This is a genomic window from Desulfovibrio desulfopostgatei, from assembly GCF_053570645.1.
The window spans coordinates 3090967-3148261 of record NZ_JBRBQS010000002.1 but is presented as its reverse complement, the minus strand read 5'-3'; the positions used below and the strand labels follow the sequence as shown (position 1 = coordinate 3148261).

At 59.7% G+C, this 57295-nt stretch carries 48 protein-coding genes (2 of these 48 running past the window's edge); 22 read left to right on the top strand and 26 right to left on the bottom strand.

Annotated features, from left to right (window positions below; genetic code table 11):
- Positions 1–111 carry the 5' portion of a putative bifunctional diguanylate cyclase/phosphodiesterase gene (locus ACUZ9Q_RS13695; RefSeq protein ID WP_449248050.1) on the bottom strand. Its footprint begins 2133 nt before the window's first position, so the window shows 111 of its 2244 coding nt (coding positions 1–111); its start codon is at positions 109–111; its stop codon lies beyond the left edge, outside the window.
- A gap of 173 nt (positions 112–284) precedes the next feature.
- On the opposite strand from ACUZ9Q_RS13695, the gene rimO reads away from it, so the two are divergent.
- Complete coding sequence (gene rimO, locus ACUZ9Q_RS13690) at positions 285–1613, top strand: 30S ribosomal protein S12 methylthiotransferase RimO (protein WP_449248049.1); 1329 nt, start codon at positions 285–287, stop codon at positions 1611–1613.
- Between the two features lie 124 nt (positions 1614–1737).
- On the opposite strand, the gene ACUZ9Q_RS13685 is transcribed toward rimO, so the two are convergent.
- The 5 genes from ACUZ9Q_RS13685 to surE form a co-directional block, all read right to left on the bottom strand.
- A complete protein-coding gene (locus tag ACUZ9Q_RS13685; protein WP_192112571.1) occupies positions 1738–2625 on the bottom strand; it encodes a flagellin N-terminal helical domain-containing protein in 888 nt (295 codons plus the stop codon).
- A gap of 720 nt (positions 2626–3345) precedes the next feature.
- Positions 3346–4233, bottom strand: coding sequence for a flagellin N-terminal helical domain-containing protein (locus tag ACUZ9Q_RS13680; protein ID WP_192112572.1), 888 nt, complete (start codon positions 4231–4233; stop codon positions 3346–3348).
- A gap of 421 nt (positions 4234–4654) precedes the next feature.
- Positions 4655–5656, bottom strand: a complete 1002-nt coding sequence (gene gap / locus ACUZ9Q_RS13675) for a type I glyceraldehyde-3-phosphate dehydrogenase (protein ID WP_192112573.1) — start codon at positions 5654–5656, stop codon at positions 4655–4657.
- Between the two features lie 26 nt (positions 5657–5682).
- Positions 5683–6609: a class II fructose-1,6-bisphosphate aldolase gene (fba, locus tag ACUZ9Q_RS13670; RefSeq protein WP_192112574.1), complete on the bottom strand. Its 927-nt coding sequence runs from the start codon at positions 6607–6609 to the stop codon at positions 5683–5685.
- A gap of 287 nt (positions 6610–6896) precedes the next feature.
- The gene (gene surE, locus ACUZ9Q_RS13665; protein ID WP_449248048.1) at positions 6897–7658 is read right to left on the bottom strand and encodes a 5'/3'-nucleotidase SurE; all 762 of its coding nucleotides are present in this window, start codon (positions 7656–7658) and stop codon (positions 6897–6899) included.
- 156 nt (positions 7659–7814) lie between these two features.
- On the opposite strand from surE, the gene ACUZ9Q_RS13660 reads away from it, so the two are divergent.
- From ACUZ9Q_RS13660 to ACUZ9Q_RS13635, 6 genes are all read left to right on the top strand, one after another.
- Complete coding sequence (locus ACUZ9Q_RS13660; protein WP_323390190.1) at positions 7815–8846, top strand: 3'-5' exoribonuclease YhaM family protein; 1032 nt, start codon at positions 7815–7817, stop codon at positions 8844–8846.
- A complete protein-coding gene (gene tmk, locus ACUZ9Q_RS13655; RefSeq protein WP_192112577.1) occupies positions 8822–9475 on the top strand; it encodes a dTMP kinase in 654 nt (217 codons plus the stop codon). The genes ACUZ9Q_RS13660 and tmk overlap by 25 nt, the downstream gene beginning before the upstream one ends.
- A 102-nt stretch (positions 9476–9577) precedes the next feature.
- Positions 9578–9913, top strand: a complete 336-nt coding sequence (locus ACUZ9Q_RS13650) for a hypothetical protein (RefSeq protein ID WP_215648174.1) — start codon at positions 9578–9580, stop codon at positions 9911–9913.
- Complete coding sequence (locus tag ACUZ9Q_RS13645; RefSeq protein ID WP_449248047.1) at positions 9906–11270, top strand: histone deacetylase family protein; 1365 nt, start codon at positions 9906–9908, stop codon at positions 11268–11270. The genes ACUZ9Q_RS13650 and ACUZ9Q_RS13645 overlap by 8 nt, the downstream gene beginning before the upstream one ends.
- A 227-nt stretch (positions 11271–11497) precedes the next feature.
- Positions 11498–12706 (top strand): saccharopine dehydrogenase family protein, encoded by a 1209-nt coding sequence (locus ACUZ9Q_RS13640; protein ID WP_022658910.1) that lies wholly within the window; start codon positions 11498–11500, stop codon positions 12704–12706.
- Positions 12707–12944: 238 nt separating this feature from the next.
- Positions 12945–14534 carry a histidine kinase N-terminal 7TM domain-containing diguanylate cyclase gene (locus ACUZ9Q_RS13635; RefSeq protein ID WP_346654799.1) on the top strand — a complete coding sequence of 530 codons (1590 nt, stop codon included), beginning with the start codon at positions 12945–12947 and terminating at the stop codon, positions 14532–14534.
- A 188-nt stretch (positions 14535–14722) separates the two neighbouring features.
- On the opposite strand, the gene purE is transcribed toward ACUZ9Q_RS13635, so the two are convergent.
- From purE to ACUZ9Q_RS13620, 3 genes are all read right to left on the bottom strand, one after another.
- Positions 14723–15220 (bottom strand): 5-(carboxyamino)imidazole ribonucleotide mutase, encoded by a 498-nt coding sequence (purE, locus tag ACUZ9Q_RS13630; protein ID WP_215648178.1) that lies wholly within the window; start codon positions 15218–15220, stop codon positions 14723–14725.
- Between the two features lie 62 nt (positions 15221–15282).
- Positions 15283–16569 (bottom strand): phosphoribosylamine--glycine ligase, encoded by a 1287-nt coding sequence (gene purD, locus ACUZ9Q_RS13625; RefSeq protein ID WP_449248046.1) that lies wholly within the window; start codon positions 16567–16569, stop codon positions 15283–15285.
- A gap of 187 nt (positions 16570–16756) precedes the next feature.
- A complete protein-coding gene (locus ACUZ9Q_RS13620; protein ID WP_192112583.1) occupies positions 16757–18436 on the bottom strand; it encodes an FG-GAP repeat domain-containing protein in 1680 nt (559 codons plus the stop codon).
- A gap of 218 nt (positions 18437–18654) precedes the next feature.
- Between ACUZ9Q_RS13620 and ACUZ9Q_RS13615 the strand changes: the two genes are divergently transcribed.
- A complete protein-coding gene (locus tag ACUZ9Q_RS13615; protein WP_449248045.1) occupies positions 18655–20046 on the top strand; it encodes an RsmB/NOP family class I SAM-dependent RNA methyltransferase in 1392 nt (463 codons plus the stop codon).
- A gap of 53 nt (positions 20047–20099) precedes the next feature.
- Here ACUZ9Q_RS13615 and hypF read toward each other — a convergent pair whose 3' ends face one another.
- A complete protein-coding gene (gene hypF, locus ACUZ9Q_RS13610) occupies positions 20100–22601 on the bottom strand; it encodes a carbamoyltransferase HypF (protein WP_449248044.1) in 2502 nt (833 codons plus the stop codon).
- Positions 22602–22777: 176 nt separating this feature from the next.
- On the opposite strand from hypF, the gene ACUZ9Q_RS13605 reads away from it, so the two are divergent.
- From ACUZ9Q_RS13605 to ACUZ9Q_RS13590, 4 genes are all read left to right on the top strand, one after another.
- Entirely contained in the window at positions 22778–23347 is a 570-nt protein-coding gene (locus tag ACUZ9Q_RS13605; protein ID WP_449248043.1) for a helix-turn-helix domain-containing protein, read from the top strand.
- Between the two features lie 108 nt (positions 23348–23455).
- The gene (locus ACUZ9Q_RS13600) at positions 23456–25135 is read left to right on the top strand and encodes an AMP-binding protein (RefSeq protein ID WP_215648182.1); all 1680 of its coding nucleotides are present in this window, start codon (positions 23456–23458) and stop codon (positions 25133–25135) included.
- Positions 25136–25486: 351 nt separating this feature from the next.
- On the top strand, positions 25487–26527 hold the full coding sequence (sppA, locus tag ACUZ9Q_RS13595) for a signal peptide peptidase SppA (protein WP_227118677.1): 1041 nt from the start codon (positions 25487–25489) through the stop codon (positions 26525–26527).
- Positions 26528–26699: 172 nt separating this feature from the next.
- The gene (locus ACUZ9Q_RS13590; protein ID WP_192112589.1) at positions 26700–27191 is read left to right on the top strand and encodes a hypothetical protein; all 492 of its coding nucleotides are present in this window, start codon (positions 26700–26702) and stop codon (positions 27189–27191) included.
- A gap of 84 nt (positions 27192–27275) precedes the next feature.
- On the opposite strand, the gene ACUZ9Q_RS13585 is transcribed toward ACUZ9Q_RS13590, so the two are convergent.
- From ACUZ9Q_RS13585 to ACUZ9Q_RS13570, 4 genes are all read right to left on the bottom strand, one after another.
- Positions 27276–28538, bottom strand: coding sequence for a diguanylate cyclase (locus ACUZ9Q_RS13585; protein ID WP_449248147.1), 1263 nt, complete (start codon positions 28536–28538; stop codon positions 27276–27278).
- 373 nt (positions 28539–28911) lie between these two features.
- Positions 28912–29256 (bottom strand): hypothetical protein, encoded by a 345-nt coding sequence (locus ACUZ9Q_RS13580; protein WP_192112591.1) that lies wholly within the window; start codon positions 29254–29256, stop codon positions 28912–28914.
- Entirely contained in the window at positions 29253–30698 is a 1446-nt protein-coding gene (locus tag ACUZ9Q_RS13575; protein ID WP_449248042.1) for a tetratricopeptide repeat protein, read from the bottom strand. Before ACUZ9Q_RS13575 ends, ACUZ9Q_RS13580 begins: the two co-directional genes overlap by 4 nt.
- Before the next feature lie 13 nt (positions 30699–30711).
- Positions 30712–31296 carry a hypothetical protein gene (locus ACUZ9Q_RS13570; protein ID WP_022658895.1) on the bottom strand — a complete coding sequence of 195 codons (585 nt, stop codon included), beginning with the start codon at positions 31294–31296 and terminating at the stop codon, positions 30712–30714.
- A gap of 239 nt (positions 31297–31535) precedes the next feature.
- Here ACUZ9Q_RS13570 and serS point away from each other — a divergent pair, with 239 nt between their 5' ends.
- Positions 31536–32810 (top strand): serine--tRNA ligase, encoded by a 1275-nt coding sequence (serS, locus tag ACUZ9Q_RS13565; protein WP_323390196.1) that lies wholly within the window; start codon positions 31536–31538, stop codon positions 32808–32810.
- 83 nt (positions 32811–32893) lie between these two features.
- On the opposite strand, the gene ACUZ9Q_RS13560 is transcribed toward serS, so the two are convergent.
- The 5 genes from ACUZ9Q_RS13560 to ACUZ9Q_RS13540 all read right to left on the bottom strand — a co-directional run bounded on the left by ACUZ9Q_RS13560 (position 32894) and on the right by ACUZ9Q_RS13540 (position 38453).
- Positions 32894–33382, bottom strand: a complete 489-nt coding sequence (locus ACUZ9Q_RS13560) for a hypothetical protein (protein ID WP_449248041.1) — start codon at positions 33380–33382, stop codon at positions 32894–32896.
- A gap of 90 nt (positions 33383–33472) precedes the next feature.
- Positions 33473–34264 carry a DUF4198 domain-containing protein gene (locus tag ACUZ9Q_RS13555; RefSeq protein ID WP_225529932.1) on the bottom strand — a complete coding sequence of 264 codons (792 nt, stop codon included), beginning with the start codon at positions 34262–34264 and terminating at the stop codon, positions 33473–33475.
- A gap of 141 nt (positions 34265–34405) precedes the next feature.
- Positions 34406–35047, bottom strand: coding sequence for a class II aldolase/adducin family protein (locus ACUZ9Q_RS13550; RefSeq protein WP_308584503.1), 642 nt, complete (start codon positions 35045–35047; stop codon positions 34406–34408).
- 33 nt (positions 35048–35080) lie between these two features.
- A complete protein-coding gene (gene thiL, locus ACUZ9Q_RS13545) occupies positions 35081–36148 on the bottom strand; it encodes a thiamine-phosphate kinase (RefSeq protein WP_215648187.1) in 1068 nt (355 codons plus the stop codon).
- A gap of 1 nt (position 36149) precedes the next feature.
- Complete coding sequence (locus ACUZ9Q_RS13540) at positions 36150–38453, bottom strand: ATP-dependent helicase (protein WP_227118680.1); 2304 nt, start codon at positions 38451–38453, stop codon at positions 36150–36152.
- Between the two features lie 117 nt (positions 38454–38570).
- Here ACUZ9Q_RS13540 and ACUZ9Q_RS13535 point away from each other — a divergent pair, with 117 nt between their 5' ends.
- The 5 genes from ACUZ9Q_RS13535 (at position 38571) to panB (ending at position 43265) form a co-directional block, all read left to right on the top strand.
- Entirely contained in the window at positions 38571–39827 is a 1257-nt protein-coding gene (locus tag ACUZ9Q_RS13535; RefSeq protein WP_215648189.1) for a multidrug effflux MFS transporter, read from the top strand.
- Between the two features lie 133 nt (positions 39828–39960).
- Positions 39961–40728, top strand: coding sequence for a class I SAM-dependent methyltransferase (locus tag ACUZ9Q_RS13530; RefSeq protein WP_449248040.1), 768 nt, complete (start codon positions 39961–39963; stop codon positions 40726–40728).
- A gap of 10 nt (positions 40729–40738) precedes the next feature.
- Positions 40739–41275, top strand: a complete 537-nt coding sequence (locus ACUZ9Q_RS13525; protein ID WP_227118683.1) for a hypothetical protein — start codon at positions 40739–40741, stop codon at positions 41273–41275.
- A gap of 272 nt (positions 41276–41547) precedes the next feature.
- On the top strand, positions 41548–42435 hold the full coding sequence (gene speB, locus ACUZ9Q_RS13520; RefSeq protein ID WP_192112600.1) for an agmatinase: 888 nt from the start codon (positions 41548–41550) through the stop codon (positions 42433–42435).
- Positions 42432–43265, top strand: a complete 834-nt coding sequence (panB, locus tag ACUZ9Q_RS13515; RefSeq protein WP_215648191.1) for a 3-methyl-2-oxobutanoate hydroxymethyltransferase — start codon at positions 42432–42434, stop codon at positions 43263–43265. The genes speB and panB overlap by 4 nt, the downstream gene beginning before the upstream one ends.
- Before the next feature lie 76 nt (positions 43266–43341).
- Here the strand turns inward: panB and ACUZ9Q_RS13510 are convergent, their stop codons facing one another.
- Together ACUZ9Q_RS13510 and ACUZ9Q_RS13505 are read right to left on the bottom strand one after the other, a co-directional pair.
- A complete protein-coding gene (locus tag ACUZ9Q_RS13510; RefSeq protein ID WP_449248039.1) occupies positions 43342–46578 on the bottom strand; it encodes a DEAD/DEAH box helicase in 3237 nt (1078 codons plus the stop codon).
- Positions 46579–46589: 11 nt separating this feature from the next.
- Complete coding sequence (locus ACUZ9Q_RS13505; RefSeq protein ID WP_323390201.1) at positions 46590–47282, bottom strand: acyltransferase; 693 nt, start codon at positions 47280–47282, stop codon at positions 46590–46592.
- 254 nt (positions 47283–47536) lie between these two features.
- Here ACUZ9Q_RS13505 and ACUZ9Q_RS13500 point away from each other — a divergent pair, with 254 nt between their 5' ends.
- A complete protein-coding gene (locus ACUZ9Q_RS13500; RefSeq protein WP_449248038.1) occupies positions 47537–47782 on the top strand; it encodes a FeoA family protein in 246 nt (81 codons plus the stop codon).
- Positions 47783–47988: 206 nt separating this feature from the next.
- On the top strand, positions 47989–48486 hold the full coding sequence (locus ACUZ9Q_RS13495; protein WP_449248037.1) for a hypothetical protein: 498 nt from the start codon (positions 47989–47991) through the stop codon (positions 48484–48486).
- Between the two features lie 788 nt (positions 48487–49274).
- Here ACUZ9Q_RS13495 and ACUZ9Q_RS13490 read toward each other — a convergent pair.
- Positions 49275–50456: a diguanylate cyclase gene (locus ACUZ9Q_RS13490; RefSeq protein WP_449248036.1), complete on the bottom strand. Its 1182-nt coding sequence runs from the start codon at positions 50454–50456 to the stop codon at positions 49275–49277.
- Complete coding sequence (gene feoB / locus ACUZ9Q_RS13485) at positions 50453–52765, bottom strand: ferrous iron transport protein B (RefSeq protein WP_449248035.1); 2313 nt, start codon at positions 52763–52765, stop codon at positions 50453–50455. The genes ACUZ9Q_RS13490 and feoB overlap by 4 nt, the downstream gene beginning before the upstream one ends.
- 164 nt (positions 52766–52929) lie before the next feature.
- On the opposite strand from feoB, the gene ACUZ9Q_RS13480 reads away from it, so the two are divergent.
- Positions 52930–53358 carry a MarR family winged helix-turn-helix transcriptional regulator gene (locus ACUZ9Q_RS13480; RefSeq protein ID WP_227118690.1) on the top strand — a complete coding sequence of 143 codons (429 nt, stop codon included), beginning with the start codon at positions 52930–52932 and terminating at the stop codon, positions 53356–53358.
- An 84-nt stretch (positions 53359–53442) separates the two neighbouring features.
- Entirely contained in the window at positions 53443–54675 is a 1233-nt protein-coding gene (fabF, locus tag ACUZ9Q_RS13475; protein WP_300551930.1) for a beta-ketoacyl-ACP synthase II, read from the top strand.
- Between the two features lie 65 nt (positions 54676–54740).
- Here the strand turns inward: fabF and ACUZ9Q_RS13470 are convergent, their stop codons facing one another.
- From ACUZ9Q_RS13470 to ACUZ9Q_RS13460, 3 genes are all read right to left on the bottom strand, one after another.
- Complete coding sequence (locus tag ACUZ9Q_RS13470) at positions 54741–55649, bottom strand: ATP-binding protein (RefSeq protein WP_192112612.1); 909 nt, start codon at positions 55647–55649, stop codon at positions 54741–54743.
- Positions 55650–55742: 93 nt separating this feature from the next.
- On the bottom strand, positions 55743–56981 hold the full coding sequence (locus tag ACUZ9Q_RS13465) for a glycosyltransferase (RefSeq protein ID WP_449248034.1): 1239 nt from the start codon (positions 56979–56981) through the stop codon (positions 55743–55745).
- Positions 56981–57295: the final stretch of an aminotransferase class IV gene (locus tag ACUZ9Q_RS13460; protein WP_215648210.1), read on the bottom strand. The gene runs 636 nt beyond the window's last position; the window shows 315 of its 951 coding nt (coding positions 637–951); its start codon lies off the right edge, out of view; its stop codon occupies positions 56981–56983. Before ACUZ9Q_RS13460 ends, ACUZ9Q_RS13465 begins: the two co-directional genes overlap by 1 nt.

The window sequence follows — 57295 nt, the reverse complement described above, 5'->3', positions numbered from 1 at the left end:
GACGCTCTGCAAGGCATGGGAAAGGCAAATTTCCTGGGGAGATTCCGCAGGAGGCTTTTCCCCGGATTGGGTAGCCGATATGCTGAGGTTTGCAGGGTCCGCGTTTTTCATATTTATGTTCCGCCGTGCGGCATTACATTTGTGTATTAGCCTGTTAGACAACAGATTAAATCTAGCATCTGTGTTATCGTTTTGCAAATTTGCCGGCCTGCCCCCGCCCGGTTTGAAGAATGGGGACTGGCCTCAATGATGACAAGCGCCCCGCCCCTCTGTATTGTGCCCCCATGACACGAGCTATTTTTCCTAATTCCCTGAAAGTATGGTCGCTGAGCCTTGGCTGCCCAAAAAACCGCGTGGACAGTGAACGCCTGCTTGGTTCGCTTGGGGTCGCCGTGCAGCATGTGGAACACATGGGCAAGGCGCGTCTGGTTTTCATCAATACCTGCGGATTCATCGACCCTGCCGTGCGAGAATCCGTTCGCGCGGTTGTGGACGCCATCCAGAGGCTTGAAAAGTGCAAGGTCAAACCGCTGCTGGCTGTTGGCGGCTGTATGGTGGGGCGTTATGGCGCTGCCGATCTGGCAGCGGAACTGCCGGAAGTGGACGTGTGGCTGCCCACCGGCGAGCTGCCGCGCTGGCCAGCCATGCTGGCCGCGGCCCTGGACCTGCCTGAGCCGCCTGCCCGTATCCCCGGCGGGGGCAGATTGCTTTCTACCGGCCCTTCACACGCATGGCTCAAGGTGGGCGAGGGGTGCAGGCACAAGTGCGCATTCTGCACCATTCCTTCCATTCGGGGCGGACTTAAATCGCTGACCGCCGATGATATTGCCGATGAAGCCAAGGCCTTGCTGGCGCAGGGCGTACGCGAGCTTGATCTTGTGGCGCAGGATCTGACCTCCTGGGGTGTTGATCTTGGGCTCAAGCACGGCCTGCCCAGCCTGCTTGAAAAGCTGGTGGGGCTTGAGGGCCTCGCCTGGCTGCGCCTGCTCTACCTGTACCCCACCGGTGTAACGCCGGAGCTTTTGCGCTTTATCAGGGATTGCGGCGCACCATTGCTGCCTTATCTGGATATTCCCCTGCAACACGCTCACTCTGATGTGCTGTCGCGTATGGGCCGGCCTTTTGCGGGCGATCCCCGGCGTGTGCTGGATACCGTGCGCTCCGTGCTGCCCCATGCGGCTTTGCGCACCACGTTTATTGTTGGCTACCCTGGCGAAACGGAAGATCATTTTGAAAGCCTGTGCCGTTTTGTGGAAGAAAGCCGCTTTCAGCACGTGGGCGTGTTTGCCTATCAGGCAGAAGACGGCACCGTGGCGGCAACATTGCCAGATCAGGTGCCGGATGAAGTCAAGCAGTGGCGCCGGGATTCTCTTATGGAAATTCAGGCCGACATCAGCAACGAGCTGCTCTCCGCGCAGGTGGGCAGCCGTATGCAGGTGCTGGTGGACGCTCCGCACCCCGACTGGCCGGGGCTGCACAGCGGGCGCGTATGGTTTCAGGCGCCGGAGGTGGACGGCATCACCTACGTGAGCGGGCCGGGCGTTGCGCCCGGAGCGCTCGTGGAATGTGATATCGTGGAAAATACGGACTATGATCTGACCGCTCTGGCCTGAGCCAGTGTCTACGGGGCCATGCCGGGCCCAGCCGCAAGAAACGTCTCCGCAGCAAAATATCCCCGAAGGGCGAACCCTTCGGGGATATTTTGGGATACGTGCTAAAGCACGCCCTCAACCAGCGTTAACCCTGGATAAGCTGCATGGCCATCTTGGGCATGCTGTTGGCCTGCGAGAGCATGGCCACAGACGACTGGGTGAGGATCTGATTGCGGACGAACTGCGTCATTTCCGTGGCCACGTCCACGTCGGAAATGCGGGATTCAGCCGCCTGCAAGTTTTCAGCCTGGGTGGTGAGGTTGGAGACGGTGTTCTCCAGCCTGTTCTGCAGTGCGCCCAGGTGCGCCCGGATCTTGTCCTTGGAAACCACCGCGTTGGTGATGGCCACAAGGGCCTTCTGCGCCGCTTGCTGGGTGGAGATGGTGGATCCATCGCGACCGGCGGCAGTCTCATTGCCTACACCAAGGGCAGAGGCTGTGCTCGTGCCGATCTGGATGTAGTAATAGTCTTCCGCGGAGTCGTTGGCGGTGCCAAAGTGGACCTTCATCTTGCCAGTGGCGGTCATCGTGCTGCCGTCGTGCGTGTCGCCGGACAGATTGCCGTTCAGCAGGTGAATGCCGTTGAAGTCCGTGGCGTTGGCGATTCGGGTAATTTCCGAAGCCATTGCCTGGTACTCCGATTCGATCATCAAGCGCTGAGTGGAGTCATAAGTACCGGTGGAAGCCTGTTCAGCCAGTTCCTTCATACGGGTCAGCTTTTCGTCGATGATGCCCAGGGCGCCGTCGGCGGTCTGAATGAGGGAAATGGCGTCGTTGGCATTACGCACGCCCTGTTGCAACGCCTTGATATCCGTACGCATCAATTCGCGAATAGCGAGGCCGGCGGCATCGTCGGCAGCGGAGTTCACGCGCAGGCCTGTGGACAGACGCTGGGTCGAAGTCGCCAGGTTGCTGTAATGCGAGGTCAAGTTGTTGGCAACATTGGAAGCCATTGAGTTGTTATTGATATACATGACATTCCTCCATGAATGTTCTGTCTGCCCGGCGGCGCACTATGCGCGCCCGCGTCCATGCGGACTGCCGCCGTTCATCCCGCAAGGAGCGGGGAAAGAGTTACCAAAAGCCAGACTGGTATCGGCCTGAGCCGACCTGGGCTGGCAGCCCTAAACAACAGGCGCTGTTGCCCTTCTGATTCGTGGCTTCAGAGAGGCAATATTTGCCTGAAAACCTGCACTCCGTTTACAGCAGGATTCATGCCAGAGAGCGCAGAGTTATGCGTCAATAAGCTGGCGGCTGGTGCGCCAATGGCAAAATGTTGAGGCACGCGCAGAAAAAATATACAAATTTCTATATGATGCGAATTTTTGGGGTATGCTGCAGTGAACAATATTCATTGCCTGCCACGGCTATTCTGTGCAGGGCAAGCTCTGGCAGAACGGGCGGGGACATCACATTGTTTTTTTGAGCGGATGCAAAAATGTTGACGGGGCAGGCGTGCAAGAGGCCGTAGCACAAGAGTGGAAATGGGGAAAAGGAAGGACTGCGCATTCTGAAAAACTTTGCGGCTGCTGTGCCAGTGCAGAATTTGCCGAAGCTCAGAAGATAGCGGGCGTAAAAAAGCCGGGTCGCGAACGACCCGGCTTTCATCAGAAACGTGTTGGTTGTGGCCTTAAAGCTCTCCCCAGCCTCTTGGCCGGTCCTGGGCTATTGCCCTCCACCACCTGGTTTTGCCGCTAACCGGAAATCAGGTTCAAGGCCAGCTTGGGCATGCTGTTGGCCTGCGAAAGCATGGCCACAGAAGACTGGGTGAGAATCTGGTTGCGGACAAACTGCGTCATTTCCGTGGCAACGTCCACGTCAGAAATGCGGGATTCAGCCGCCTGCAGGTTCTCGGCCTGAGTGCTCAGGTTGGAGATTGTGTTTTCCAGCCGGTTTTGCAGCGCGCCCAGATGCGCCCGGATCTTGTCCTTGGAGACAACGGCGTTGGTGATGGCCACAAGAGCCTTCTGCGCCGCCTCCTGAGTCGATACCGATCTGCCGGCGGAAGTGGTGGCAGCCTGATTGCCTACACCAAGGGCAGAGGCGGTACTCGTGCCGATCTGGATGTAGTAGTAGTCTTCCGCCGAATCGTTGGCTGTGCCGAAGTGTACCTTGAGCTTGCCCGTACTGGACATGGTACTGCCTGTGTGCGTGTCGCTCGACAGGTTGCCGTTCAGCAGGTGGATGCCGTTGAAGTCCGTGGCGGTGGCGATTCGGGTAATTTCCGAAGCCATTGCCTGGTACTCCGATTCGATCATCAGACGCTGGGTGGAGTCATAGGTACCGGTGGCGGCCTGTTCGGCCAGTTCCTTCATACGGGTCAGCTTTTCGTCGATGATGCCCAAGGCGCCGTCGGCGGTCTGAATGAGGGAAATGGCGTCGTTGGCGTTACGCACGCCCTGTTGCAGGGCGGCGATATCGGTACGCATGAGTTCGCGAATGGCCAGACCGGCGGCATCGTCCGCAGCGGAATTGATGCGCAGGCCGGATGACAGCCGCGAGGTAGAGGTTTTCAGGTCGTTGTAGTGCGAGGTCAGATTGTTGGCCACTTGCGAGGCCATCGTATTGTGATTGATATACATACATTCCTCCATGAATGCTGTATGTCACAGGCGGCGCGAAATGCCGACGCGTCCTTGCGTGCTACCACCTTTTGTCCACTTAATCGGCGCAACGGCAAAAAGTATTAGGGTCGGGCGTAAATGACGCGTTCAGGCGATATGACTGTAACTCGTTGAGTAGAGCCAGTTTTCTTGGATGCTGCTTAAAATGCCGCAAAGAAAAGAGGAAATTTTTTCCCGTGGTGGCGAGGGGTGAGCAGAATTTGCCTGGGGCCTGCAAGTCAAACCTGGTGCTGCGAAAGGTCCAAAAGGGGCAGATTGTAGCCGCGCCGCGCAGTGATGATCAAAAAGGCGAACAAAAACAGAACGCGGCGGGTAATGCAACCCGCCGCGCTCGTAATTCATGCTCGTCCCTGCCCGGCAGGGCAAGGCGCGCTCTTTATCAGCAGTCCTTGCCCACCATGCGCAGCAGGCGCAGTAGCTGGTTGGTGAAGCCGGATTCGTTATCGTACCAGATAAGCAGTTTGACCATGGTGCCGTCAAGCACCTGGGTGGAAAGCGCATCCACCACGCCGCCGAAGGTGCTGCCCTTGTAGTCGATGGACACCAGCGGCTCTTCGGAATAGCCCATATTCTCGGCCAGAGCGCCATTGCTGGCAGCCTGGAGGGCCGCGTTGACGGCGGCGGCATCACAGGCTTTTTCCACTTCGCAGGTCAGGTCGACCAGAGAGCAGTCAAAGGTGGGAATACGCACCGACATGCCGTTGAGCTTGCCTTCCAGTTCCGGCATGACCTGCCCCACAGCCTTGGCAGCGCCAGTGCTTGAAGGCACCATGGACACGGCAGCGGCGCGGCCGCGACGCCAGTCCTTGTGGGTGCCGTCCAGAATGCGCTGGCTCATGGTGTAGGAGTGAATGGTGGTCATGAGGCCATGGCGGAAGCCAAAGGTTTCGTGCAGCACCTTGACCGCAGGGGCCAGACAGTTGGTGGTGCAGGACGCGGCAGAAATGACGCTGTGTTTTGCGCCGTCATAGACATCGTGGTTTACGCCCATAACAATCATGGCGTCCACGTCCTTGCCGGGGGCGGAGATCACAACCTTTTTTGCGCCGCAGGCCAGATGCTGGGCCAGCCCTTCGCGATCCTTGATGGTGCCCGTGGTTTCCACGGCCAGGGTCACGCCAAGGCGTTCCCATTCCCATTCGCCCGCCTTGCAGCGGGTAACGGTGATATGGCGGCCATTGACGATGATGCCGTTTTCATCGTGATCAACAGTGCCCTGAAAGGTTCCGTAAGTGGAATCATACTTGAAAAGATAGGCCAGCGCGGCGTTGTCCGCACGGGCGTTGATGGCGGCGATCTGAATTTCTTTGTCGTCGGCCATAAGACGCAGCAGATACCGACCAATGCGGCCAAAGCCGTTCATTCCAACTTTCACGGGCATGATTCGCGCTCCTTGGGGCGTAGGGATTAGGCTTTATTTGAAGATCCCATGACATTGCGGATCTTGTGGGCCACCATGTTCTTGACGGCATCGCGAGCGGGGGTGAGGTAGGCGCGCGGGTCAAACTGGTCAGGGTGTTCGGCAAGATACTGACGGATGGATGCGGTGACGGCCAGGCGGATGTCCGTATCTACATTGATTTTGCACACATTCATGCCCGCAGCCTTGCGCAGCATGTCTTCGGGCACGCCCTTGGCTCCGCCAACCTGGCCGCCATACTGGTTGCACAGGCTTACAAATTCCTGCGGTACGCTGGATGCGCCGTGCAGAACCAGAGGGTAATTCGGCAGCTTGTCGCCAATGCGGGCCAGACGGTCAAAATCAAGCTTGGCTTCGCCCTTGAACTTGTACGCGCCGTGGCTTGTGCCGATGGCAACGGCCAGCGAATCGCAGCCCGTGCGGTTTACAAATTCCACGGCTTCATCGGGGTCGGTGTAGACGTGTTCGGCAGACTGCACATGTTCCTCTATGCCAGCCAGCTTGCCCAGTTCGGCCTCAACCCATACGCCGCGAGGGTGGGCATAGTCCACCACCTGCTTGGTCAGGGCGATGTTGTCTTCAAACGACAGGTGCGAACCATCGATCATCACGGAGGTGAAGCCGCCGTCAATGCAGTCGCGGCACATTTCAAAGCTGGGGCCGTGATCAAGGTGCACCACCACGGGAATGGAAGGATCAAGCGCAAGCGCCGCTTCCACAAGCTTCATGATGTATATCTGCCCGGCATACTTGCGCGCGCCCGAAGACACCTGAAGGATGACCGGAGATTTTTCCTCGGAGGCCGCGCTCATGATGCCCTGGATGATTTCCATGTTGTTGACGTTGAACGCGCCAATGGCATACCCGCCGGCATAGGCGGCGGCGAACATTTCTTTGGGATTGATAAGAGGCATGATTTCCTCCAGAGGGGTCTGGCATTAAGGACGGTCAAAAAAGCATAAGTCGCCCGGAAATGACAAGTCTGCACATACACCAATTCCCCGTAAAGGGGAATGCCTGCCGCGCAGGAAACGGGCTTACTTTGCAGTTCTTCCGGCGGGCGCAGTGCCCGGGCAAACGCAAAACATATTTTGTATGCCCGAGCGCGCCTGTAGCCCACATGGGGCGGCGGAGTCAAGAGGAATCGCCTGATCCCTTATGTTTCCGGCAGGTTGCCGCAGGCCTTTGGGCGGTGTACGCGCTAGCCGAGCTTCATGCCCGCCAGCGCGTTCAGGCCAGCCGGATCGGTAAAATCAAAGCGCAGGGGGGTAAGGGTAATGTATCCCCGGTTGAGCATGTCTTTGTCCGAGTCCGGTTCAATGGTTTCCGCAGGGATTTCGCCCTCAAGCCACCAGTAGGGCGCGCCGCGCGGGTCCAGGCGCTCCGAGTAGGTGTTTACCCACACGGCGCTGGTCTGCGGGCAGACGCGCAGGCCTTTGACCTCGTCCAGCGGGCAGGCAGGATAGTTGACGTTGACGACCCTGCGGCGGCCCAACTGCGACCAGTCGATGCGCTCGGCCAGCGCCACCAGATGCCGGGCCTGCGGCAGCAGATCGCCGTTTTTGACCTTGTAGCAGTCGTGCGAAACAGCAATGCTCGGCAGATTTTCGTGGGCCGCCTCCGTGGCAGCGCCCACCGTGCCGGAATACAGAATGTCCGGGCCGACGTTGGGCCCTGCGTTGATGCCCGAGATGACCATGTCGGGCTTTTTGGGCAGGATCTGCCCAAGAGCCAGTTTGACGCAGTCCGTGGGTGTGCCGTAAATACCCAGACCCTTGAAGTCGGGTTCTTCAAAATCCATGGCGCGTACAGGTTCGAATACGGTCAGCGAGTGCCCCACGCCAGATTGCTGGGTCATGGGGGCCACCACATGCACTGTATGCCCTGCTTCAAGCAGGGCGGCGTAAAGCGCGCGCAGGCCGCGCGCCCGGATGCCGTCATCGTTGGTCAGAAGAACGTCCATTTGACAATACCTCGGAAAGAAGGGAAATTCGGCCTAAGGCCCGCGTGGTTCCAGTGTTTTGCGCGGCCTGCCAATTTTGGAAGTTCCGCGTCAGGGGCCATGCCCGCGTGGAAAACAGCATATGCCCGGCGCAGATACGCGCCGCTGGAACGATATATGGAAAAAGGTTGTTACGTCAAAGAGATTGGCCCCGCCTCGGAGGCGCGCGGCATATTCGTGGTTACGCAGGCGGCGCAGGGGCAGTCGCGCAACGGCCCGTACTGGCGGCTTACCCTGGCTGATGCCAGCGGCAGCCTTGAAGCCAAGATATGGCATCCGCTGAGCGCGGAGTTCAGCGAAATCGCGGCGGGAACCCTTGTGTGGGCCGAAGGGCGCGCGGGGCTGTACCGCGATCAGGTGCAGCTCACGGTGGAGCAGATGCGCCTTCTTTCCGATGAGGAATGCGCGGCTGTGGACCATGCGGCCCTCATGCCCGCCAGCCCCTTTCCGCTGGATGAAATGCTGGATGAACTGCTTGATCTCATCAAGAAGGAATTTGTCCATACGCCCTGGCGCAAGCTGGTGCAGGGATTTTTTAACAACGACGAGATGCGCGCCGCCTTTCGGGTCTGCCCGGCGGCCAAAGGGGTGCACCACGCCTATGTGGGCGGGCTGCTTGAGCACACTTTGAGCGTATTCAAACTTTGCCGCCGCATTGCCGATCATTATCCGGAACTCGACCGGCAGACCTTTCTTGCGGGAGCGCTGTTCCACGATATTGGCAAACTGCGCGAATTTTCTGGCGGTATCGCCAATGATTACACTGATGAGGGCCGCCTGCTGGGGCACCTCATGCTGGGCATTGAAATGCTGGAGCCGTACCTGGCTAAATCCGGTCTGGAAGAGCCGTTGCAGCGGCATCTCAAACACCTGATTTTAAGCCACCATGGCGAGCTGGAGTTCGGCGCGGTGCGCGTGCCGCATACGCCGGAAGCCATGGCCCTGCACTATGCCGACAACCTGGACGCCAAGATGGCCCAGTGCCGTGGCCTTTTTGCCCAGATAGAGGGCGAAGGCGAGGCCTGGACACCCTGGCAGGCTACGCTGGGGCGACCCGTGCACCGGGCCGCGCGTACGCCGGACAAAGCCGCCCCCGCAACCCGCAAAAAAGCGGTGAAAGAAGAATGTTTATCTCTTTTGAAGGTATAGAAGGCGCGGGCAAGTCCACGGCCATCAACTATCTTGCGGGTTTTTTGCAGGAAAACGGCCACGACCCCCTGTGCACGCGTGAGCCGGGGGGCTGTGCGCTTGGGCGCAGTCTGCGTTCCATACTGCTTGATGCCCGCACGCGCGAACTCTCCAGCAGGGCGGAGCTTTTTCTGTTTCTTGCCGACAGGGCGCAGCATGTGGCGGAGATCATCCGGCCTGCGCTGGAAGCGGGGCAGACCGTGCTGTGCGACCGTTACACCGACTCCACTCTGGCCTATCAGGGGCACGGACGCGGGCTTGATACGGAATATCTGCAAAGGCTCAACCAGGCCGCCACGGGCGGCCTGCAACCGGAGCTGACCCTGCTGCTGGATCTGCCTGTGCGTTGCGGCCTCATGCGCGCAGGCGAGCGCAACCGTCTGGAAGGTCTTGTGGTTTCAGAGGGCCGTTTTGACGCGGAGAGCCTTGATTTTCACGAACGGGTGCGGCAGGGCTACAGGGTTCTGGCCGAAGAAGAACCCGAGCGCTTTGCCATCATTGATGCCTCGCAGCCGCCGGAAGACGTGGTTTTGCAGTGCCGTTCCGCCATTGAGTCCCACTTGCGTCAGCGCGGTTGGGGATTGGAATAGTTTTTTTTGCGGCGGGAGCCGCTTTCCGGGCCTTTGCAATTTTGCCGGTTCAGCCTGCCATGCAGGCTTTTGGCGCGCTCCATGCGCCACCAAGGAGAATATATGTACGAATGTTATACACTTGAAGTTGAAGGAGCGGGCGTGCGCTTTGCCCCCCGTGAAGGCAAGGAACTGGCCTATCTGCCGGGTCAGCCGCCCAAGGGCTACACCCTGATCAACGTTATTGGCGATCCCGGTTTGCTGCACTGCGCCGTTTTTCGCAAGGATGGCGGTGCTGGCGGCTTTTTTGCCCTGCACGATACTGAAGGCGTGCTTTTTATGGCCGTGGCAGAAAGCAATCTGGCCTACGGCATGGGCCTTGCGCACATGGGCCGTATGGTGACGTATGCCCGTTATGGGGCCGATATTTTTGAAGAACTTGGCGAAGGTGATGACTGAAAAACCACTGCCGCCTCTGGTGGCGGCCCGCAGTCTTGGTGTGGTGTTTTTCCCTGCCTTTGACTGGGCCATTTCTGCAACACACCCGGAGCGGGAAGAGCGCCTGCTCTATACGCGCGACCAGCTGCTTGAAGAGGGGCTGTTCGACATCCCCGGTATTACGGAATACCGCCCCGCCTTTGCCACGCATGCCCAGCTTGAGCGCGCGCACTTCTGCCTGCCTTCGGCTGCGGCGGTGAGTACGGATTCGCATCTGGCTTCGGCGGGCGGGGCTATCCGCGCGGCCCGGCTGGTGCTTGAGGGGCGCGAGCAGCGGGCCTTTGCCCTGGTGCGGCCTCCAGGCCACCACGCCATGCGCGTGGTGCACGGCAACCGCGGCTTCTGCAATATCAATAATGAAGCCGTCATGGTGGAGTATATCCGCGATCACTACCCGCGCCCCGACGGCCGCCCCCTGCGCATCGCCATTGTGGATACGGACGTGCATCACGGCGACGGCAGCCAGGATATTTTCTGGAACGACCCGCATACCCTGTTCATCTCGCTGCATCAGGACGGGCGCACCCTGTACCCCGGATCGGGTTTCCCGCAGGAATGCGGCGGCCCCGGTGCGCTTGGGCGCACCATCAATATCCCCCTGCCGCCCGAAACCTCGGACGAGGGCTATCTGTACGCCATAGAGCATGCGGTGCTGCCCATTCTGGAAGATTTCAAGCCTGACCTGATCATCAATTCCGCCGGGCAGGACAATCACTTCACCGATCCCCTTGCCAACATGAAGCTTTCGGCCCAGGGCTATGCGGCGCTCAATGCGGCCCTGCAGCCGCATATCGCCGTGCTTGAAGGCGGCTACTCCATACGCGGGGCATTGCCCTACGTGAATCTGGGCATCTGCCTTGCTCTGGCCGGGCTGGACGCCTCAGATATCCGCGAGCCGGGCTGGACGCCGGAAGCCACGCGTCAGCGGCCGCAGGTGGGGGAATACATCGCCAGATTGTGCGGGCAGATCCGCGATGTGTATTTTCATCCCCCGGCGCAGCCTACTGAGGGCGAGGAAGAAAACGGCTGGTGGGTACGCCGCAAGCATATCTTTTACGATACGGACAACCTGCGCGAAGGGCAGACGGAAGCCTGGCGGCTGTGCAGCGATTGCTCGGGCCTGGGGCGCATTGAGACCGCCTCGGAACGGGTGCCCCGCTCCCTGTGCATACTGGTGCCGCGCCACGCCTGCCCGCAGTGCAGGAGCCAGGGGCTGGAGCTTGCCGAGCGGGCGCGCAAAAGCGGGCGTTACGCCCATGTGCGCCTGATGGATGGCGATGCGGCAGATCCGGGCCCTGCGGCCAAAAGTGAGAAATAAAGCAGAGTTGACGGTTTTTGCACCGCGATCTGTTGACGCCGGAACTTTCCTGGGCCATAAGGCCCATTCCGCGCGTGGCGTAACGGCTTTGTCACGCCGTGCGGGCATCATGTTTTCCGGCCAGGGTCATGCGGCCCGGCAACCCTGCGCCCACGGGCGCAATATATGAAAATGGCGGCGCGGTCATGCCGCGCAGTGGTATACCTCTTCCACCACGGAGAAGGAACATGTCTCATATTCTGATTATTGGCGCGGGCGGCGTAGGCAGCGTTGTGGTGCACAAGTGTGCGCAGGTACTCAAGGAAGGCGGATTTTCAAAGGTAACGCTGGCAAGCCGCACCCTTTCCCGCTGCGATGCCATTGCGCAGAGCGTCAAGACACGCCTTGGCGTCGAGGTTGCCACCGCTCAGGTGGACGCGGACAATGTACCCGAGCTGTGCTCCCTCATCCGGCAGGTCAAGCCCGATGTGGTCTGCAACGTGGCCCTGCCGTATCAGGATCTGCACATCATGGACGCCTGCCTTGAATGCGGCGTGCATTACGTGGACACCGCCAACTACGAGCCGTTGGACACAGCCAAGTTTGAATACAAGTGGCAGTGGGCCTATCAGGATCGCTTCCGCGAGGCGGGGCTGACGGCCCTGCTCGGTTCCGGTTTTGACCCCGGCGTCACCAACGTGTATGCGGCCTGGGCGCTCAAGCATCAGCTGGACGAAGTGCACGTGCTCGACATCATCGACTGCAACGCGGGCGATCATGGCCAGCCCTTTGCCACCAACTTCAATCCTGAAATCAACATCCGCGAGGTCACGGCGCGCGGGCGGTACTGGGAACGCGGCGAGTGGGTGGAAACCGACCCCCTGTCCTGGTCCATGAATTTTGATTTCCCTGACGGCATCGGCTCCAAAAAGTGCTTTCTCATGTATCATGAAGAGCTGGAATCGCTCGTGCAGAACCTCAAGGGCATCCGCCGCGCCCGCTTCTGGATGACGTTTTCAGAGAACTATCTCAACCACCTCAAGGTGCTTGGCAACGTGGGCATGACCCGCATCGACCCTGTGAAATTTCAGGGGCAGGACATTGTGCCCATCCAGTTCCTTGCCAAACTGCTGCCCGACCCAGCCTCCCTTGGCCCCCTGACCAAGGGCAAGACCTGCATTGGCGACCTCATGCGCGGCGTCAAGGACGGCAAGGAAAAGACCGTCTACGTGTACAACATCTGCGATCACGAAGAATGCTACGCAGAAGTTGGCTCCCAGGCCATTTCGTACACCACGGGCGTGCCCGCCATGATCGGTACAAAGATGGTGGCTCAGGGCTTGTGGCGCAAGCCCGGCGTGTGGAACATGGAACAGTTTGATCCCGATCCTTTCATGAAGGATCTCAATGTGTACGGCCTGCCCTGGCAGTGCCTGGACGTGACCGGCAAATTTTAGTCAGCAAGCTGGTTTGATTGTTGCAAAGACTCCGGTGTCTGCTCAGGCAGGCCCGGAGTTTTTGTTTTGCTGCCGGGGCCGCGCTGCTTGTCAGCTTGTGGGGATGCAGGTAAAAAAATCGGACACGCGAAGCTGCGCAGGGCGAGGAACGGTATTTTCCCGCTCACGCAGTGCGTTATGAATGCACTGCTGCGTCACGTAATGCCAGTTGCAGAGTGAATAGTATAGGGCATATCCAGTGATCATAAGAGCTGCCTGTATTCTTTTTCTGAGTATATCGTGCGCGGGCATGCTCTATGCTGTTTGCTATTCGTCCAGGATAGCACGGTCAAACGGTTACGCGGCCTTTTTGTTTTTGTTTATGACTATTTTCATGTACACGGTCGGGTACATTTTCGAGCTTGCATCAAGCACGCCTGAAACAATCTATCTTTCCTTAAAAATTGAATATCTTGGAGCACCCCTTATAGCGGTGTTCTGGTTTCTTTTTGCAGTTTATTACAATAACTATTCAATAAAGAGCAAGGCTGTGATGGCTCTGCTGTTTGTAGTGCCGTTGACGACTATTGCAATGCTCTACACCAATGAGTATCACAACTTTCATTATAAAACATTTGCTGTAGATGCCAGCGGCCTCTTCCCTGTGGCGGTAACGCAGAAGGGCTGGTGGTATTATGTGGATTTTGTTTACAAGATGCTTGTTGCCTTTGCCGGTCTGGCTTTGTTTGCCTTTTCCTACGGCAAGGCAACGGGCTATCGCAGGCGTCAGGCAAAAACCATCTTTATTGGCGCGCTGAGCCTCTGGATAGGCAATTTTTTGCAGATGTTGGGCTTTGCGCCCTACGGTATTGATATTGAGCCCTTCATCCTCTCGGCGGCCCTGCCGTTGAGTGGTTTTGCCATGTCCCGCCTGCGCATGTTCGACCTCGTGCCCATAGCGCGCGACAAGGTGTTTAAAACCATGAGCGCCAGTGTTCTGGTGCTGGACGGCAAGCTGCGCGTGGTGGATTTCAACGACAGCGCCGTGTCCATTCTTCCAGCCCTGTCAGAGGATGCCGTGGGGCTGACGGTCATGGATGTGTTTCCTGAACAAAGTTCCCTTGATGTGACGGCGCTTGTGCAGAATGAGGAAATGGAGATTGCTCTGCCAGTGGCAGGAGGGCTGCGTTTTTACAAGGTTTCCTGCGCCAGGGTTGGCGAGTCAGAAAAAGATTCCGGCCTCATTGTATCCTTGTACGATATGACCGAAAGCAAGGAACTGCTTGAAAAAATGCAGCGCATCGCGTCGCAGGACGCGCTGACACAGGTGTTCAGCCGCTGGTTTTTTATGGAGGCCTTTCAGCGCGAGATTGACCGTTGCAAGGAGATTGGCGGCAAGCTCGGTTTTATGCTGCTGGACATCGACCATTTCAAACGCGTCAACGATGAATATGGGCATATGGCGGGCGACAAAGTACTGCGCGGCGTCACGGCCGCTCTGAAAGACACGCTTGGGCACAAAGCCCTGCTTGGTCGCTATGGTGGCGAGGAATTTTCTGTGCTGTTGCCCGGGATGGGTCAGGATGAGGCCGTGGCTCTCGCTGAGCGCCTGCGACAGGTTGCCGCCATGATAGAGGTGTCATTCAACAGCACGGCCATAAATGTGACCATCAGCGTTGGCGTTGCCGCCGCAGTATTTGAACCGGGCGCCCCGCTGGGCATGGAGAGCACGCAAATCTGCGATGCCCTTATTCTGGCGGCAGATACAGCGCTGTACCGCGCCAAGCAGGAAGGACGCAACAGGGTGTGCTCTGTTGGCCTTGAGTACGGTGCAGAGGCGTCCGTGTAATCAATCTGCCTGTCGCTTTGCAGCGTCAGCGCAACATCTGGCAATAACAAACGCCCGCAAGCTCAGCATGCGGGCGTTTGTCGGTCTTTTCAGCGCACGGTTCGTGCCTGTACCGTGGGTTCTTATGGCGAATCAAAGCATGGACAAAGTACGGTGCAAGCATCGGCCCTGCTGCCAGGGCTAGTACGCTAGGCGTACTTGCGGCTGATTTCTTCCCCGGCTTTTTCCACTTCTTCGCGCATTTTGGCGCGGGCTTCGGCAATGCGCTCATTGAGCGCAGGGTCGGACACGGCCAGAATCTGGGCGGCCAGCCATGCGGCATTGCGTGCGCCAGCCTTGTCGGTGGCAACGGTGGCGACCGGGAATCCAGGAGGCATCTGCACAGTGGCAAAAAGCGCGTCCATACCGCACAAGGCGGCGCTGGAAACAGGAATGCCGATCACAGGGCGCGTGGTGCGGGCGGCCACGGCTCCAGCCAGATGCGCGGCCATGCCCGCGGCGCAAATAAACACGCGCGTGCCTTCGGCTTCGTACTGGCTCACCAGTTTTTCGGTGCGTTCAGGCGTGCGATGCGCGGAACTCACGGTGATAGCGCAGCTCACGCCAAGGCTTTTCAGAACGTCTACGCAGGGGCTGACCTTTTCTTCGTCAGACTTTGACCCCATCAAAATGACTACTTGCGGCATAGTCTTACCTTCCTGTAGTACGGCGCAGTGCGCCGGAATATTCTTGCAAAATCAAACGGTTGCTATTTTCCGGCCAGGCGGCGGATGCCTTTTTCGCCAATATCGGTGCGATGAAAACCATCCTGCATGCGTACCTTGGCCACACCGGCGTAGGCGGCCTTTTGCGCGGCGGCCAGGCTGTCGCCCAGTGCGGTGACGCACAAAACACGCCCGCCGTTGGAAACGAGTGATCCGTCCTTAACGGCAGTGCCGCTGTGAAAAACCTTTACGCCGGGTACGCTGTCCGCATCTTCAATACCTTCGATGGACAAACCCTTGGCGTAGGAGCCGGGATACCCCTTGGCGGTGATCACAACGCCAAGCGCAGTCTGGCAGGTCTGGCCGAGGCTTGCCGGGTCAAGCTTGCCGCGTACGGCGTCCAGCATGATGGCAGGCAGGTCGCCGTCAAGGCGCATGAGCAGGGGCTGACATTCCGGGTCGCCAAAGCGCACGTTGTATTCCAGCACCTTGGGGCCGTCGGCGGTCATCATCAGCCCCGCGTACAGCACGCCCACAAAGGGGTGTCCGTCCTTGGCAAGCTCGCGCAGGATGGGCCTCACCGTGAGGTCGGCCATTTCTTCAAGCATGCTGTCGGGCAGCACCGGGGCGGGGCTGTAAGCGCCCATGCCACCTGTATTGGGGCCTTCATCATTATCAAATACGCGCTTGTGATCCTGCGCCGAAGGCAGGGGAACAGCGCGGGTGCCATCGCATACGCAGAGGAAGGATGCTTCCTCGCCCACAAGGCATTCTTCCACCACCACAAGATTGCCAGCGTCGCCAAAGGCGCGTTCGGTCATGATTTCGTCAATGGCGTCCAGCGCCTCCTGCACGGTCTGGGCAATGATGACGCCCTTGCCCGCAGCGAGGCCGTCCGCCTTGATGACCAGGGGAGCGCCCACTTTGTTGATATGGTCGCGGGCCGCCTGCGCATCGCTGAACACGGCGCAGTGGGCGGTGGGCACCTTGGCGCGGTTCATGATTTCCTTGGCAAAGGCCTTGCTGCCCTCAAGGCGCGCGCCATAGGCATCCGGCCCGAAGCTGGGGATGCCGGCTTCGCGCATGCAGTCAACAATGCCCAGCGTCAGGGGCAGCTCGGGGCCTGGAATCACCAGGTCGATGTGCTCCTTGCGCGCAAAGGCCAGCAACCCGTCCAGGTCGTCCACAGCCACAGGCACGTTAACGGCCCCTTCGCTGCTGGTGCCGCCGTTGCCGGGCGCAACAAAAACGGCGCTGACTTCGGGGCTTTGCAGAATTTTCCAAACCAGGGCGTGTTCGCGGCCACCGGAGCCGATCACAAGGATGCGCATGCTGTCTCCTTACTCCAAAAACTTTTTCCGTTTCATAAACTGGTTATAAAGCGGTAAAACCCATGTGGATTTTACCGCTTTAATATTGGCTATTGCCAGAGCCGCGGCAAGGCCGTTGCTCCATATCCGCAGCTCTGCGCCGCAGATAAAAACGGCCCCTCGCGCTGGCGAAGGGCCGCTTACCCCGCTAGTTGGGGCTTATTTCAAAGTCGCTCAAATCCGCAGGCACGTTGGGGTTGGTGGCCGAAACGTCCAGAGGATAGGCGGTAATCATGCACTGGCGGCTGCCGATGCCGAGATCGGGCGAGGTGTTCAGGCCCACCACAAGATCAAGGATGCCATCGTTGTTCACGTCAGCCAGATCGATTTCTGCCACAGAACCACGGATGCGGCGGGTCTTCCACTTGAGGCCAAGGCCCACGCCGTCCCAGTACAGGGCATGAACTTCGCCCTGGGGGAAGAAACGGTAACGGTCAAAGAACTGCGCCGCAGTGGATATGGGCTTGTTGACCAGCAGCGTGTAGTCGCCGGTATTGCCGATGTCGGCAGCGATGAGGCGCATGGGGGCGTAGTACTTGCTGGGCAACTGGTAGGCTTTGTCCACGCCCAGGCCCGGCATGCCCTTGTAGTGATCCATGCCCGTGGCAGAGCCGGAATAACGTTCCATGGTGGTGTGAACCAGGGTGTTGCCGTGGCCCTGAAAGAGCTTGATGCGCTCGTCGTCGGTCAGCATGACAAGCTGTTCACCCTTGCCGTTCTTGCCGGCGGGCAACCACACGCAGTTGAACACGGTGGCACCGGTGGGCAGGTCAAGACGGGTGCCAAGCGTAAACTTGCCGTCCTGCTTGGTCATGATGCGCACGCCGGGAGCAAAGAGCTTGAGCGAATCCCATCCCTGACCCACGAGAGTGGGGCTGTAGGTGGGGGGCACACGCATGACGCTCACGTAGTAAGGAATGCGGTCGGCAATGGTGGTGAATTTGTTGCCCTTGAAGCTGTAAATGAAGGAGTAAGGGCGGTTGCTCGATTCTTCGGTGGTGGTCACAACAAGGGCCATGCTGCGATCGCGGTTGAGGTCGATGGCGCGCATGGAGAAGTTGTTGTTGGAACGCGAAACCACGGTTTCGCCAATCAGCTTGAGCTGACCATTGGCAGGCCAGCTGTAGATGCGCAGATCGTGATCGCTCAGGATGGCGATTTCATTCTTGCCATCGCCGTTAAAGTCGCCCACGGCCATATCGACCATGTTGTAACCCAGGCGCTGGGTGCGCAGGCGGGAACCGTCTTCAGCGCCGGCGCCCTGATAGCGGAACTGCGGGTTCAGGTACACCTGCTGCTGACCGGTTTCGTTGGTGACGATGTCGCCATTGGCGGTTGCGCCACGCGGGGAACCAGAGGCGGTGGAGCCGGGGGTGCGCATTGCGGAGGAAATACCAAACACTTCCTGGCTCAGGGCCGAGGTCAGTTTCTGCACAGAAGTGGTCAGTTCGCTCACAGGAGCCTGGGCGGTTTTGCTCCAGGTTTTGCCTGCCTTGTCCACGCTGTTCATAACAACAGTGCAGTCGTTGCCCATGACGCTCACCGAGCCCCAGATGGCGTTGTCTGCACCAGAAGAGCGGAGCGCCTGCTGGGCTTCTGCCTGGCTGGCGGCCTTGTTCTGTCCCGCACGGGCTTCAAGCACGCCAGGGCGGTCAAGGCGTCCCTGAATGGTAGCCTGAACAGCCTTGGAAAGGTAAGCATAGCTCTGGGGGGCATTGACCACAAAGGGCAATACCACAGCGCTTTTAGCGGCGGCGCTGGCAGCGCCCGCAGCAACGGCGACGAGCAGCAGGCAGACCGAAAAAGTCAGTCGCATGGCGAATTTCATTCCATTCTCCTTGAGTATTCACGCAAATACCCGGTAAAGTACGGCCACGGGCCGTTGTGGCGGTCAACCGGTACCGACTGTCAAATGCAGCCCGGCACGTCCGCACTGGCGCACTATACGCACACTTGCAGCGCCGTGCAAGACGCAAGGAGCCTGTGGAGCGCGCCGCAACAGATAAATTCCTTGCGGGAAGGGCGTACTGTCAATAATATGCCGCCATGCCGAAAACTCTTATCCGTTCTTTCCGCCTGGTATGCGCCCCGGAGCAGGTGCCCGCAGTGGAGGCCCTGCTGCGCGCTCAGGGGTATGATTTTGAGCCGGAACCTTTTTCTCCCCTGTGCCGTCGCCTTGTGGCCGAGCCGCGCCCGCTTGGCGGTTCGCTGGCTGCATTTTTCGGCTACATCTATATACAGGACCGCTCATCCATGTTGCCGCCGCTGGCGCTGGCTCCCGCTGCTGGCAGCGCCGTGCTCGACATGTGCGCAAGCCCGGGCAGCAAAACCGGCTTTCTGGCCCAGCTTGTGGGGCGCAATGGTTTTGTGCTCGGCAACGAGCCTTCGCCCACGCGCCTTGGCACCCTGCGGGCCAACCTGCACCAGCTTAATCTGATACAGGCCGCCACCTGTTCGTACAGCGGCGATGCCCTGCCTTTACGCCCCGGCTCGTGGGACGCAATCTTGCTTGACCCGCCCTGCTCCGGCTGGGGAACCGCAGAAAAACACCCGCAGGTGCTCAAGCTCTGGCAGGGCGACAAGCTCGACAGCCTCACCGGGCTGCAACGCCGTCTGCTGCGCCATGCGGCCTCGTTGCTGCGGCCCGGCGGGCGGCTGGTGTATTCCACCTGCACGACCAATGTGGATGAAAACGAGGCGCAGGTGCGCTTTGCCGAGCAGGAGCTGGGGCTGGAGCGCGAACACCTTGATCCCATCCCCGGTTTCGTGTGGGAGGAACTGCCCGGCGGTGAAGGCACCTTGCGTGTGGACGGCGCACGCTCGCAGGCTCAGGGATTTTATGTGGCCCTTTTCCGCAAACCGGGCAATGTGAATACGGCGGTTTTGCCCTTTGAAAGCAGCGCGTCTGAGCCGCAGGAAGCCGTTTTTGAAGTGCCTGCTTCTGCTCTCTCAGGGATGCAGAGCGCGGGCCAGCGCAATGGACGGCGTGCCGGGCGGAACCGCGGTGACGACCGTGCGGGAAAGCCCCTTGAACGTCCTTCTGGCAGCCCGTTGCCGCCGGAAAGCCTTGTGGGCGCTACCTGCAACCCTGACCTGCTGCCCCCAGGGCGGGCGGTGCTGTACGGCGAGCACGTACGTTTTGTGCCGCCTCAGGCCACAGTTCTTTTGCCCCCCGGTTGCGTATGGCAGGGTTCATTGCTGGGCAAGCTTTGCGGCGGAACGCTGGATGCCGCGCCGCGCCTGCGCGTGCTCATGCAGTCGCCGCCGGATGCCGCCTCCAGTCTGGTGCTGGACGATGTGGCCGATATTACGGCCCTGTTGAGCGGGCAAAGCCGCCAGACAGGTTTGAATGGACGCGAGGCTGGCCTGTGGTGGCGCGATCTGCCTTTGGGGCGCATTGTTCTCAAGCAGGGCAGGGCCATAGCCGGGTTCAAATAGGCGCGGATACTGTCAGCAGGTTGCCTTGCGGGCTTTTCCCGCCTTGCTTGCAATCAGAGTTTCGCCCTTGCCAGCATCCTTCTGCCCCACACGGCCTGACCGAGGGAAAGCCCACCATCGCCTGGCGGCAGCTCATGGTGGGTGAGGGCTGTGAGGCCCTGCTCCGCCAGCGCCAGCGGCAGCAGCCGCGCCAGCGTGGCATTCTGCAATACGCCGCCGGTGAGCCCCACACAGTTCAGCCCCAGTTTGCGGGCCGCACGGCCCGCCATACCTGCCAGCGCCCGCGCAAGGCTGAGGTGAAAACGCGCCGCGGCTTCTGTGGCGTCCATTCCCTGCGCCTGCGCCTGCGCAACGTGGGCGAACAGGCCTGCGCTGTCCATTTCCAGCAAATCGTGGTGAAGCGCAATACCAACGGGCCAGACCAATGCGGCCATGTCCTTGTCGCGCGCCTTGCCCTCCAGCGCCGCGCGGACATGCTCATTGGCCCGGTTGGCGGCATCTTCAAGACGGATGGCGGCCTGCCCTTCGTAGCTTGTATCAAGGCACAGCCCCAGTTGCGCGGCCACCGCATCGAAGAGGCGTCCGCAACTGGATGTGGGCGGACAGTTGATGCCGCGCCGCAGCATTTCTGTCACTGCGGCTGCGGCCTGCGCCTGTTCCGGCAGCCAGGGGGTACGCAGTGACGGAAGGGGAATTTCCGCCTGCTCGCAAAGGCTGCGCAGGGCCAGCGCAATGCGCCAGGGTTGGCGCACGGCTGCATCTCCGCCCGGCAAGGCAAAGGGGGCCAGACGGCCCACCCTGCGCCACTGGGCCTGCTCAAGCTCCATGAACAGCAGCTCTCCACCCCATACTGTGCCATCGTCGCCAAGCCCCGTGCCGTCAAGGCAGAGGGCCAGCGCCGGGCCGTAGTGGCTGTTTTCGGCCAGTACCGCTGCGGCGTGGGCGGCGTGGTGCTGCAAGCGCCACAGGGGCAGGCCCTCGCGTTCTGCGCGGGCCTCGGCATAGCGGGTGGAAAGAAAATCGGGGTGCGCATCGCACACCAGAGCCTCGGGCCGCACCTCCAGCAGTTTTTCCAGATGCGCTGCCACCTCCTCATAAAAATTCAGGGTGGCGGGATTTTCCAGATCCCCAATGTGCTGGCCCACAAAGGCCTCGGCCCCGCGCGTCAGGCAAATGGTGGCCTTGAGCTCCGCTCCGGTTCCCAGCACGCAAGGGGCGTTTTGTTCCGTCTTGGGCAGAAAAACCGGGCGCGGCACATAGCCCCGGGCGCGGCGGTAGAACAGCGGTTCGGCAAGCTGGTTTGCGGGCGCAGGTGTGCCGTGCGCATCCGCGCCGGACAGGCTCGGCTGGAGAGTCACCACGCTGTCGTCCACGCGCACCAGAATATCCCGGTCGTGCAGGAGCCATGCGTCCGCCAGATGGTCAAGCCGGGCCAGAGCCTCGCGGTTGCCAAGGCAAATGGGTTCGCCCCCGGCATTGGCCGAGGTCATGACCAGCACGGGCGGCAAAGCTGTGCATTCTGCAAGGCGGCTGAAAAGTACGGCATGCAGGGGGGTGTAGGCCAGCATGATGCCGACCTTGCCAGTGTCGGGAGCCACCTCATGCGGCAAATATGCAGCATCATCCTGAATGGCAGCACCATGCTGCGGCGTGCTGCGGCGGGGGCAGAGAACAACGGGTTTTTCCGGGCTTTGCAGCAGGGCCTCATGTTCCGGCGTAAGGTCGCACAGGGCGCGGGCTGTTGCCAGATCGCCAACCATGAGGGCCAGCGGTTTGTGCGGGCGTGTTTTGCGCCGCCGCAGCTCTTGCAGGCTTTGAGCATTGCGCGCGTCGCAAGCCAGTTGAAAGCCCCCCAGACCTTTGAGCGCCAGAATTCCGCCGTGGAGCAGGGTCTGCACGGCCAGCTCCAAAGCCTGTTGCTGATTTTCTGCGGTCGGCGCGGTGTTTCCCTTGCTGGCAGCCGCCTTATCCACAAACCACAGGCGCGGCCCGCACGTTGGGCAGGCCACGGGCTGGGCATGAAAGCGCCTGTCTGCCGGGTCGGCATATTCCGCGCTGCACCGGGGGCAGAGCGGGAAACAGCTCATGGATGTGACGGCGCGGTCATAGGGAATGGAGCGCGTGATGGTGTAGCGCGGCCCGCAGTTGGTGCAGTTGGTAAAGGCGTACTGGTAGCGGGGGTTGGCGGGATTGCGCATGTCGGCGAGACAGTCGGCGCATACGCCCATATCCGGGCTTACAAGCACGCTGTGCGCTGCCTGCCCTGAGCTGGAAACAATGCGGAAGGCTGTTTCATCCTCCACAACAGGCAAGTCGTGTTCGTCCACTCCGGTCAGCCGTGCCAGCGGCGGTAGTTCGGCGCGCAGGCGGTGCCCAAAGCGCTGCACTTCCGCCGCTGTGCCCTGCATTTCCATGCGCACGCCTTCAGAGGTGTTGCCCACAGTGCCTGTAAGCCCGCCTTCGGCTGCGAGGCGATAGACAAAGGGGCGAAAACCCACGCCCTGCACCTGCCCGGAAGCCACAAAAGCCCTTCTGACCAACGGTTGTTTGCTCATGCCTTTCATCATAGCGCAAAGAGCAAAATGTGTCAGCAGGGGTACTGTATGGCCGCTCAACAGCGCATGTTTGCTTGCGAGCGCACGGGCTTTTCGGTATTTAGTGGGTTGCTTGCCGCCACGTCATCCTGCCAGAGCGGCATCCAACCCGGCATATCCGGTAATCAGGAGCGTCTATGCCCCCCGTGCGTACCATTGGTTCCCGCATCCGTGGATTTCGCGAAGAACGCGAAGTTGACCTGCAAACCCTTTCCCAGAATACGGGCCTTACGGAAGACTATCTTGAAAAGCTGGAATCAGACGCCATCTATCCCTGTATCGGCCCCCTGCAAAAGGTGGCCCGCGCTCTTGGCGTGCGCCTTGGCACTTTTCTGGACGACCAGTTTTCGCGCGACCCGGTGGTGAGCAGCATCAATGGCGAGGCCGAGGCCGATGAAGCGCTGCACACAGGGCGCGTACCCCGCCCCAGCTATACCTATCATGCGCTGGCCAAGGGCAAGAACGACCGCAACATGGAACCCTTCCACATCCGCATTTTCCCCGACAGCGGCGACCGCAAGACCACCTCGCATCAGGGCGAGGAATTTATCTGCGTGCTCAAGGGCGAACTGCTTGTGGTCTATGGCCGCGAAACCCGCGTGCTCAAGCCTGGCGAAACAATTTACTACAATTCCATTGTGCCTCATTACGTGGGCGCTGCGGGCGACGAGCCTGTGGAATTTCTGGCTGTGACTTACAATCCCTAGGGCATGTTCACTTTCTGTTGGTCTGCTCCAGGGCGCGATTCATGGCCCTTCAGACCGCACACCGCGTAACAGCGGCGCACTCGCCGCAACACGCCTTTGGGAGGATGCATGGAAGAAAAAGTTCGTGAGCGTCAGGCGCAGTTTGAACTGCGCGAATGGACGTTGGGGCAGGTGCTTGACCACACTGTGGCGCGCTTTCCCGATAATGAAGCCCTGGTATACCCTGACCGCAACTATCGCCAGACCTGGAGCGAGTTTGGCGCTCTGGTGGACGATTTCGCCAAAGGGCTGATGGCTCTTGGCGTGCAGAAGGGTGAAAAGGTCGCAGTATGGGCCACCAACGTGCCGTACTGGGTGGCATTGCAATTCGCCACGGCAAAAATCGGCGCCATACTTATTACGGTAAACACCAATTACCGTGAACACGAGCTGCGCTATCTGCTCACCCACTCCGAGTGCGAAAATATTTTTCTTATCGACAGCGTGCGCGACCACGATTATCTGGACACGCTCTACCGCATTGCGCCTGAGCTGCGTTTGCAGTCGCGCGACAGGTTTGTGTGCAAAAGCCTGCCGCACCTCAAGCGCGTGTGCTTTCTGGGGGCGGAAAAGCACCGGGGCATGTATTCCGTGCCGGAAATACTCGCCCTTTCCATCATGGTGGACGAGGCGGAATACGCCGCCCGTCAGGCCCTGCTCCAGCCGTGGGATGTCATCAACATGCAGTACACCTCGGGCACCACGGGCTTTCCGCGCGGGGTCATGCTGACCCATGTGGGCGTGGGGCTGAACGGGTACTGGATTGGTCGCCACCAGAATTTCGGCCCGGAAGACAGGGTGTGTCTGCCTGTGCCGCTGTTCCACTGCTTCGGCTGCGTGCTTGGCGTCTCCGCCGCAGTGAACCACGGCGCGACCATGGTTATTCTTGAGTCGTTCAACGCGCTCAAGGTGCTGGCTGCGCTCGACAGCGAACGCTGCACGGCTGTGTACGGCGTGCCTACCATGTTTCTGGCAGAGCTGGAGCATCCGCTTTTCAAGCGTTTTGACCTTTCGCACATGCGCACCGGCATCATGGCTGGTTCCGTTTGCCCCGAGCCGCTCATGCGCCGCGTGGTGGACGACATGAACATGACGGAAATCACCATCTGCTACGGCCTTACGGAAGCTTCGCCGGTGATGACCCAGTCGGACATTCACGATCCCCTGTCGCTGCGCTGCGAAACCGTGGGTTGCGCCATGCCTGGCATTGAAGTGCGCGTGGGCGACCCCGATACCTGCGAGGAACTGCCGCGCGGCGAGGTGGGCGAAATCCTCTGCCGTGGCTACAATGTCATGAAGGGCTACTACAATATGCCCGATGACACGGCCAAGGCCATCAGCCCCGAAGGCTGGTTGCATTCCGGCGATCTGGGCGTTATGGACGAAAACGGCTACCTGCGTGTGACAGGCCGCATCAAGGATATGATTATCCGTGGCGGCGAAAATATCTATCCGCGTGAGGTTGAAGAGTTCCTTATGGGCATGCCCGGCATTCTGGACGTGCAGGTTGTGGCTGTTCCCAGCCGCAAGTACGGCGAAGAGGTCGCGGCCTTCATCATCCCCCGCCCCGGTGTGGAAATTCTGCCGGAAGACGTGCGCGATTTTTGTCGCGGCAAGGTGTCGTGGTATAAAATACCCAAGTACATCAAAACAATAACAGGGTTCCCGCTTACGGCCAGCGGCAAGATCCAGAAGTTCAAGCTGCGCGAAATGGCCGCAGAATTCTGGCCAGAGCCCATGCAACGCTAAATACAATGGGCGCGTCCTGCATCGTGCGGGGCGCGCCAGTGCAACAGCATCAGGCTGTGCCTGAAAAGTGCGGGCTCCCCTGGGCCGCCATCCGCGTCACGAACCGGGCAGATAGTTTGCCGCCGAATAAACCTGCATAAACAATCCCGCTCCGCGCCAGTCTCCGGCTTCTGCCGTCAGCCCAACCGTGTGCCCAGCCCCTTGCCATAAGACATTTCCCAAGCCATTGAAAGGGCATGCGGCCATCCCCGGCGATAGTGCCGCCAGCCTGCGAATTTTTCCACCATCGGGCCAAGGCCCGTCACAACTACAATCAGGTCAAAGAGCGTTATGAGCAATCAGGAATTTTCATTGAATACAGAGTCCCCGCTTTCCATGTCCGCCATGCCCGAGGGCGGTCCAGCCGAGCCTGCACCATCTGCGGCGTCCTCAGCAGCAGCGCCTGCACCCACGGCGGGGCAGTCCTGCGCCTGCCCGCTGGCCCAGGTTCCGGCAAACGTATGGAAGGATCTGCTGCGCCGTCCGTTCCGCAAGCGGCATCCGGTCATCTTTTGGGGGCTGATACTGCTTTTGCTGGCAGGTGTCGGCGTGTTTGGCGCTGCCCTCGGCAGCAACGGCCTCATGGGCGGCCAGCGCATAGCCCTTGTGTCTGTTTCCGGCCCCATCATGGATCCGGAACCTGCCCTTGAGTGGATACGCAAGGTGGAGCGCGACCCCATGATAGCGGGTGTGCTGCTGCGCGTGGATTCGCCTGGCGGGGGCGCAGCGGCATCGCAGGAAATCTATAGTGCCGTGCGTGAGCTGGCCCGCAAAAAGCCCGTGGCTGTCAGCATGGGGTCTCTGGCTGCTTCGGGCGGGCTGATGGTCAGCATGGCGGGATCGCGCGTGTTTGCCAATGCCTCCACCGTGACAGGCTCCATTGGCGTCCGCATGGACATTCCGCAGTTACAGGGCCTTATGGGTAAAATAGGCGTGGGGCAGGAGACCATAACCACCGCCCCCTACAAAGACGCCGGTTCCTACATGCGCCCGTTGAGTACCGAGCAGCGCGACTACTTTAAAAAAGTGCTGGACGACATGCACCAGCAGTTTGTGGACATAGTGGCCGATGGGCGGCACATGGAGCATGCCCGCGCCGCCGCGCTTGCCAGCGGCAAGATTTTTACCGGGCGTGAGGCCGTGCAGCTTGGGCTGGTGGACGAACTGGGCGGGCAGCAAACGGCTTTGGCGTGGCTTTCGGAGCAGTGCGGCGTGCCAGCGGAGCGCAAGCTTGTGACCCGGCCCAAGGAAGGCGGCTGGCTGCCGCGCAGCCTCAAAACCATGCTTGGGGTTGATCTGAGCGCGCTGGGCAGCCTTTCTTCCAGCAGCCCGGTGTTTCTTTATCAGTTTTAGGGGAGCAGCGTTACAGATAGTGCCGGCGCCAATGCGCTCTGACAATAATAGTTAATAAAGCTCTGGCATTATGAGTATTCTGGGCGGCTGTTCTAGACAGCCGCCCTTCCTTGTGCGATACTTCCGCCCGAAAAATACCGCGCACTGCGCGGACATTTCAAGGAGCTTGTCCATGAAATATGCGCTGTTGGGTTCATTGATGGCCTGTGTGCTGTTGGCGGGCCTGTGCGGGGCGGCTGCCGCTGCGGAAAAAAAATTTAACCATTTCAGCATAGACTTGCCCGCCAAGTGCTCGGCAACAGAAAAAGAAAGCATCGTAACCGTTTCCTGCGGGCAGGATTCATTCTTTTCCATTGGTATTTTTACCAAGGCGGAAACCGGCAATATGACGCCCAAGCAGTTTGCCGAAAAGCAGTCGGCCAGGCTTAAAGGCACTGCGCCTTCAAAGGCTGACGACGGCGGCGGCTGGACGTTTCAGGCTATGTCCGGCAGGGTCATGACCCATGCGGATGTGTCCACTGAAGGCGATCTGACCCTGCTGTTTATCAGCGACGTGAGCGACACGGACTGGCCCGATGCCCTGCAGAAGGCGTACGATTCCCTGCGCGGAGCCGATGACCGTGCGGACGCCCTGATCCAGAAATCACTTTTTGAGCGGGAATAAGCCCGCGCCAGACGCGCTTTTAATCAAGCTTGCCTTAACAGCAAAGCCCCGCCGGATAAACCAGCGGGGCTTTGCTTTGCGCTGTTAATCGCTCTCAGCAATGCTGCACGCGGCTGAGGCGACCTTGTTGCGTCCGCTGTTTTTAGCGGCGTACAGGGCTTTGTCCGCTACCCTGATGAGCTCTTCGCAGGCCGTGTGGCCTGACAGGACGCTGGCTGCATCGAGCGCTGCGACGCCTATGCTGATGGTCACATGCCCAAGGGCGCTTTGGCAGTGGGGGATGTGCAGGGCGCTGATGGCTTCGCGCACGCGCTCGGCAACCATTGTGGCGCTTTTCTTGCCTGTTTGGGGCATGATGATGGCAAATTCTTCGCCGCCGTAGCGGAACAGTTCATCACCTGGCCTGAAAAGCGCGGCGCTCATGGCCTTTGCCGCACGGGCGAGGCAGTCGTCCCCGGCAAGGTGCCCATAGGCGTCGTTGTACAGCTTGAATTTATCCACATCGACCATGCCAATGCACATTTCGCCGCCTTCCCGCGCAAGGCGCGCCACTTCCCTTTGCAGGGCTTCATCAAAATGGCGGCGGTTGAACACGCCTGTCAGGTAATCCTTGAGATTCATCTCTTCCAGTTGGCGATTGGCGGCCTCCAGCCGGCGTTCCAGCCCCTTGCGCAGGCTTATGTCGCGCAGCGAAACACAGATGGAGCGAATCTCGCCGCAGGCGTCGGGCAGGCCGTACATGGCCATGACGTAGTCCTTGTCGTCCCAGATGATCTCCTGCTCGGAGATGCTTTTGCCAGACGGAAGAAAGCTGAAGGCCCTGTCCACATCTTCAACAGAGGGAATGCCCGCTTCAAGAATGTGGGCGCGAACCAGCGTGTTGGCGGGCTTGTTCGCAATAATGGCGTACTGCGCGTTGACCGCCAGCAGTTGCCCATCCCTGTTGACGATGCAGAGCGCCATGAAATCGTGCGCAAACACCTCCTCAAAAATGGGCGCGAAATCTCCGTGCATGTCCACAGAACCTATGCTGTGTTCTTCGCCTTCAAAGCCGAGAAGTGTGCCGCAGGCACTGCGCAGAGGTTTTATGCTCAGGCTGGTAACCGTGTGTGTACCCTTTGGGCACACATAGCGCACGGTGCAGCCTGTGAGCGCCCTGGGCTCGGCAGAAGCAAGGGCGCGGCGCAGCATGGCGGCATCATCCGGGTGCATGCAATGAACCAGAAATTTGCCCGTCAGTGATCCCACTGGCAATTCCAGCAACCGCTCCTTTGCAGTGTCCACATTACGATAGACCAGATCAGGGTCAACGCCCCAGCAAAATGATTTTCTGGTATTTTTTTGCATCGACACGATTCCCCCTCCCTTGCCGCCCTGACTGGTTCAGGGGCATTGCCCCTGCTGCGCAGGACTGCGGCAAAGACTCTGTCGATTTCAACGCCAGAATATACATAAGGGAAGCCTTTCGCCAGAGATTTCGGACAGAAAGGCGAGGGCCAAAGAAATATCGAAGATGCCAACTATCCGGCGGGCACAATGGTTGTGATTATGGGAGCAAAGGGAGGGCGCGAACAAAAAAAAATATGAAAACCATAATTCTCTGGCGCGGAAACTTACGCATAAAATGTGATCAAATCACATTCTGGAGTAACGGTGCAAGCGCGGAATACCTCTGTGCAAGGTGATGAAATTAAGGCAGGCAGGGAAAAATTCGAATAAATCAATGACCGGAGTAATCCAGAACATTGTTCAGCGGAGCACTGTGGCTTTCAATACGCCCGTGGTTGAAGGCATGGCGATAAAGCCGCCAGCCCTCCATATCAAGCACATCGAGCTTTCCCTTATGTTCGGGGCACAGGTGCTCCCCAAACACAGCCAGTACTTCATCCACGGGAAAGTACATGCCTTCAAAAGAAATGCGGGCCATGTCGCCGTCACGCTCAAGAACAGGCACGTCATCTTCATCCGGCATGGCATCGGCGCAGGCCTGTTCCAGAGCCGCGTAAAAATCGTTGTTTACAGGATACACATGCCCGTAAACCTTAAGCAGGGGGGAGCGGCTCATGGTTTTGCCGCCGTGTCGCCAGCCTTGGCTGGCACTTGGGGGGTGACGGCATCAGCCTCGGGCTGGCCTCCCTCTTGCCTTGGAGATGTAAGGCACATCTGCTGCCCACGGGCGGCAGCAAGGCCATCGCAGTCGCCCAGAGCGCAGGCGGCGGCCAGATCATCGCACATGCCCGGTTCGTTGCTGCGCAGCATGCGCAACGCGCCGCGCGCCCGCAAAAGCCGGACTTTGTCCGAAGTGTGGGGAAAAGCATTCGTTGTAGCTTCCAGTGCCGCGCTCAGGTCATCTTCGGCAAGAGCCAGTTGCTGCAAGCGCCAGTGGGCCAGTGCGCGGATGTACCGCGCGCGCCCAAGATCAGGGGCAAGCTCCAGTGCGGCAGTGCAGGAAGCGATACTGCGCTGCGGCATGCCTGCCTGTAAAAGAGCCTCACCCAGGAGTAGCTGGGCAGCGGCGCTTTGCGGCAGATTGACGGCAGCTTTTTCAAGGGCTGCCAGAGAGTCTGCCGAGGTCAGCCAGCCCTCGGGCGAAAGGCGTAAGGTATCCAGAGCCGTAATGGCGGCGGCAAGGGTGTCTGCCAGGACGTCAGCTTTTTGCCTCGCCTGCTGTTGCGCCGCTTCCCGTGCGATGCCTTCGGGAGTCGGCATGGGGGGGTGCTGGGTCAACTGCCCCGGCGGTGTCACCTTGGCAATATACCACGTACCGCCAGAACCTGGGGCTGCATCGCCGGAGCCGACTGCTCCGGGCAGGGCATCGGCAGCGGTGACCTCCTGAGCGACCTGCTGGGCGTTTGCCGTTGCGGCCATCAGGTCTGCCAGCAGCAAACGCCGCACTTTCAGGGCATCAGGATTGCGTAGCAGCCGCAGCAATGTTTCCGCCGCATCTGGCCGGGCCAGCAAAGTGACTGTGATGCTTTGCGCGCCGGAATCCCCGCCAGCGGCAGCATGGTCAACTTCTGTCAGCGGGGTGTACAGTTCTGCGGCCAGCGCCGTGTATTCGTTGAAGTCGGTTATGCCCATGCGGATGTCGCGTCTGTTGGGCAGGGCTGCTGCGGCAGTGTGCAGGGCATCCAGAAGGGCCGCGGCTTCCGCGCACAGCCTTTGGGCATGCGGGGGCAGTGGAGCGGCGGGGCAGTGCGCGCTACGAAGAACGGGCGATGGCAGGGGGAGGGGGCCTGGTCTGGAAGCAGATGGGCCGTTTTCCAAAGGCGAGAGCGGATCAGGCGCGGGAGAAGAGGGGCTGGCGCTTTCGGCTGGGTTGTTGTCAGCCGCATTGCCGTGGGTACCCTTGCCCGCAGTTGCTGGTTTGTCAGCGGCAGAGACTGCCGCCGGAGGGCCGGGCGTATGTTCTGCTGCGTATGCCGCACCGCCGGTCAGCAAGACCGGCGGCAGGGCAAAAGTTCCCAGCAGAGCCGCCAGGAGCAAGCTGGAAAACAATGTACGCAAGGCCCGCATGGGCTTATTTTTTTGCCTCGATGGTCTGGACAATCTTGTGCGCCATGGGCTTGACCAGGTCGCGCAGAGTTTCCAGCATCAGGTTGTCGGCAGCGCTGCCGGAGGGCAGGCCGGTACGCGACTGCGAAGCGTTGAGCGATTCACGCAGGATGCGCGCCTGCCGGTTGGCAAGCACGTAGTTTGCGCGCAGCGATGTGGACATGTCGGTGGTGGACGTTTCGCGGATGTTGGCTTCATCGACCTGGCCAGTGACCATAAAGTCGGGGTTGCCCTTGCGCGCTTCGTTCACGCTGATGGAATAGGAAACCTGCATGCCGTTGCGCGCAAGTTCATCGGCCAGAGCCTTGCTGATCCACTGGGCGACATTGTCGGTGGTGACAAACGCGCTGCTGTCGCGGCGGGTGCCGATGACGGTCTGATCCATGCGTTTGTCTTCAAACATCACAACGGTCACACGGGGCGCGTTGGGAGAAGGAAGCACCGAAGCGTCCAGCGCGGGCGGCGGCAAGAGTCGAACATTGTTGCTCGGCCCGCAGGCTGCAAGCAACGCCAGCAGGGATACACAAAGAACAATGCGTAAATGTTTCATAACGGCCTCACGTAACTTGTATAGAAAATCTCCAGAATACTCGTTACTACGTATACGCAAAATTTGCCTTTTGCAAGGTTTGCAGGTCTGCCTGCGCCGGATTGTCAGATACAGGCCGCATGCAGCCGCCTTGCAGGCAGCGGCCCAGCATGCTACAGCCTGTCTGTTGCGCTCCCCATCCTCATGCGGAGCAGATTCTGCTATATCCCGCGCGGTGCGCGTTTTTTTCAGGAGCGGCTATGATTGACCTCAAACTGGTGCAAAAGCAGCCCGAAGTGCTGACCAAGGCTTTGACCGACCGGCATTCGGATCTGGATGTTAATGAATTTCTGGCGCTGGACGCCCGCCGCCGCGCCCTGCTGACCGAGGTGGAAACCCTCAAGAGCCGCCGCAACGCGGCCTCTGCCGAAGTGGCCGCCAAAAAACGCGCGGGCGAAGACGCCACGGCCCTGCTGGCCGAAATGAGCGGCGTTTCCGACCGTATCAAGGAACTGGACGTTGAAACCGCCCAGGCCAAGGCCGATGTGGAAACATGGCTCATGCGCGTGCCCAACCTGCCTGACGCCGCCGTGCCAGTGGGCAAGGACGAATCGGAAAACGTGGAAGTGCACCGCTGGGGCACGCCGCGGGAATTTGATTTTGAGCCGCGCGAGCATGGCGATCTGGGCGTGGCCCTTGGCGGGCTTGATTTTGAGCGCGCCGCCCGCCTGACTGGCAGCCGTTTTGTGGTGTCCCTGAACTGGGGTGCCCGCCTTGAGCGCGCACTGGTAAACTTTTTTCTTGATCAGCACACAGTGGCCGAAGACTATATTGAAGTCTGCCCGCCCTATATGGTCAACCGCGCCAGCATGACAGGCACGGGCCAGTTGCCCAAGTTTGAGGAAGACCTGTTCAAGCTGCGCGAGTGGGAATACTATCTGATCCCCACTGCCGAAGTGCCGCTGACCAACCTGCACGCTGGCGAAGTGCTGGACGAGGCCGATCTGCCCCGCGCCTACTGCGCGGCCACGCCCTGTTTCCGCTCCGAGGCGGGCAGCGCGGGCAAGGATACGCGCGGCCTTATCCGCATGCACCAGTTCACAAAGGTCGAGATGGTGCGTTTCGCCCATCCTGACGACAGCTTCAACCAGCTTGAGATCATGCGCGGTCATGCCTGCAACCTGCTGGAAATGCTCGAACTGCCCTACCGCGTCATCACTCTCTGCACGGGGGACATGGGCTTCAGCTCTGCCAAGACCTATGATGTGGAAGTGTGGCTGCCCACGCAAAAAACCTTCCGCGAAATTTCGTCCTGCTCCAATTGCACGGATTTTCAGGCCCGCCGGGCCGATATCCGCTTCAAGCCCAAGGGCGGCAAGGCCATGTTCCTGCACACGCTCAACGGCTCCGGCCTGCCCACGGGCCGCACCATTGCCGCCATCCTTGAAAACTGTCAGCAAAAGGACGGCAGCCTTGTGCTGCCCAAGGTGCTGGTTCCCTACATGGGCGGCAGGGAAGTTATCGAGCCGAAATAAACGCTTATTGCCATATGTAAAAACGGGTGCTTCCATCAGGAGGCACCCGTTTTTTTGCGGTCAAAAATAATTTGGAGCGGCGGTCAGACCGTAAGTTTTTTTCTGCGCCGCAGCACGGCTGCCGCCAGCGCCATGTTGGCGATCAGGCTCAGGCCAAGCAGAATACGCAAGGGCATGGCAAAGCCGCCCGGCCTAGCATCGTGCCCGCTGTCTGCTGCTGCGGCCCCCTGAGCGGCGCTGACCTCCACCGGGTGTTCAACCCTGTGGCCCATGTTGTCGGCCATGATGATACGCCAGCGGCCCGGCGCATCAGGCATGAAGGCAAAGCGTCCCTGCGCGTCAGTGCGGCCATTCTGAAATTCCACCTTGTCGTCTGCGGGGCTGTAAACCTCCACCTTGGCATAGGTGGGCTGCTCGCCGCTGGAGTAGGCAAACTGCACAAGCACCACGCCGTCGTGCCGGGTGTCTGCCGCATACAGGGCATGGGCCAAAACCTGGGCCGCAGCGCCTGTCAGAAGCAGCGCAACCGCAAGGCTGATGGCGGCGCAGCGCCCCAAAAGGAAAATGCGCATATAACTATCCTTGCCTCAAGCAGGTCTGGGAATGCGATCAGGCGGGAGAAAGCTAACCTTCCCCCGCCTGCGTGCGTGTGGATATGGGGGCTACTTTACGGGGAACACATAGGTGGCGCGCAGATGGTGCTCGTCAGCGTCCGCGCCGGGGGTCTTTTCAACCACCGTGGTACGCAGCATCCACAGGGCGGGCTTGTCCACGGTAAAGGAGGCCTTGCCCTGCGCATCGGTCTGCGCCTTGGATTTGTAGGTGTCCTGATCCTTGCTGAAGGCATCGTGGGTCAGGCCCACAGTGGCATTGGGCACGGGCTTGCCGCGCAGCAACACCTGTACGTTCAGGGGTGCGCCGGGCTTGATGTCTGCGGGGTTGGTCAGCAGCACAAGTTCCAGATCCTGGCCAAGTGCCTTGCCGAACAGGGTGTCGTTGCTGGCGGGATTGAGCAGGGTCTTGGCGAATTTTTCATACTTGCCGGAAGATTTGACCTTCATGCCCTTGGCTTCAAGGGCGGCGCGGCTGCCTTCCATTTCACCCTGCGTTGTTTCGCACCATATCTGGGGCAGGCGGTGGCCCACCAGCATGGCGGGGCCGTTCTGCGCGAGGGTGAAGTCGCCCACCAGCGAAACGAGCGCCTTGTCTTCCACAAGGGCGATGTCGGTTTTTTTGTCGCCCTGCAAGAGGTACAGACGCACGTTGGCGGGATTTTCGGCTTCTTCGCTGACCATGAACACATGGGCTGCCTGCGCCTGCATGCGGGTTTTCTGCCCGGCGGCAGGGGTTGCCGTGTCGGGCTTGAGGATAAATTCGTGGGCCAGGGCGGCAGTGCTGGAAATCATGAGACCCATAAGGGCCAGGGCAGCGCAGAAGTGCGAACGGATATGCATGGTGGGGGGCTCCTTTGAGTTTGTGTTACGAAATTTTATTGAATGCTACAATAGCGCATATGTTTTTGCAAGTTGTAACACTTAAAGAAACAAAAAAGCCCGCAAGATGCGGGCTGAAAGAAAAGTGCGGCAATGCCTGCACTAAACTGTGGCAAGTATCTGCAGCGCGGCAAGATGTTCCAGTTCTTCTGCAAGGCACAGGGCTTCGGCCAGGGTGCGCCCAAGGCAGCACAGGCCGTGCCCGGCCATCCACACGGCATCCTTGCTGCTGGCAGCCAGAGCCACGGCGTCTGCCAGCTCGGTAGTGCCGGGGGGAAGTGCCGGGGCAAAGCCCAGCTTGGCCCGCCATACTTCGGCTTCAAAAAGGGGCAGGCGCAAAAAGTCTTCCTGTCTGCCCGCCAGCCGCAGGCTCAAGGCGAGCAGTCGGCGGGGATGGGTGTGCAGAATGGCGTTGCAGTCCGGGCGAGTGCGGTAGATGGCGAGGTGCATGCCTGATTCGGTGGATGCGGGACCGCCGGATACAACAGCGCTAGTGGCGATGTCCATAAGGCAGCAGTCGGCGGCGGTCAGCCTGCCCTTGGCAGCGCCGCTGCGGGTGATGCAGACAAGCCCCGGCGTATGGGCGTCAAGCCTGCGGCTGGCGTTGCCGTTGCAGCCGGACAGCAGGCCCTGCTTCCATGCATCGCGGCAAACTGCGCGAAATTCTTCAACCATTTCAGAAGGGATGGAAGGTTGATCTTCTGGGATCGGCGCGGTTGTTGACCGCTGCGAGGTGATGCTCATGCGGGTTTTCCTTTGTTTTGCCATGCGCGCATGTCAGGCTTCCTGCCCTTTGCGTTCAAAGTGGTCAAAGCCGCGCATTTCCGCCAGAGTGTCCAGTGGCTCGTTGTTGCACACAATGCCGCCGCCCGCAGTCACAACGCCGATGCTTGTAAGGCGCGGTATGGCAGCATGCAGGGGGGGCAGCATGTCGGGTGCGCACGAACCAAGCAGGGCGTAATCCTCGCCGCCAAGCAGGGCCTCGTGTACGGGATTTTTGCCATTGGCCTCGGCATAGCCCACTACTTCCGGGTGCAGTTGCCCACGGGCCAGCATGATCTCCGCCCCCAGACTGCCGCGCGAGACCTGACCCGCAGCGCTCAACTCGCCCGTAAGGCCAAGCAACCGGGGCAGATCACGCATGATGCCGTCAGAAACATCCATGAGCGCAGGCGGCCGGGCGTTGAATCCCGCCCGCGCCAGCATGAGGCCAGCGTCCACCTGCGGCTCGGGGTGCAGGTGCGCCGCGCAGGCGGCGGGCCACAGATCCAGGGCCGCGCGGCCCTGAGCTTCAAGAGCTTTGAGTCCCACGCGGGCAAGGCCCAGACGCCCCACCACAAAAAGCACATCGCCGGGCATGCTGCCGCCGCGCACAAGAAAGGTACCGGGGTCGGCGGGCTCGCCCCACACGGTCACAGAAATATGCAGCCGCTCGCAGCCGGAAAGGTCGCCCCCGGCCAGCACCATGTTGTGCTGCTTGGCAAGACCCGCCATGCCCGAGAAAAACGCGTCCAGCCACGGTTCGTCCACCCAGCCGGGCAGGCCGAGGCACAGGGTAAAGGCCGCGGGCCGCGCCCCGCAGGCCGCAAGATCGCTCACATTGACAGCCAGCGCCTTGTAGCCTGTTTCTTCAGGGGTAAAATACGAGCGGCGAAAATGCACGTCTTCCAGAAAAAGATCGCTGCTCACGGCAAGGGGCTTGCCGCCGCGCAGCACGGCGCAGTCATCGCCCCTGCCCAGCAGCAGGGAAGGCCCGGTTTGCGGAAAATGTCTGCCAAGACAGGCCAGAATGCCGTCTTCAGAAAGAGAGCCATGAGAAGCCGGGGATGCGTGGGGCGGAACCATATCAGCTCTCCAGAATCAGATATTCGCTCAGGATGACCTTGAGGCCGAAGCCGGGGAAATTCACCTGCACCTTGTCCGGCGGCAAATGACGCACGATCTTGCCGCGCCCGAAAATACGGTGACGGCAGTAACACAGTTCGCCATCGCCTGCGGCTTGTGGCCTTGAATTCCCCTGCGTGGGCACAGGAGCGGGTGCAGGATTCGTCAGAGGAGTGGCCTGCCTGCCCGCATCGTCTGGCGCAAGCTGGCAGTCGTCATAGGCATCGTGGCTCGGCGAGCGCTGCGGACGCGGCAAAAGCCCGCCAGAAAAGCCCTGCGCGCCGCTAGGCCCGCCAGCGGAAGGCATGGCGGTTTTACGCCCAAAACCTACGCCGCCCACGCTGCGGCGCGAAAGCACACCGCCAAACCCTTCAATCCATTCTTCAACCATGCCGGGTGCAAGCTCGCGCACAAAGGGGCTCTGGCTCACGTGCTGACTGCCGCGCTCCGCCCTGTTGTAGAGCGAGGCAGGGGCGTAGAGGTCAAGGCACTGGCGCGCGCGGGTGCAGGCCACGTACATGAGGCGGCGCTCTTCTTCAAAATCTTCTGGCCGGGCCAGTGCGTGGCGCGAAGGAAAGCGGTCTTCCACCAGATCAATGATCAGAACGGCGTTCCACTCCAGCCCCTTGGCCGAATGCACGGTGGAAAGGGTGATCTTGCCCTCGTTGCTGTCGGCGTCATCGTCTTCCGGCGCTTCAAGGGCAAGATCTGCCACAAAAAGATCCAGCTCGCTGTAGCCGGAGGCCATCTGGATGATTTCTTCCAACCCCTGCTGGCGGCGGGGCCAGTCTTCCGGGTAGAGGGCTTCGAGGCGGGGGCGGTAATGTTCAAGAACGGACGACAGCGTCCCCGATGGCGGCATGGGCCGGGCGCGCAGGTCGTCCACAAAGCGCATGTCTTCCAGAAAACCCGGATACTTGGCAAAGGCTTTTTCTGTGGATTTCTGGTCGCCGCTGCGGGCCACGGCATAGAGTTTTTCTACCGTCTTGGGGCCAATGCCGCTGTGCTGGGCCGCCACGCGGGCAAAGGCGGGCAGGTCGAGCGGGTTGAGCAGCAGGCGCGCGTAGGCGATAACATCCTTGACGTGGGCAGCCTCGGTATAGCGCAGCCCCCCGTATTTGCGAAAGGCAATGCCCGCCTGATTGAGGGCCATTTCCAGGTTATAGGAATGGAAGCCCGCGCGGAACAGCACCGCGATTTCGTGCGGCAGGTGGGTCGCCAGCAGTTCCTCAACCCGGCGCACCACCAGCTTGGCCTGACTCATGTCGCTGAGCGGCGTCACAAGGCGCACGGGGTCGCCGCCTTCCTTGCGCGTGAACAGGTTTTTGCGGAAGGATTCCGCAGCGTGGGAGAGCAGGTTGTTGGCCACATCCAGCACGGGCTTGGTGGATCGGTAGTTTTCTTCCAGCCGCACCACGCGCGCGCCGGGAAAAAGCGTTGGGAAGTCCAATATGTTGCGCACATTGGCGCCGCGAAAGGCATAGATGGACTGGGCTTCGTCGCCCACCGCCATAACGTTGCCCGGGGGGCCGTCCAATGGCCCTGCCAGCAGGCGCACAATGCGGGCCTGAACCAGGTTTGTATCCTGATACTCGTCAACGAGAATATGGCTGAACCTCTGCCGCAGCGAGGCGGCCGCCAGCGGATTTTCGCGCAGCAGGGCCTCAAGCTCGAACAGCAGATCATCGTAATCCAGCAGGCCCTTGTCGCGGCGGTAGGCATTGTAGGCATCGCCCAGCCGGGCCAGGCCATCGGCGTGGGGCAGCAGGTGAAAGGCCTCGCGTCGCAGCACTTCGTCCAGCGGCAGCTCCTTGTTGCGGGCCTTGCTCAGCAGCCCCACAATGCTCTGGGTTTTGGGAAACGACCTGTCGCCCTTGCCCAGCTTGAGCTGATCCTTGCAGTGCTTGACCGCCTCGTTGATGTCGGCGGAATCCATGACTGTAAAAGGTCTGTCGCCAAGCCAGTCGGGCTTCCAGCGCCGGAGCGCCCCAAAGCCAAAGGCGTGAAAGGTGCCGCCCTGCACGCCCGCAAGCCCCTGATTGAGCAACAGCCCCGCGCGGTGCAGCATTTCCTGCGCTGCCTTGCGGGTAAAGGTGAGCAGGAGCATGGCGTCAGGTTCGACGCCGTGCTCTGCCAGCCATGCCAGACGGTAGACGATGGTGCGGGTTTTGCCGCTGCCTGCGCCTGCCACAACCAGAACCGGGCCGTCGCCGCAGGTGGCTGCCTCGTACTGGGCTTCGTTAAGGGCTTGAGCGTAATCAATCATGTGCGCAGGGTAGCATAAGGCGGCAGCGCATACCAGAGCCGCGCAGGGGTGTTCCCCGCCCTTGACTTTGCCAGCGTCCGTCCCGAATATCGCGCAAAGAAAAGAAAAAGGACAAACATGCGCATTACGGAAAATGATTATATTGTGGGTGCCGGCGCAAGGCTGCCCCGCCGTCGCAGGCTGTTTCTGGCGCTCTTGCTGGGCATGATGGCCGCCTTTGGCCCGCTGTGTACCGATACCTATCTGCCAAGCCTGCCCGCCCTGGCGGCAGACCTTAATATCTCCACGGCAACAACCCAGTTGACCATCACGGCCTGTCTGCTGGGCATGGCCCTCGGTCAATTGTTTGTGGGGCCCATTTCAGATTCCACCGGGCGGCGCAAGCCGCTGTTCATGGCGCTGATCTTCTTTACGCTGGCTTCCATCTGTTGCGCAGCGGCCAAAACGGGCAACAGCTTTATTGCCCTGCGTTTTGCGCAGGGGCTTGGCGGGGCAGGGGGCATTGTGCTGGCCCGCGCCATGGCCTGCGACCTGTTTCGCGGGCCGGAGCTGACCAACTTCATGAGCCTGCTCATGGCGGTCAACGGCATTGCCCCCATTACCGGGCCGCTCTTGGGCGGCTGGCTGGCATCCCTGAGCGGTTGGCCCCTGATTTTTTATTTTCTGACGGGCTTTGGGGTGCTGCTGATCGTGCTGAGCGCCGTGGGCCTGCCCGAAACCCTGCCGGAAACCATGCGCCGCGAGGGGGGCTTGCGCGCCTCGTGGAAGGCCATGGGCGAGCTTTTGCGGCAAAAACCCTTCATGTGCTATGTGGGCGTGCAGGGTTTCACCATGGGCGGATTTTTCGGTTACGTGGCGGCCTCGCCCTTTGTGCTGCAGGGCATGTACGGCATCTCGCCGCAGGGCTACAGCGTCATTTTTGGCTGCAACGCCTTGAGCGTCATGTTTGTTGCCCTTGCCACGGCCCGGCTGTCGCGCCGTTTTGGCGAAGCCCGTTTGCTGCAAATCGGCAACACGCTGCGCTGCGCGGCCTGCCTTGGCGTACTGGCCGTGACGGTGATAGCGCCAGCCTCGCCCTTGCCGCTGCTCGTGGGGCTGTTTTTCATGATCGCCCTCCAGGGCATGACGCTTCCCACCAGCTTTACCCTTGGCATCAGCGCGCAAAATGTGGGCGCGGGAACGGCCTCGGGCATTCTGGGCGTGGCGGTCTTTATTTTTGGCGCGTGCACCTCCCCTCTTGTGGGGCTGGCCGGGGGCGATACCGCTGTGCCGCTGGGTCTGGTGAGCGCCTGCACCGGGCTTGCCGCCGCAGTACTTGGACAAGTTGGCAACAGCGAAATGCAAAAGCGCGCATTGCGGGAAAAGCAGGCCTGAGCCTGCTCGTTTCTGGCGGGGATCGGGCGGCATTGTTGCTGCAAATCAGCCCGCCGCATTGACGCGCTGTAGTCTGATGTTTACAACAAGTGGCGCTTGCGCTTTTTTTCGCCGCGCAGGGAGAACCGGATTCATGGATTGGGATGCCCGTCTTTATGACCAGAGCCACGACTTTGTGGCAGCCTACGGTGAAAACCTGCTGGGGCTGCTGCCCGATGGTCTGGGCTTTGTTGTTGACGTAGGCTGCGGCACAGGCGCACTGACAGAAGCGCTGACCGCCAGAGCCGCCCGCGTGGTGGGCATTGACGCCTCGCCCGACATGATCCTGCAGGCCAGGATGCGTCTGCCGCGAGTGGAATTTCTGGTAATGGACGCCTGCGACATGCCGTGGAACGGCTGCGTGGACGCACTGTTTTCCAACGCCGCGCTGCACTGGATAGAAGATCAGGAGCGCCTGACCGCCGTCATGGCGCGGGCGCTGCGCCCCGGCGGCCTGTTGGTGTGCGAATTTGGCGCGCAAGGCAATATCGGGCGTATCCGCGCTGCCTTTGGGGCGGCCTTTCAGGCCGTGCTGGCGGGGGAAGGCATTGGCCCGGCGCATCTGAACAGCGAGCGTTTTTATTTTCCCTCGGCGCAGGAATATGCGGCCCTGCTGAGCCGCCACGGGTTTTCCGTGCGGCTGGCGGAAGAATACGACAGGCCCACCCCTCTCAAAGGCGGGGAAGAAGGCCTTGCCCGCTGGATGGCCCAGTTTTTTGCCCAGGATCTGGATTGCGTGGCCCCAGAGGCTCAGGAAAAAGTTTTTGCCGCCGTGGCGGATGCCCTGCGCGCATCCATGTGGAATAACGGCGGTTGGATTGCTGATTATCGGCGGCTGCGGGTCGTGGCCGTAAAACACTAAGGGAGTCTCCATGCCCGAAGCTCAAGAACAATTTCAGAATGGCGTTGCCAAGGTTCTGGAAGCCGTAATGTTCGAGAACTGGCTGCGTTTTTATTTCATCTCTGAAAAACCCGAAGCCCCTGCCGCTGCGGACGGCCAGCCCGCCCTGTTCATCGCCGTGCCGGTCAAGGCCATGGAGCGCATCAGCGAGATGTTCCCCCGGCTGCTGCCCCTGGCAGAAGACATGAACGGTCAGGAAGTGACCTTTGAAACTTCCCGCCGCGCGGTCTGTAATTTTGTTCTGGCCCATGTGGACGGTCAGGTCATGCCCCGCGATACTGCGGCCATGATTTTTGAGAGCGCCACCTTCCAGGTGCAGATGCAGCTTTTCAACGCCTGGGTGCAGATGCACGAAGAACAGCTTGACCGCAACTTTGTGGATTTTGGCGGCTGGCAGAAACTCTTTGACGAATGGCGCAATACGCCCGCCGCGCGCGAACTGGCCGAAAAGCTTTCCCTTTCTTTGCAGGGTGCGGCTGTTGCGCCGGGCAAGGACACTGTGCAGTAGGCTGTGCAAGAAAATATTTTGTACAGTTTTGCGCCTTCCAGGCAGGGCGCAGGCACGAGGGGTTAAACATTTTTAACGCGCCTATTGCGAGGCTGTAAAAAATTACCAATAAAAAGCAGCAGGTTATATGATTATCCGTATGCTGCTTTTTGTGGCACGGCCATTGCAGCTTGGAAAGTACCTTCCTTTCTTTTGCTGACAGTCTCCTCCAACCAAAACGGCCTGCCTCCCCAAGCGGGCCGTTTTTTTATGTCAAATCACGGCAGGATCACATGCAAGACAAGTTTCTGGCTTCTGAATATCCCCAGTCTGCACCGGAGCAGGCAGGGTTTCACATTATCCCCGTTCCTCTGGAGCAGAGTGTTTCTTATGGCGGCGGCACGGTCAAAGGCCCTCAGGCCCTGCTTGCCGCCTCGCATCAGCTTGAAGCCTGGGAATGCGGATTCGCACCGGGCGAGTCAGGTTTTTTTACCGCTCAGGCCGTGGACTGCGCTGGCCCCATAACCGACACGCTTGACCGCATAGAGGCCGCTGTGGCCCATGCCATTGCCTGCGAGGCAGTGCCTGTGGTGTTGGGCGGCGAGCATACCGTGACGCTCGGGGCCTTGCGGGCACTTGCCCGGCAGGCAGAAAAAACGGGCGAACCCTTTGGCGTTGTGCAGTTTGACGCCCACGCCGACCTGCGGCCCCAGTATGAGGGCAGCCCTTTTTCACACGCCAGCGTCATGTACCGCGCTGTGGCCGACCTCGGTCTGCCGCTCACGCAGTTTGCCGTGCGCGATTTCTGCCGGGAAGAAGCCGAGATCCGCAAGAAGTTCAACGTCACCCATTACGACGCCTATTTCCTCGCCCGTGTGGGCCTGCCGGAGCTGCCCCTGCCAGAGGATTTCCCCAAAAATATTTACATCACCTTTGATGTGGACGGGCTTGATTCGTCCATCATGCCAGCAACAGGAACGCCCTCGCCCGGCGGCATCAACTGGCGCGAGGCCCAGTACATGCTGGAACGCTGCGTGGCGGGCCGCCGCGTGGTGGGGCTGGACGTGGTGGAACTGGCCCCCATTGAGGGCCTGCACCATGCGGACTTTACGGCTGCCAAGCTTACCCACCTCATAATGGGTCTGGCCCACGATGCCAACCAGAAGGAGGCTCAGTCATGAAGAACACCATAGTTACCTTCCGCGAGGCCAAAGGGCAGGAAAAGCTCGTCATGCTGACGGCTTATGACTACAGCACCGCGCGGGTCATGGATATGGCCGGGGTGGATGCCCTGCTTGTGGGCGATTCGCTGGGTATGGTGATGCTGGGCTATCCCGACACGCTTTCCGTCACGGTGGACGACATGGTGCGCCACTGCGCCGCCGTGGCGCGCGGTGCGCAAAAAGCCCTTGTGGTCTGCGACATGCCCTTTATGAGCTACCATGTTTCTGTGGAAGAAACCGTGCGCAACGCCGGGCGGCTCATGACAGAAGGCCGCGCCCAGGCGGTCAAGCTTGAAGGCGGCGCGGAATTTGCCGCAGAAGTGCGGGCGCTGACGCGGGCTTCCATCCCCGTCATGGGGCATCTTGGCCTCACGCCGCAATCGGTGAACGCTTTTGGCGGGTTCAAGGTGCAGGGCAAAAGCATGGCTGCAGCCCAGAAGCTGCTGGACGATGCCCGCGCCCTGCAAGAAGCCGGGGCTTTCGCTCTGGTGCTGGAATGCGTGCCCGCGCCCCTGGCCGAGCGCGTGACCCAGGCCCTGTCCATCCCGGTTATAGGCATTGGCGCTGGCGCTGGCTGCGATGGTCAGGTGCTGGTGTGGCAGGATATGACGGGTATGACCCTGAGCCACCTGCCGCGCTTCGTCAAACGTTTTGGCGAAGTGGGCGCAAGCCTGCGCTCAGCGGTGGAGGCCTATGCGCGTGAAGTGCGCGCAGGCGCGTTCCCTGGCGAGGATCACGGCTATCCCCTGCCGGAAGGCATGGAGAAGACGCTGAAAAAGTTGAAATAACGCTGCCGTGTCACAGATATTTGAAAGCAAAACGCCCGCAATCGCGGGCGTTTTGCTTTTTCCGGCTAAGGCGATCTCAGCGCCGGTGAAAATCCACAGGAACGCGCACACGGGAGCCAGCCTTGTTGCTGAACAGCAAAAAGCCCTGCTCCAGACCGTGCAGATAAAGGCGGCGGGTGATGTCCACATCCTTGCGGCAATACGTGGCGATATCTTCCAGCCTCCCTTCCTTCCACCATTGCAGGGCTTGCAGGCCGTCGGCGCTCTTGGGTTCGCCCAGGGTGGCCTGCCCCAGATTGTCCAGTGGAAGGCGGTAGTTCAGGCGTTCGTACACGCGCTGCAAAAGATCAAGACTGGGCAGGGTGCGCAGATCAAATGGCGCAAAGGGCGAGAGCACGGCGTAGTCAAAGCGCAGGCTGTTGAAGCCCACCACAAGGTCGCTCCCGCGCAGGCGTTCGAACAATGCGGGCAGTTCCTCCTGCTGATAGGAGAAATAGTCGTCCGCCTTGCTGTCGTAGGCCACGGCAACACTCACGCCCATGCGGTCGGCCCGGTTCCAGCCGCCCACTTCGGCGGCGGAGCGCCGGGTTTCGACGTCAAAGACCACAAAATTTTTTGGCGGCGGCACGGGAATGTGCGTCAGCAGGCCTGCGGCGTCAAAGGTATTTGTCCCTTGAGCGTCCGGCGCGCTGCTGGCCTCCCTCTGAGGCGTGGGGGCGCTGCCGCTGGAGCCGGACTGCGCAACGCCGTTAGCGCCGAACAGGCTGTTCTGATTGTCCGGCGCGGAGTGCTTTTTGCTCATGGATTGTTCCTCCATTGCAGTGTGCGCGGCTTCGGGCTGGCTGCCTTCATTGATGAAATCCAGAGCCGAAACCGCAGGCCGGGGCGCTGCCGCCAGGGCAGAGGCTGCGTCCAACGATTCCATATCCAGCCTGTCAGGAGCGGGGCTGATGCGCAGGTCGCGGCACAGGGCATCGCCTTCCGTGCCGGGGGCCAGCATTTCGCGCAGCAGCTCCAGCGCGCCGATCTTGCTGATGGGTCTGTTGCCGGATCCGCACTTGGGCGAATGCACGCAGGAGGGGCAGCCGTCCTCGCAGGGGCAGGCGGCAACAGCCTTGAAGGTGGCTTCCAGCAGGCCCCGCGCATCGGGAAAGGCCTGCCGCGTCAAGCCCGCTCCCCCCGGCAGGCCGTCATAAATGAATACGCCCGACAGCCCGGTCTGGGCATGCAGCGGGGTGGAAATGCCGCCAAAGTCGTTGCGGTCGGCCATGATGAGCAGGGGCAGCAGGCCAATGGCAGCATGCTCAAGGGCGTGGATGGAGCCCATGTAGTGCAGAAAGCGTTCTTCCAGCGAGGCGCGGATGCTGTCTGGTATGACATACCACAGACCCTCGGTTTCAAAAACCTGCGGCGGCACGGAAAGCGGCGTGATGGTGAGCAGGCGGTTGCCAGATGTAGAACGCTTCTCATAACCGGTCACGGTATCGGTGATGCGCAGGCGGCCACGGCAGACCAGCACGCGGCCCAATGATGTGCGCTCGACTTCTTCAAGGATATCCGTGCTTTTTTGGCCGCGCGTGCGCGTAAACCACGAGACCTTGGCAGCCTTGGCCACAATGCGGGCGCGGGCCGGGTCCATCTCTTCAATCACATAGCTGCGGCCCCGGTGCAGGTAAACAGCGCCGGGGTGCGTCTCCTGCCATGCGCGAAAACCATCCACAGAGCCGATGATCTGGCCGTCCTGATCTTCAATGCTGAAGGTCTGGCCTGTGCCGCGTAAATCCACATGCCGCTGGGGCCGCTTGCGGGCGGCCAGCAGTTGGGTGCCGTCCGCCGATTGCAGCAATAGGCCCTTGGCGTTGAGCGCGCGGGCGGCGGCGCGGGCAGCAGGGCTTGCCAGCATGGCTTCACCGGGGGTGAGGGGCATTTCTGCCGCCGCGCACTCCAGATGGCGGGTCAAAATGACCTCGTTGTCCGGATTGACCACGGCTTTTTCCGCCGGGCGGCTGAAAAAATCTTCGGGATTGCGGGCAAAATACTGATCCAGCGCATCCTCGCCCGCCACCACGATAACGGCGGATTCCTGTTGGGCGCGGCCTACGCGCCCGCCGCGTTGCAGGGTGGCCATGACCGTGCCGGGGTAGCCCACAAGGATGCACACGTCCAGCCCGCCAATGTCTATGCCCAGTTCCAGCGCGCTGGTGCTGACCACGGCCAGCAACTCGCCCGAGGCCATGCGGGCCTCGATGCCGCGCCTTTCCTCTGGCAGAAAGCCCGCCCGATAGGCGGAGATTCGCTCGGAAAATACGCCAGATTGTCCGGCCCACAGGCTGATAAGTTCTGTCATGCGCCGTGAGCGGCAGTAAACTATGGTGCGCAGGTTGCGGGCCAGCGCCGCCTTGAGCAGGTCAATAGCGGCTGTAGCGGGGCTTTGTTCCGGATTAAGAAAAACAAAGTGCCGTGGCCCCTGCGGCGCGCCTGACTGGTCAATAACCACTGGTGCATCCGCTGTGCGGGCGGCAGAAGCAGAGGAAGGAACCGGAGACGGGGAATCTGTAGCAAGGATAGGCGTGGAGGCAGGCGCATCCGTGCCGGTCAGCGCTGCCGCCAGTTCGCCGGGATTGCCCACAGTGGCCGTGCACAGCACATAGAGGGGCCGCGCTCCGTAGCGCCCGGCGATGCGGTTGAGCCGCCGGAACACCTGGGCCATGTGCGCCCCAAACACGCCCCGGTAGGTATGGGCTTCGTCCACAACCACATGGCTCAGGCCTGCCAGAAATTCCGCCCACTGTTCGTGGTGGGGCAGAATGCCGAGATGCAGCATCTCGGGATTGCTGATAAGCACCGTGGGCGGATTGCGCCGGATTTTGCGGCGAAAATGGTCGGTGGTGTCGCCATCATACAGGGCGGCAGTGGGGCGGGCCTCCTTGGGCCAGCCCTCCACCAGAGCGTTGAACGCGCCAAGCTGATCCTGCGCCAGAGCCTTGAGGGGGAAGAGATACAGGGCGCGGGCATCACGGTCGCGCAGGTAGCGGTCGAGCACGGGCAGGTTGTAGATAAGGCTTTTGCCGCTGGCCGTGGGCGTGGCTGCAACAATGGAATGCCCGGCGCGGATGTGGTCTGTGGCAAGGGCCTGATGGCTGTAAAGCCCGTTGATGCCGCGCAGCTCAAGGGCACGGCTGATGGCAGCGGGCCAGGGCAGGCGTGTGGGCGCGTAGCATGGCTCCACCGGCGGAAAGAGCTTGTGGCACGTGACCTGCGCGCCCAGCTTTTCCGACGCCAGCAGCGCCGCGATATATTCCCCCACAGACACAGTGCAGCGACCTATTCCGCAGTGCCGGGCTGCTGCGTGCTTTCGTCGGGCTTGAGGCTGCGCAGCACGCGGGCGGGAGAGCCAGCGGCAAGGCAGAAGGGCGGCACATCGCGCGTGACCACGCTGCCAGCGCCGATGATGGCCCCCTCGCCAATGGTTACGCCCTTGAGGATAAGGCAGTTCATGCCAATCCACACGTAGTCGCCAATGGTTACCGGGCGGTCGCCTTCCATGCCGGGTTCGGTAGCGCGGGCTTCCGGTGGCCAGTGGGCGTGAAAGTCGGAATCCACCACAATACAGTTGGGGCCTACCATGACCTGACGCCCAAGGCGTATGACCGTGGAGCGCGCGGTAATGGACGTGCCGCTCAACTGGCAGCCGGGGCCGATTTCAATACTGGCTCCGGGGCCAAAGGTGCGCAGCCGCACGGGATGGGCCAGAGCCGCAGCCGTGGCCCGCCGCCAGGAAGAAATAAGGCTTGCGCCAGCACCGATGCTCATGCGGCTGCCTGGCCAGCGCAGCAGGCCCACAGGCCCGTGGGCTGACACGCCAGCACCCACCTGCACGCCCAGCGCAAGGGCCTTGAGCCGCAGGCGCAGGGTGCCCCAGAACGCGCCGTTGACGCGCATGATCTGCAAACACAGGTAGCTTATGACGTTGGAAGGGGTGAGGCCCCGTTCCAGAACTTTTTTCAGAATACTCATGGCTTGTCCGTTGTTGACGTGTGCCGGAAAGGGCGTGGAGGCAAGCGACCCTCCCGCTGCAAGGCATCATGCCAGAGTCGGGCCATATGGTCGAGTGGAGCGGAGGAGCCTGTCCCGCGAGGAGCAGCGCGTGGCGCGCTCACCGCAGATTGCCGAGGGTCTCTTTTCTTGACGCCAGGGGCAATGAACGGTAAATTGAAAATGAATGTTATTTTTAAATTATACAGTTTTTTAAAGGTTCTCCCGGAGGCGCAATGGATTCAGTTATTCCTCTCACGTCCCTCAAGGTGGGCGAGATGGCTCGTATTGTCAGCATCAATGCACGGGGCGAACTTGCGCGGCGCATCCGAGACATGGGGCTGGGTTCGGGCATGCCTGTTTCTGTGGTGGGCTATGCCCCCCTGCGCGACCCTCTGGCCTTGCGTTGCGCGGAAGTAACCATTGCCCTGCGCCGCAGGGAGGCCGGGGCCATCATGGTGCAGGCATCGGTTCAAACGTAAACTAGAAAAACACATCTAGAATTTTTTTGTTTTCCACGCCGGACAGAGAGACATCGCCTGTTGCAACTGGCAACAGGCGATGTCTCTCTGTCCGGGGATAACTTCTAAAGTCTGCTTGTGCTGATTGAAATTTTTTTAAAGAAGTCTGCTTGTAATAATTTGAGGGGCATGCAATTATGTAGTTATGAATATTATAGGAGAATGATATGGAAAATAAATTAATTTTTTCAACATTTGAATTGTATGTTGATAATGTAGAGTTGGCTAAGTCGGCGATTGATGAAAAAAACGTGGAGTTGGGCATTAAGTCCACGACAAGCGCGGATAAGCAAAAATGCATGAAAACATATGTTGGTCTCAAAGACGACTATATGTTTATGAGTCTCTACGAGGGACGTTTTTTGCCTTTGTCGTCAACGGTATTTAATAGAGAATTGAATTCTGAGCAGCCCAATTCTCGTACAGAAGCAGAGGCAGAATGGAATTCTCAAGCGTATGGAGTATATAATTTTAAAAGTAAAATCTTGTATATATCTAATATAAACAAAAAAAGCTCTTTTGAATCGATTATTAAGGATAGAATTTTAAAGAATGATGGAGCAAATGTGATGATCTCAAATATATATAAGGATGTTGACGCCTTCATAAAGGAAATTTCTAAAGCTGAGAAAATTTTTTTGCCAGGAAAAAGGCTGACCAAGTAAGTCTATTTTCTGAAACAGAGCAATTTGATCCAAAGTGGACTGCTGGAGCGGAGTCATTTACTGTAGAGTTGAGATACAATAAATTAAAAATATTCAAGGATAAAGTTTTCGAATTTTGTAAACTTGCAAAAAAGAAAGAAATATCAAAGTTAATTTGTATTGGATGCGGAGATGATAATTTGGAGAAAGTTTTTAGAATTGATAAATTTATTGAAAAAATAAGTGTTGATGTGCAGAAAAATGAACGTGGCCTCTATGAAGATGATTTAGTCTTTTCAACATTAGTTAGTAATTTTGATCATGAAGATTAAATATGCTATTTGGATAATCACGCTATTTTCCTTTGAGGAAAGTTTTTCTGTTTCGTCAATTCGGTCAGATGTCATAGTATTTATATCAATAGTTTTTGGTTTTTATGTGTCTACATTTACGTATATTATTTTTTCACCCTTGGCGAAGAAGCTTTATGCTACATCGAATAGGGGGGAGTTAACAACTGAATTTCACAAAATTATATGCATATACAAAAGATCAATATTGGTAAATATTTTTACAATTATTATGTTGCTATTTTATTGTCAGATATGTGATATTTTTTTGATTCATTTGTGTAGCATCTTTTCGATAAGAACTATAACAGTAGCCAGTAATGCTGTTTATATTGGGATTATTGTATGTAATGTAATGCATTTTTTGAATATACTTACTGTTAATGTTAATTTTTCAATTCTTAATATAAAAAATTCTCATTAATTTAAGTAAAATCCTTATAAATAAAAGTCGAATGCTTACGGCTCGCTGAACAAGCAAGTGCGGTTGCGGCCTGCCGTCTTGGCGGCATACAGGGCGGAATCTGTCTGACGCACAAGCATCTGGCTTTCTTCCTTTTGCTCTTCAAGCGGCGTCAGGCTGCTCACTCCGAGGCTGACAGTCACCATGTCGCCCACGGGCGAACTGGGGTGGGGCAACTGCTCGCGCGCTACCTCCGCATGCACGCGGGCGGCCACGGCCTGCGCCGTTGCGGCATCCGCACCGGGCAGCAGCAGGGCAAATTCCTCCCCGCCATAGCGCGCGCAAACATCCGTGGAGCGTGCCGCCCGGCTCATGGCGGCGGCAATGCGGCGCAGGCATTCGTCCCCGGCCTGATGCCCCAGGCTGTCATTATAGCGCTTGAAGGTATCCACATCCAGCATGATAAGCGCTAGCGGCGTGCCATGTTGCAGGGCATGAAGCCACAGGGAGCGCAGCTTGTCGTCAAAAGCGCGGCGGTTGCCCACTCCGGTGAGACCGTCCACCAGCGACATTTTTTGAAAGTGGTCATGCTCCGAGGCCAGTTTTTGCGAACGCACCGTGGCAAGCGACAGATAGGTGCCAAGATTTTCAAGCGCAGCCGATATGTTGTGCAGTTCGGTGATAAAGCTGTGTTTGGGTGGCTGGCTGGGAGAGCCTGTGCCCAGCTGGTTGAGAAAGACCATGATGCTTTGCAGCGGTCGCGCAAGGTGCAGGCGCAGCAGGCCGAACAGCAGCGCCAGCCCTGCGCCCAGCAGCAGAAAGCCCATGAGCAGGCGGTTTTCAAATTCGTGCGCCAGCGTAGCCGTGCGGCGCAGTTGCAGCAGCATGTCGTCAGTTACTGGCTGTGCCGTTGCCAGTTCCGCTATGGCGGCGGAAAGCTCCGCCAGAGCGGCGCTGGCCTCCGGCTCCGCTGGCTTCGCGGTCAGTGAGGGCAAGGCAGCCAGTGCGGATTCTGCGCCTCGCAGGCGCGTCATGTTGCGGCTGTCGGTCAGTTTGTCGTTCTCGGCCAGCGTCATGAAAAGCCCGTAGGTTCGTGTGCCGGACACGCTGACCTCGCGCGCCATACTCATAAAATAGAAAAAGCTGGCAGTAAAAAGCAGGGTCATCACCGTCAGGCCCAAGGCAATATACGCGCGAATGCCCATGCCGGGTGCGCGTCCTGTACGTTTGATCATCATACGTCCATCCAGAAAAAGCGGTACGTCTGATACACGCCCACGGCCATGCCGAAAGCCAGCAGCGTGTTGAAGGCAATGCTGAATGCCACCCACTTCCAGCTTCCCGACTCCTGTCGGATGACAACCAGGGTGACAAAGCAGGGGGCGTAGAGCATGACAAAAACAAGCAGAGCCAGGGCCGTGCCCTGATTCCACGTTGGGTCGGCGCGCAGCAGTTCCGCCAGCGAGGCCGGGTCTTCAGGGTCCTGCTCCCCAAGGGCGTAGGCCGTGCCCAGTGTGGAAATGATGGCCTCCTTGGCAGCAATACCGCCAATAAGGGCCACATCGGTGCGCCAGCTGAAACCCGCGTAGGACGTTGCACCTTCAAGCCATGTGCCAAGGCTTCCGGCAAGGGTGTGCCGCAGGCGCTCGGCATCCAGTTCCTCCTGCACTTTTGCAAGGGCTTCTTCCTGACTGGCGCGTGCTCCCGCAGGCAGGTCTTCGCGTTCAAGTCCTGCGCTCAGGCGGGCTATTTCGTTTTCAAAGGGTAGGGCCGTTTGCGGATCAAGAGCCGGAAAGGTCATGGCCGCCCAGATGAGCATGGACAGCGGCACAAGCACCGTGCCTGCCTTTTTGAGGTACATCCATGTACGCTCCCAGCAATGGATGCAGATGCCGCGCACGGTGGGCATGCGGTAGGGCGGCATTTCCATGACCAGAGGAGTCGCTTCGCCGCGCAGGACGGTTCTGCGCAGCAGCAGAGCCACGCAAAAGGCCAGCACCCACGAGAGCATGATGATGGCAAACATCATGTTGGCGGCATTGTGCGGAAAAAACGTGCCCACCAGCAGCAGATACACGGGCAATTTGGCCCCGCAGGCCATGTAGGGCAGGGTGAGCATGGTGGCCAGTTTTTCCTTGGGGCTGCGCATGGTGCGGGTAGCCATGACGCCGGGAATGGCGCAGCCCCCTGCAATGCCGCCGGAAATGATATAGGGCATCACCGAGGCGCCGTGCAGGCCGAAAAACTGGAACACGCGGTCGGCAATATAGGCCATGCGCGCCATGTAGCCGCTGTCTTCCACAATGGCGATGAGCGCAAACATGATAAGCACCAGCGGCACAAAACTGAGCACTCCGCCAACGCCCGCGATCACGCCGTCAACCAGCAGGGAGGAGAGCAGGCCTTCGGGCAGTGTGCCCCTCACCGCGCCAGCCAGCGCGCTGAACGCACCCTCCAGCCAGCCCTGCGGGTAGGAACCAAGAACAATGGTGATCTGAAACATGGCGTAGAGCACACCAAGCATGATCAGCGCACCCCACACTGCGTGGGCCAGTACGCGGTCGAGCCTGTCCGAGAGGCTAAGGCGGTGGCGCTTGCCGGTTTTAACAACGCAGGTGGCGGCAATTTTGCGCACAAAGGCGCTGTGTCCGTCTGCTATCAAGCCTTCCGCATCGCGGCCAATGCTGCCCAGTTCTTCCTGCACAAAGCGGCAAACCTGGGCCATGTCGGCCGCAAGGTCTGCATCCGCCGCCTGCAAGGCTGCCACGGCTTCCGCATCATCCTGGAGCAGGCTCAGGGCCAGCCAGCGCGGCGCACAGTGGGCATAGGGTGAGGATGCCATGCCCTGGCTTTCCGCAATGCGTTTTTCCATGGTTTCCAGTATCGGGTCGAGCAGGGGGCCGTAGCTTATGTGCAGGGCAGAACTGTGACTTCCGTTGGGCGAAGCTGCGGGAATGCCAGACTGCTGGTTGCTGTTTTCTGCATCAAGGGCAACCTGACGCGCCGCAGAAAGGGCCTCGCGCAGGCCATTGCCCGAGGTCCCGACCGTGGGCACGGCGATGGCCCCCATGAGTTCCGACAGGCGCAAAAAGTCAATGCTGATGCCCGTCGCCCGCGCTTCGTCCATCATGTTGCAGGCAATGACCACAGGGAGGCCCATCTCGCGCAACTGGGCCGTGAGCAGCAGCCCGCGCTCCAGAATGCCAGCGTCCACAACGTTGATGACCGCCTGCACCGCGCCGCTCAGAAGCACGTTGCGCGCCACCACCTCCTCCTGCGAATAGGCAGAAAGAGAATACGCACCGGGCAAATCCACAAGTATGATTTCCTGCCCTTCGTGGCGAATGAAGCCTTCTTTCTTTTCAACCGTTACGCCGCTGTAGTTGCCCACATGCTGGTGCGCGCCTGTGAGGGCATTGAAAACTGTGGTCTTGCCGCAGTTGGGGTTGCCCGCGATGGCAAGCCTCAGGGAATAGGCCAGACCGCCGATAAGCGTACGGGCATTGCCGCCGCGCGCCCCGACAGTTGCGGAAAGGGATTCCGGCATGCTGTGCGCTCCTGTCATCGCCGCACCGGATCAGCCGGGGTGGCTCAATTTGAATGGAATTGAAATCTATTTTCAAATTATAGCGAAGTCAAGCGCATTGCCCGGTATTGACATGCGGCGAACATCGAATAATGTATGTACATACATGAAAACGCGGAGCACCCATGCAACTGCCTTGTCTTTTTCTCCAAATCCGAAAGGCGGATCGGCAACTCAACCAGCTTTACGGCAAATTTCTGGCGCGCAAGGGAATGCGTATCACCCAGTATGGTTTGCTGCGGGCGATTGCTGGTCTGGAGGAGCCTTCGATAACGGAGATTGGCCGGGTTTTGGGCATTGACCAGACAACCGTGACCAGAAATGTGGAAAAGCTGGAAAAAATGGGGTTTGTTGCGAGTGCCCCGGCCCCGGCGGATTCACGCAAAAAGATCATGCAGTTGACGGCCCTTGGTGCAGACAGCCTCAAAGAAGCCCACCCCCATTGGGAAGAGGCGCAGCAGCTTATGATTTCAGAATTGGGGGACGATGATGTTCAGGAATTGCTGCGACTTTTGCTCAAGGTTTCCCGTATTGCAGAAAAGGACAGCGCCTAGCGCAGACTGCAAATTGTGAGTGTATTGGGCTTGGTGCATCCATATTCATGTATATACATATAAATTAACAGGCCAGGAGACGCCATGCGTAAAGTAGTTGTAACAGGCTTTGGGGTTATATCTTCTTCAGGAAACGACCCTGAAACCATGTGGAAGAACATCAGTTCCGGAAAATCCGGCATCAGGTATATGGACGATCCCGCGTTTGATGAATCCCCGGTGAGAATCGCCGGGAAGGTGGACGATTTTTTGGCTGAAACGTATTTTTGTGCAAAGGACGCAAAAAAATACGACAAATATATCCAGTTTGCCGTTGCTGCGGCCTTGCAGGCCGTTGAAATGTCCGGTCTGGAAGGTGCCGATTGGGATCCGGAACGCGCCGGGGTTTATGTGGGTTCTGGCATCGGCGGCATAGAAACGATCATGAAAAATCATGAAGCATTTCTGGCCAAAGGCGCACGGCGGGTTTCGCCTTTCATGATTCCCATGATGATCGTCAACATGGCTTCGGGCGTGGTTGCTATCAGGACGGGTTTTAAAGGGGCGAACTATGCGCCTGTGTCCGCTTGCGCCACTGCCAACAATGCCATCGGCGAGGCATTTTTGAGCATCGCCCACGGGCAGGCGGATGTCATGCTGGCAGGCGGAAGCGATGCGGGCATTCAACCGTTTTTGCTGGCGGGTTTTTCCAGCATGAAGGCTCTTTCAACCCGCAACGATGTGCCGGAGCAGGCCAGCCGTCCCTTTGACAGCGGGCGTGACGGCTTTGTTATGGCTGAGGGCGCTGCTGTGTTGCTGCTGGAGGAAGAGGAACATGCCCGCCGCCGTGAGGCGACAATCCTTGGCGAGGTGGTTGGGTACGGTGCAACGTGCGATGCGGGGCATATCACATCGCCAGACTTTCTGGGCGGAGCGCGGGCCATGGAAATTGCCATCCGCCAGTCTGGCGCTTCCGTGGCAGAAATTGGCTATATCAATGCCCACGCCACAGGAACAAAAGAAGGCGACAGGTCTGAAGCCGCAGCAATCAGGAGCGTTTTTGGCGACAGCCTTGAAACGGTAAAGGTCAGCGCCACAAAGTCCATGACAGGGCATCTGTTTGGGGCGGCTGGGGGCATAGAAGCCATCATTACTCTTGAGGCCTTGCGGCATGGCCTGTTGCCGCCGACAATAAATCTGGATGCACCCGATGCCGAGTGCGATATCCCGCATATCTGCAACCGGGCCGAACAAACATCTACCTGTTATGCGCTCTCCAATTCTTTTGGTTTTGGGGGGCATAACGCTTCGCTCGTCTTCAGGAAATATGAAGAATAGACGGTAGTAAACATGCAAAACGGCCCGGCATCTGCCGGGGCGTTTTGCACAAAGTGATGTTCCTTCTAGCCCTCGTCAAGCAGGGCGGCGCGTATGCGGCACACGCCGCAACGGTCGCCGGAAGATGTGGGGTAGCCGCATTCCGTGCACGGGGCCAGTTCCAGGCCTTCCTCCGCCTCACGGCGGGCAAAAACGGGCCGCCCGCGCGAGAGAAAACCCTGATAGAAATCCAGCTTGCGGCCGGGCATGGCGGCCTCGAGATTCTGCATCAGACCCTTGAGCGTGGTGAAGCTCGCGCCGGGGCTGTACGGGCAGGGGGCGTAGTGGTTTTCTATGCCCATAAGAAAGGCGTAGTTGGCCGTTTCAAATTCCGAGAGCCGCCACAAGGGCTTAACCTTGCGCGAAAAGCCGTGTTCGCTTTCCAGCCGCGGCCCCTGATCTGAAAGATAGGAGGTATCCCAGCGCAGGGTGTTGCTGAAAAGGCGGGCCACTTCATCGTCCAGGTTATGCCCCGTGGCAAGGGCGTCAAAGCCTTCGTCCAGGGCGACCTTGTTGAAGAAATGGCGTTTGATCTTGCCGCAGGCCGAGCAGATGGGGCGGTGCAGCCTTTCCTTGACCAGCGGAATGGACAGGCCTTCTGCGGCCATTTCCTTGACCATGAGCTTGAGGCCGTGCTTGGCGCAGAAGCGTTCAACCACGCCGCGCGCCGCGGCGGAAGAAACCGGAATGTCCAGATCAATGTGCAGACCAGTTACGTTGTAGCCCTGGCGGGAGAGTTCGAGCATGAGCGCCAGGGAATCCTTGCCGCCAGAAAGGGCCACCAGCACCCGTTCATCGCGGGTAAACAGCTTTTGGCCTTCAATGCCGCGTTCTACCTGGCGGGCAAAAAAATCCTTGTAACAGTCAGGGCAAAAGGCGGCGTTGTGGCTGCGCAGGGCCACCACGGCCTCGGCTTTGCAGATTTTACATTTCATACGGTTCCTGTATGTGTTTGCGGTATTGCCTCACGCTCAGGCGGCATGCTGCCGCCACTGGCGCGGGGCGCGCTGATGATCGTTGCTTGTTTACTACTGTTGCGGGGCTTGCGGCTGACCGCTTTTTTCAAGCCAGCCAAGCTGACTGCACCAGCCTTCGTGCCGGGTGCAGGTCGCAAGGGCAAAGGATTCATGGCTCAGACCGGGCCGCAATGCGTTGCCCGCTTCCACAATACGGCGGCGCTGGGTTGCATCCGTCATGACGTTTATCATGCATTCGGCCAGCGACTGCGGATTGTTTTCTTCAAACATGCAGGCGGCATCGGGGGCGGCGGCAAGCCGCTGCTCATGCAGGGCGCTCTGTCCGCAGATGACGGGCGTTTGGGCCGCCAGGCCAGCCCCGAGTGTTTCCGGCAGTTCGTCCGGAGCGGAGCCGGGCGCTATCCATGCATGGCAGGTGCGCAGCAGGTGCGGCAGGCTTTGCTCGTTGAGCAGGCACAGGCGCGACTGCACGCCCAGCGATTCCGCTTCGTCCAGTACTTCCTGAAAGCGGGGGCCACCCCCGGCGGCGCGTACTTCCCATGCGGGCAAATCGCGGCGCTGCCAGATGGCGGCCATGGCCCGGATGACAATATGCGCGCCCGAGCGGGGCGTGAGGGCATCACCCATGCAAAAAACAAAACGCTGATCCTCTGCGGGTTCAGCAGGCCATTCGGGCGCAGGTTCAAAACCTTCAATGCTCATGCCCGGCGCTGCCAGTGTGAGCGTGTCGCCCGGCAGGGGCAGCGCGCGGTTTTTGGGACCGCGCCATGCCGTTTCGCCCTCGGTGATGCCGCTGGCTTTGGCAATGCGGTCGCGCACATAACTGGAGCCGCAAAGTATTTTGTGGGCTGCCAGCATTCCCTTGCCAAAGCAGACTTCCGGGCGCGGCGCGCGCAGCAGAAATGCATGGCTCAAAAGAGTGGAGGCCGGGGGACGCATGATCAGCACCCGGCGGCCAAGGGGCATGCCGCTTTCTCCAAAAGTCTGCACCAAAAGGTGCTTGTGCTTGCGCTGCCAGAGCCACAGACGCATGAAATCCATTGGTCCGCCTGCCGTGAGTATGGGCAGGTTCAGCGCGGCGGCGCGGCGGTGCAGGCGCGAATTTTTCTGGCACAGCAGCATGGGGGCCAGCCTGCCGCCGTCTCGCATGGCGCAGGCCAGGGCCAGCGCGTGGTCTTCTTCCAGCCGGGCAAGGCGCATGGGCGCGCCCATTTCTGTCCAGTGGCGCTGCTCTTCGGGTGAGGCGGGGCCGTCAGAGGTCTGTTGCAGGGCAATAAGCAGAACACGCATCAGAGGGGCGCGCCTTTTTTCAGCATATAGTCCAAAAGAACATCCTTGAGCCACAGGGCCACAGGGCCGGGCTTGCCAGCATGCGCGCCATGACCCACGGGCTTGCCGTCAAAATGGGTGATGCCCACGCAAAGGGTGGAGCTGGTGAACAACAGCATTTCACTGGCGCTGTCTATGGCTGCGCGGGGAATGGGCATCTGCACGACAGGCATGCGCTCTGCGGCAACTTCCATGGCGGCCAGCAGGGTGGTGCCCGGCAGAATGCGCCTGATTTCAGGGCAGAGCAGGCGGCCCTGCGCGTCCACAAGGCCCAC

Excerpts from the sequence above, each read along its gene's own strand:
- ACUZ9Q_RS13490 (WP_449248036.1), bottom strand. The coding sequence starts at position 50,456 with ATGATGATCAAACGTACAGGACGCGCACCCGGCATGGGCATTCGCGCG.
- ACUZ9Q_RS13590 (WP_192112589.1), top strand. The coding sequence starts at position 26,700 with ATGAAATATGCGCTGTTGGGTTCATTGATGGCCTGTGTGCTGTTGGCG.
- ACUZ9Q_RS13620 (WP_192112583.1), bottom strand. The coding sequence starts at position 18,436 with ATGAAATTCGCCATGCGACTGACTTTTTCGGTCTGCCTGCTGCTCGTC.
- thiL (WP_215648187.1), bottom strand. The coding sequence starts at position 36,148 with ATGGTTCCGCCCCACGCATCCCCGGCTTCTCATGGCTCTCTTTCTGAA.
- speB (WP_192112600.1), top strand. The coding sequence starts at position 41,548 with ATGCAAGACAAGTTTCTGGCTTCTGAATATCCCCAGTCTGCACCGGAG.
- ACUZ9Q_RS13560 (WP_449248041.1), bottom strand. The coding sequence starts at position 33,382 with ATGCGCATTTTCCTTTTGGGGCGCTGCGCCGCCATCAGCCTTGCGGTT.
- serS (WP_323390196.1), top strand. The coding sequence starts at position 31,536 with ATGATTGACCTCAAACTGGTGCAAAAGCAGCCCGAAGTGCTGACCAAG.
- ACUZ9Q_RS13480 (WP_227118690.1), top strand. The coding sequence starts at position 52,930 with ATGCAACTGCCTTGTCTTTTTCTCCAAATCCGAAAGGCGGATCGGCAA.
- ACUZ9Q_RS13580 (WP_192112591.1), bottom strand. The coding sequence starts at position 29,256 with ATGAGCCGCTCCCCCCTGCTTAAGGTTTACGGGCATGTGTATCCTGTA.
- ACUZ9Q_RS13605 (WP_449248043.1), top strand. The coding sequence starts at position 22,778 with ATGCCCCCCGTGCGTACCATTGGTTCCCGCATCCGTGGATTTCGCGAA.
- rimO (WP_449248049.1), top strand. The coding sequence starts at position 285 with ATGACACGAGCTATTTTTCCTAATTCCCTGAAAGTATGGTCGCTGAGC.
- ACUZ9Q_RS13645 (WP_449248047.1), top strand. The coding sequence starts at position 9,906 with ATGACTGAAAAACCACTGCCGCCTCTGGTGGCGGCCCGCAGTCTTGGT.
- ACUZ9Q_RS13650 (WP_215648174.1), top strand. The coding sequence starts at position 9,578 with ATGTACGAATGTTATACACTTGAAGTTGAAGGAGCGGGCGTGCGCTTT.
- purE (WP_215648178.1), bottom strand. The coding sequence starts at position 15,220 with ATGCCGCAAGTAGTCATTTTGATGGGGTCAAAGTCTGACGAAGAAAAG.
- ACUZ9Q_RS13680 (WP_192112572.1), bottom strand. The coding sequence starts at position 4,233 with ATGTATATCAATCACAATACGATGGCCTCGCAAGTGGCCAACAATCTG.
- ACUZ9Q_RS13500 (WP_449248038.1), top strand. The coding sequence starts at position 47,537 with ATGGATTCAGTTATTCCTCTCACGTCCCTCAAGGTGGGCGAGATGGCT.
- panB (WP_215648191.1), top strand. The coding sequence starts at position 42,432 with ATGAAGAACACCATAGTTACCTTCCGCGAGGCCAAAGGGCAGGAAAAG.
- ACUZ9Q_RS13465 (WP_449248034.1), bottom strand. The coding sequence starts at position 56,981 with ATGCGTGTTCTGCTTATTGCCCTGCAACAGACCTCTGACGGCCCCGCC.
- ACUZ9Q_RS13525 (WP_227118683.1), top strand. The coding sequence starts at position 40,739 with ATGCCCGAAGCTCAAGAACAATTTCAGAATGGCGTTGCCAAGGTTCTG.
- purD (WP_449248046.1), bottom strand. The coding sequence starts at position 16,569 with ATGCGCATCCTTGTGATCGGCTCCGGTGGCCGCGAACACGCCCTGGTT.
- gap (WP_192112573.1), bottom strand. The coding sequence starts at position 5,656 with ATGCCCGTGAAAGTTGGAATGAACGGCTTTGGCCGCATTGGTCGGTAT.
- fba (WP_192112574.1), bottom strand. The coding sequence starts at position 6,609 with ATGCCTCTTATCAATCCCAAAGAAATGTTCGCCGCCGCCTATGCCGGC.
- feoB (WP_449248035.1), bottom strand. The coding sequence starts at position 52,765 with ATGCCGGAATCCCTTTCCGCAACTGTCGGGGCGCGCGGCGGCAATGCC.
- ACUZ9Q_RS13685 (WP_192112571.1), bottom strand. The coding sequence starts at position 2,625 with ATGTATATCAATAACAACTCAATGGCTTCCAATGTTGCCAACAACTTG.
- ACUZ9Q_RS13640 (WP_022658910.1), top strand. The coding sequence starts at position 11,498 with ATGTCTCATATTCTGATTATTGGCGCGGGCGGCGTAGGCAGCGTTGTG.
- ACUZ9Q_RS13570 (WP_022658895.1), bottom strand. The coding sequence starts at position 31,296 with ATGAAACATTTACGCATTGTTCTTTGTGTATCCCTGCTGGCGTTGCTT.
- ACUZ9Q_RS13540 (WP_227118680.1), bottom strand. The coding sequence starts at position 38,453 with ATGATTGATTACGCTCAAGCCCTTAACGAAGCCCAGTACGAGGCAGCC.
- ACUZ9Q_RS13495 (WP_449248037.1), top strand. The coding sequence starts at position 47,989 with ATGGAAAATAAATTAATTTTTTCAACATTTGAATTGTATGTTGATAAT.
- fabF (WP_300551930.1), top strand. The coding sequence starts at position 53,443 with ATGCGTAAAGTAGTTGTAACAGGCTTTGGGGTTATATCTTCTTCAGGA.
- ACUZ9Q_RS13505 (WP_323390201.1), bottom strand. The coding sequence starts at position 47,282 with ATGAGTATTCTGAAAAAAGTTCTGGAACGGGGCCTCACCCCTTCCAAC.
- ACUZ9Q_RS13585 (WP_449248147.1), bottom strand. The coding sequence starts at position 28,538 with ATGCAAAAAAATACCAGAAAATCATTTTGCTGGGGCGTTGACCCTGAT.
- ACUZ9Q_RS13470 (WP_192112612.1), bottom strand. The coding sequence starts at position 55,649 with ATGAAATGTAAAATCTGCAAAGCCGAGGCCGTGGTGGCCCTGCGCAGC.
- ACUZ9Q_RS13555 (WP_225529932.1), bottom strand. The coding sequence starts at position 34,264 with ATGCATATCCGTTCGCACTTCTGCGCTGCCCTGGCCCTTATGGGTCTC.
- ACUZ9Q_RS13615 (WP_449248045.1), top strand. The coding sequence starts at position 18,655 with ATGCCGAAAACTCTTATCCGTTCTTTCCGCCTGGTATGCGCCCCGGAG.
- ACUZ9Q_RS13550 (WP_308584503.1), bottom strand. The coding sequence starts at position 35,047 with ATGAGCATCACCTCGCAGCGGTCAACAACCGCGCCGATCCCAGAAGAT.
- ACUZ9Q_RS13660 (WP_323390190.1), top strand. The coding sequence starts at position 7,815 with ATGGAAAAAGGTTGTTACGTCAAAGAGATTGGCCCCGCCTCGGAGGCG.
- hypF (WP_449248044.1), bottom strand. The coding sequence starts at position 22,601 with ATGAGCAAACAACCGTTGGTCAGAAGGGCTTTTGTGGCTTCCGGGCAG.
- surE (WP_449248048.1), bottom strand. The coding sequence starts at position 7,658 with ATGGACGTTCTTCTGACCAACGATGACGGCATCCGGGCGCGCGGCCTG.
- tmk (WP_192112577.1), top strand. The coding sequence starts at position 8,822 with ATGTTTATCTCTTTTGAAGGTATAGAAGGCGCGGGCAAGTCCACGGCC.
- ACUZ9Q_RS13600 (WP_215648182.1), top strand. The coding sequence starts at position 23,456 with ATGGAAGAAAAAGTTCGTGAGCGTCAGGCGCAGTTTGAACTGCGCGAA.
- ACUZ9Q_RS13535 (WP_215648189.1), top strand. The coding sequence starts at position 38,571 with ATGCGCATTACGGAAAATGATTATATTGTGGGTGCCGGCGCAAGGCTG.
- ACUZ9Q_RS13530 (WP_449248040.1), top strand. The coding sequence starts at position 39,961 with ATGGATTGGGATGCCCGTCTTTATGACCAGAGCCACGACTTTGTGGCA.